The following is a 57671-nucleotide window of genomic DNA, read 5'->3' on the forward strand; positions in this document are numbered from 1 at the left end:
GTTCGCCGAGCTGGAACGGCGGATGGCCGGGGAAGGATGGGTTCGCCCCCAACTGCTGGAGTACATGCGGACCGCACCGGACTTCTACTTCGACGAGATGTCGCAGATCAAGATGGACCGCTGGTCGCACGGCCGCGTGGTACTGGTCGGGGACGCCGGGTACTGCTGCTCGCCGCTGTCGGGACAGGGAACCAGCGTCGCGCTGCTGGGCGCCTACATCCTTGCCGGCGAGCTCAAGTCCGCCACCTCGGACGGGACCGCCGACCACGAGCGCGGATTCGCCAACTACCACCGCGAATTCGCCGACTACGTGCAGCGCAACCAATGGCTGGTCGTGGACAACATTCCCGGCGGCGCACCGATACCGCAGGAGGTGTTCGACCGCATCGTCTCCTCGATCACCCTCAAGGACTACTAGGGCCGGGGTTCGGGAACGTTTGCCGGCCCGCGCACGTTGACGCGATCGTGCGTCTTTCCGTCCTCGATCTCATCCCGGTGCGCACCGACCAGACGACCGGCGACGCCCTGGCGGCCACCGTGCAGCTGGCGCAGGCCGCGGATCGGTTGGGTTTTACCCGCTACTGGGTCGCCGAGCACCACAACATGCCTTCCGTCGGTGCCACCAGCCCGCCGGTGGTGCTCGCCTATCTGGCACCACAGACCTCGCAGCTACGGCTCGGCTCGGGCGGGGTGATGCTGCCCAACCACGCGCCGCTGGCGGTGGCCGAACAGTTCGCGCTCCTGGAAGCGGCCGCCCCCGGACGCATCGACCTCGGCATCGGCCGGGCGCCGGGATCCGACCCGGTGACCTCCTACGCGCTGCGGGGCGGGCAGGACGGCCGGGACATCGAGAACTTCCCCGAATACCTTGACGACGTGGCGGCGCTGATGAGCGCGCGCGGCGTGCGGGTTCCGCTGCGCTCGGGCGACTACACGCTCAAGGCCACCCCGGCCGCCGCGACCGAACCGCGGCTGTGGCTGCTGGGTTCGTCGATGTATTCGGCGCATTTGGCCGCCGCCAAGGGGCTGCCGTACGTGTTCGCACATCACTTCTCCGGCAAGGGAACCGAAGAGGCGCTCGAGGTGTACCGCGCCCGATTCACGCCCAGCGCGTTTGCCGCCGAGCCGCGGACGTTTCTGACGGTCAACGCCGCGGTGGCCGAAACCCAGCAGGAGGCAACGGCGTTGATGCTGCCCAACCTGCAGATGATGGCCAGGCTGCGGACCGGGCAGCCACTCGGGCCGGTGCCGCTGGTGGAGGAGGCGGCGGTGGCCGAGTTGACCGGACAGCAGCGGGCGATCGTCGACAGTGGTCTGCGACGCGCCGTCCTGGGGACGCCGGCGGAGGCCGCCGAGCAGATCCGCGCGCTCGCCGAACACTTCGGCGTCGACGAGGTGATGGTGAACCCGGTGGCCTCGGCCCGCCGCGGCACCGACCCGGACACCGCACCGGCGCGCGTCGCGACGCTGGAGCTGTTGGCCAAAGAGCTGTTCTGAGTCCCGGTCACGCCCGCCGGTGGGACTGGCTGGTGTGGGGTTCGGGTGTGTGGTTGGCGATCCAATTCCGCAACTCGTCCGGCGGCAACGGCGCGGTGTGCACGTAACCCTGGGTGATCATGCAGCCGTACCGGTGCAGCGCGTCCAGGGTGGCCTCGTTCTCGACACCCTCGGCGACGAGGTCGGCGCCCAGGTTGTGGGCGAGCGCCACCGTGGACCGCACGATCGCGACCGATCGTGCGTCGTGATCCAGGCGGGTTACGAAAATCCGGTCGAGTTTGAGCTCATCGACCGAAACCTCTTGCAGCCGGGCCAATGACGACCAGCCGGTGCCGTAGTCGTCGAGCGATATGCGAATTCCCAAGCGTTGCAAGGCCGCGACGGTGTTGCGGGATCGCGCGGAATCCACCAGCGCGCTCTCGGTGATCTCGAGGATGAGCGCGTCCGCGGGCAGGTCATGATTCGCGAGCAGCCGCTCGACGGTGCCGACGAGCTCGATGTCGAGCAGGTTGGTCGTCGACAGGTTCACCGCGACGGCGAGCGTGATGCCGTGTTCACGCCAGCACCGGACCTGTTGGAGGGCCATGCTCAGGGTGCGGTTGGAGATCTTGCGCATCAGTCCGGCGCGCTCGGCGACGGGCAAGACCTCTTCCGGCAGCAGCGTTCCGCGGGTGGGGTGCTGCCAGCGCAGCACCGCCTCGACGCTGTGAACGCTGCCGTCGCGCCCGTCGATCTTGGGTTGGTAGTGCAATTTCAGTTCGTCGGTGTCGAACAGTGCGGTACGCAGGTCCTCGATGAGGTTGGGGTCGTTGTTCCGATAAACCTCGAAAGACGAGTCGTAGACCGCGATCTTGCTGCGGGCGGATTCGGCGTGCGCCATCGCGGTCTCGGCGCGGCCCAGCAGCTCTTGCGGGTGGTCGCAGTGGTCGGGACACAGCGCGATGGCGATGCGGCCTTCGACCTGCACGGTGATCGGATCCAACGCGATCGGCTCACTCAACGCTTCCAGCAGCCGGCCCGCCTGAGCGCTGGCGGCGGTCAGGTTGGCCCCGTCCGCGAGCAGCACGGCGAATTGGTCATCACCGACCCGCGCCAGCATGTCGTCGCGACGGACGCTGCCGGACAAGCGGTTTGCGATGTGGCACAGCAACTCATCGCCGAAGTGGCGACCGATCGAGTCGGTGATCTCGTGAAAATCGCTCAGGCTCAACAGCAACAGCGCCCGCCGCGCGCGCGTTCTACCCGGAATCGACGTCGGCCCCGGCGCCGTAGCGGGCAACGCGGTCAGGGCGCTGGCCAGCGAGTGCCGGTTGGGCAGCGCGGTCAACTCGTCGGTCATGGCGTGCTTGGCGTTCGTGTGCAACAGGCTCACGTCCCGGAAGGTGAGCGAGAATCGCGCGGTCGCCACGACCAGGCTCAACGCCGCCAGGGTCGCCGCCGGCCGCGAATGATGCGCCAGGACGATGACTCCCAGCGCGACAACCGACGTCGTCACCGGGGTGACATACGGGCTGAATCGGTGTCTGGGCACTGGCGCCGTCGGCGACGAGGGGGACCAGCTGGCCATCGCGATGAGCAACGACGACGCCGGCCAGCAGGCATCCAGCAAGGTGCCGACCCGATAGGAGCCCGCCGTCGTCTGGAACAGGTACGCCACGTCCGCCACCGCAAACACGACCAGCCCGGTCATCAGCAGCACCCAGCGAAAGTCGTTGCGCCAGCCGAGTATTGGCAGCATGCCGGCGGCCAGGGCCAGGAGCACCAGGTCAATCCAGGGGTAGACCAATCCCATCCACACCGTCGCGGGCGTGCGTGACGTCGCCGCCCGCATGGGGCCCTCCGTCACGGCCGCGGCCACCGCCGCCAGCGTCAGGGCGCACACCAGCGAGTCGAGCTGAATCGGGATCGGCAACCGCTTGAACCGTGCCCGCATGAGCAGCAGCAGCCCGGCGTACACCAGCGGGTAGTACGCCAGGTACACCGGGTCGGCCACCGACGGGGAGCGACCGTTGGGCACGAACAACGCGTAGACGATGTCGCCCGCGGCCGAGAACGCCATCCCGGCGGCGATCAGTGACCACGCCAACCTGTCCGCCGAGACGCGGTACGCGCGAAGGACAACCAGACCGGCGGCCAACACGGTCAGCGCCGAATACAGCGTCGTGGCGGAGAACATGCCGTGTCCCGCGTCCGGATGCGCGACGCTGGACGCGGCGAAGGCGATCACACCGATTGCCAGCACCGCGAAGCCCACCCGGATACCCCTCGGTGGCCGAGGGGCATCGTCGGCGACATCGCCGGAGGGCGAGTTCGTGGTCGGTGTCGCGACGTCGGAAACGGGCGGTGACGCCTGCGGCGTCGCGGCGGCGCCGCCGCCATCGACCGGTGACGTCACGGCGGATTCCCCCGAATCGGGAGACGCCGGGAACGCGTACGGCAACGGCAGGTCGGGCATGAAGCTGCGGATGCATTGCCCGCCTTCGCGTTTGGCGGCGTACATGGCGAGGTCGGCGTGCCTCAGCAGCTGGTCGACCGTGCAGGCCGATGCGCCGGTGCACACCGTGAATCCGATGCTGGGCCGGACCATGATCGGGATGCCGTCGATCAGAATCGCCCCGGTGAACGCGTCGAGGATCCGGTGCGCGGCCGCCTGCGATTCTTGGACGGAAGCCTCGATGACCGCCGCGAATTCGTCGCCGCCGAGCCGGGCGATGGTCCCGCTTTCCCCCAACGCCGCAGTGAGCCGCCCGGCCACCCTGACCAAAAGCTCGTCGCCGGCCGGATGGCCCAGGGCGTCGTTCACCGACTTGAAGTTGTCGAGGTCCAGGCACAGCACCGCGATGGGCATGCCGTTGGGATGCCGGCGCGCGACGGCCTGTTCCAGGCGCTGCAGGAACAGGGCGCGATTGGCCAGACCGGTCAGGTTGTCGCGAAACGCCTCGCGCGCGACCTCCGACAACAAATTCTGGTTGTCGACCAGGACGACGAATTGCCGGGCCAGCACGGCGGCCACCAGGATGCCCAGCGCGGCGAGCATGGGGTCGTGTATCGAATGGCCCGCCGCGTGCGCCCAGCCCGCCGCGGCGGCGAGGATCAGCGGCAAGTAGGGCAGCCACAGCCGGGCCCGGAACTCGGTCTCATCCGGCGGCGCGGGCGCGGGACGCTCGTGCGCGGCGGCCAGGGCCGCGAGCGCCAGTAACGCCAGGCCCGCCACTCGGACCAGGTCGCCGACTCCGCCCGTGTGATAGCTGGCGATGCCGGTATAGAAGACCAGCGCCATGTCGGCGATGCAGATGGTCGCGACGCCGGCGGCGAGCAGGCTGCGGCTCGGCCGGTCGCCGGGACGAGCCCGGGACAGCATCAGGATCGCCGTCGTCACCTGGACGATGTCGGCGAAGACCTCCGCCGAGGTCACCAGCCGCGCGCCGGAATGCTCCTGCAGCTGCGCTTCGACCACGAACACCCAGGCGATGACGAACAGCGACGTCGCCACGATGAGACCGTCGAGCAGCAGACGCCGGGGGCTCTTGCGAGACAACTGGGACAGCAGCACCAACGACGTCATGGCGCCGACCGGCCACAGCAGAAGCACGAACTCGGTTGCCGCAGGGTGGGTGGCGTGATCGAATTCCGGGCGCACGTCGTAGAACGCCCAGATGACCTCGCCGGCCGCCCAGCCGAGCAGGGCCGTCACCAGCGCCAGCCATCCGTATCGTTGCCGCGGGGGCTTGAAGCGGGCCGCGCGCCCGGCGTACGCCGCCGCGATGGCAAGGCACACCGCGATGACGAACCCGTTGATGGGGTGGGTCCCGTACGGGCCGCGCCATCCCCAGAACGACGACAGCACGATCAGCACGCCGGCTACGCCGTACACGGAGACGAGGACCCACCCGGCGGGTGCCGGCACCCCCGACCGCCGCCACGGATTCACCGCCCGCCGTTTCGTCACCGCTTGAGCTCCCCTGTTGTGTGGTGAAGAAACAACAGCATCACCACGAGTTACAGGGCATTAAACCGCTGCAGACGCGCGCTAAGTGTGGCTTTTGCCAGGTTGGTGCCGTTTCCGGTGCCGCCACAGGACGGCCGCCACGGGCCTAATCCGGTTGACTTGCGTCGATACGGGCCAGTGCGTCGCGCAGAATCTGGCCGGTGGCGTCGCGGTCGGGGTCGCGGCGCAGCAGCATTCCTTTGGCCACCGACAGCTTGTCGCCGTTGCGGCGCGGCAACACGTGCAGGTGGATGTGGAACACCGTCTGGAAGGCGGCGCTGCCGTCGTTGATGGCGATGTTGGTCGCGTCGGCCAATTCCGTCGTGCGCGCGGCCCGGGCGATGCGTTGGCCCAGGGTGACCATTCCGGCCAGCGTCTCCGGCGTGGTGTCGGTGAGGTCGACGCTGTGCCGCTTGGGCAGCACCAGCGTGTGGCCACGAGTGAACGGCCGGATGTCGAGGATCGCCAGGTAGTCGTCGTCTTCGTAGATCCGGATGGCCGGAGCTTCCCCGGCGACGACCGCACAGAACACGCAGGACATGTCGCCCACGGTACTTGTTGCCGCGCCGCGGCCCCGCCGACTCCAGCCAGGGCCCGGCCCAATTACGGGGTTACGCTGCCGCAGTGAACGACGATCTCGCCTTCGCCGGCGCGGCGGCGCAAGCGCGCATGCTGGCCGACGGTGAACTGACCGCGCCGGAGTTGCTCGAGGTCTACCTGGAGCGGATCGCGCAGCTCGACAGCCAGCTGCGGTGCTACCGCGTGGTGCTCGCCGACAAAGCTCGCTACGAGGCCGCCGTGGCGCAGGACCGCCTGGACGCGGGCGAACGGCTGCCGCTGCTCGGCGTGCCGGTCGCGATCAAGGACGACGTCGATGTCGCCGGGGAGGTGACGACCTTCGGCAGCGGCGGGCACCGGCCCGCGGTGAGCTCCGATGCCGAGGTGGTGCGCCGGTTGCGCGCGGCGGGCGCCGTCATCGTCGGCAAGACCAATGTGCCCGAGCTGATGATGCTGCCGTACACCGAGTCGCTGACCTTCGGAGCTACCCGCAATCCGTGGGATCCCAGGCGCACGCCGGGCGGCAGCAGCGGCGGCAGCGCCGCCGCGGTCGCGGCCGGGCTGGCCCCGCTGGCGTTGGGCTCCGACGGGGGCGGGTCGATCCGCATCCCGGCGACCTGGTGCGGCGTGTTCGGCCTGAAGCCGCAGTGCGATCGGGTATCGCTGGAACCCCACGACGACGCCTGGTACGGGTTGAGCGTCAACGGCCCTATCGCCCGCACGGTGATCGACGCGGCCGTGTTCCTGGACGCGACCTCGACGGTGCCCGGGCCCGAGGGGGAGTTCGTGACCGCGGCGACCCGCAGCCCCGGCCGGCTGCGAATTGCGTTGAGCACCAAGGTCCCAACCCCGCTGCCGGTTCGGGTCGGCAAGCGGGAGTTGGCCGCGGTCGACCAGGCCGGCGCGTTGCTTCGCGACCTCGGGCATGACGTCATCACGGCCGACCCGGAATATCCGGCCTCGGCGATCCTTACCAACTACCTGCCCCGCTACCTGCGCGGCATCTGCGACGACGCCGACGCCCTGGCCCATCCGGAACGCCTGGAACCGCGCACCCGCAACATGGCCCGCTTGGGTTCTTTCTTCTCGGACCGCCGGATGGAGTCCCTGCGGGCGGCCGAGGGGGCCGTGGTGTCGCGGATCCAGGCGATCTTCGACGATGTCGACGTCGTCGTCACGCCCGGAACGGCAACGGGCCCATCCCGTATCGGCGCCTACCAACGGCGCGGCGCCGTGTCGACCCTGCTGAGGGTGGGGCAATACGTTCCGTACCAACAGGTCTGGAACCTGACCGGGCAGCCCGCCGCGGTGGTTCCCTGGGACCTCGACGCAGACGGGATGCCGATGTCGGTCCAACTCGTCGGCCGGCCTTATGACGAAGCGACGCTGTTGTCGCTGTCGGCGCAGATCGAAGCCGCTCGACCGTGGGCCCTTCGCCGGCCCCCGGTGTCTTGAGTGAGTCACCGCGCGACGACAGCCCACGCCGCGAGCTTGGCGCCCGGCCGCATCACGTGGGCCGGGCTGGTCGACGGCAGCCGGTGGCACTGGATCCCGTCGGGCGACACCACCCGCCGGCGGTAGAGCTCAGCGGCCTTGGCGCCGTTGAAGTACACCGCCGTGATGGCGGGGTAGTCGGCGAAGAACGCGCCAAAGTCGTTGACCGTCAGGCTGGTTGGATCGATGGCCGAGTCGGCGCTGCCGCGGCGGCGGCACGTGTGAAGAACATCCCAAAGCGCAATTCCGTGGGATTGCAGTCCCGCCAGGCGCCTGTCGTAGGGCGCGGCGGCGTCGAAGCCGAAAAGCTCACCGGTGATCGACCAGAACGCGTTGCGTGGATTGGCGTAGTACTGGTCCGCCACCAGTGATTGCGCACTGGGAAACGACCCCAGAATCAGCGTCCTGGCGCGCTCGTCGAGACCGGCGGGAATCCCCGCAGCAACGGTGTGCTCATCACGTCACATCATGACGCCCCCGCGTTGTACGTTGGCGACGTGCACGACGGGGACGACCACACCATCGACGACCTGCTCGAAGGGCTCGAGGGAACCGCGCGCACGGAACGGGCCGAACTGGTGCGGTGGCTCTTCGAGCAGGGCATCACCGCCGAGGAGATCCGGGCGACCAATCCGCCTCTGTTGCTGGCCACCCGCCACATCATCGGCGACGACGGCACGTACGTGTCGACGCGGGAGATCAGCGAGACCCACGGCATCGACCTGGGACTGCTGCAGCGCGTGCAACGCGCCATCGGTCTGGTCCGCGTCGACGACCCTGACGCGGCCGTTCACATGCGCGCCGACGGCGATGCCGCCGCCTTCACCCAGCGGTTCGTCGAGCTGGGCCTGGACCCCGAGCACGTGATTCTCGTGGTCCGGGTGCTCGCCGAAGGTCTGTCGCGGACCGCCGAGGTCATGCGGTACTCGGCGCTTTCGGCGATTATGCGCCCGGGCGCCAGCGAGCTCGAAATCGCGCAAGCCTCAAAGGCTTTGGTGACCAAAATCGCGCCCATGCTGGGCCCGATGATCCAGCACATGCTGTTCATGCAGCTGCGCCACATGATGGAGACCGAAGCGGTCAACGCCGCCGAGCGCGCCGCCGGCAAGCCGCTGCCGGGCGCGCGCCAAATCAGCGTCGCCTTCGCCGACCTGGTCGGCTTCACCCGGATCGGTGAGGCGGTCACGCCCGAAGAGCTGGGGCATCTGGCCAACCGGCTGGCCATCCTCGCCCGCGACATGACCGTTCCTCCGGTGCGTTTCATCAAGACCATCGGCGACGCGGTGATGTTCGTCTGCCCCGAGCCGCAACCGTTGCTCGACGTCGTCCTGAAACTGGTCGAAGCCGTCGACTCCGACAACGACTTCCCTCGGCTGCGGGCGGGCGTGGCCTCCGGCATGGCGGTAAGCCGTGCCGGCGATTGGTTCGGCAGTCCGGTCAACGTGGCGAGCCGCGTCACGAGCGTGGCGCGCCCGGGCACGGTCCTGGCGGCGGATTCGGTATGGGACGTCATCGGGGAGCGCGGTGAGTTTTCGGCATCGTTCGCGGGCTCCCGCCACCTCAAGGGCATCAAGGGCGAGGTCAAACTGTTCCGCATCCGGCGCGGCGACGCCGAGGACTGACGGCCGCCGGCCGCGGTGACATCAATATGGGCAGGCCCGGTGCGACTCCAGGGGGCGTCTGACTCCGTCTTACGCGTGTCCTACGCGGCCGGATTCCTACCCCGTGTTCCGGCGCTTCGAATTGGTCGCTTCCCGGGCCTGCTTCGCTACCAAAAATACGCCGCACAACAGCCCGGATCAACGGGTTTTCAGGCGGGGAGATGAGTTCGGCGACCGGCCCGTCTTTCGCCCCCGGCGAACGCTGTTCCGTTATACGTGCAACGGTGTAATCATGTAATCATGAAAGCGCATCACACCCATGGGCGGCGGTACGGTCGCCCCGGAGGCTGGCAGCAAGCCCAGCAACCTGACGCCGGCGACGCCGCGGAATGGTTCGCCGGACGCCTTCCCGAGAAGTGGTTCGACGGCGACCCCACGGTGATCGTCGACCGCGAAGAGATCACCGTCATCGGAAGGCTCCCGGACACGGCGAGCGCCGAGAGCGGGGAGAGTGAGGCCCGCGCGGCGGGACGGGCGTCGCGATTCCGCGAGGAGACGCGATCCGAGAGAATGCACATCGCCGACGAAGCCCAGGATCGCTACGGACGCAAGGTTTCCTGGGGGGTCGAGGTCGGCTCGGAGCGAATCCTGTTCACCCACATCGCAGTACCTGTCATGACCCGGCTGAAGCAGCCCGAACGTCAGGTGCTCGACACGTTGGTGGATGCCGGCGTCGCGCGGTCGCGCGCCGACGCCCTGGCCTGGTCGGTGAGGCTGGTCGGCGAACATGCCGAGGAATGGCTGGCCAAATTGCGCGACGCGATGACGGCGGTCGACGACCTGCGCGCGCAGGGTCCCGATCTGCAGTCGTAGCAATGCCGTGACGCCCTAACGGCGTTGGCACGTAACCGTCCGGCTACTCGTCGGCGATTCTGGCGGCGATCTTGTCCGCGATCTGGGCGCCCTGGTCGCTGATGTGATACCCGCACGCGTTGATGTCGACGATCACGTTGTTGGCCACGGTCAGTGCGCGCTGGCACTCCCAACCGTCGGCGCCTTCTTGGGTGTCCATCAGCGTGATCTTCGGCGGGCTCCCCTGAACCTGAGCGAACGTCCACCGATAGGTCTTGCTCTTGTTCGTGACCGTGACCGTCTTGCCGGCGCAGCCCTTCCACTTCTCCGCAGAGTTCTCCAGGAAACTCTTGGCCTTGTCGGCGGACGGAAACAGCACCACCGCCTGGTTCACCCAGTGGTCGTAGTTGTCGCCCGGCTCCGAGGACACCAGTCCACTCACCGAGGTGTAACCGGTGCCCGCATACACCGGGTCTTGGGTCGTGTAGAGCGCGCCCTGGCAGTCGGGCGTCGACACCGTCACCGACGAATGGTCGGTCGACGTAATGGGTTTGCCCGGCTGCATCGTCGACGAGCCCATCACGGTATTGATATCGGACGGGCCGAGCAGCAGGGCGCTGAGACGGTCGGCCTCCAGCGGCGCGGGGGTGGGCGGTTCGGGATCGGGCCGCGTGACCAGCCAGATGCCCAACCCGCTCCCGAGGAGAACGAACACCGCGGCGACGGCCGCGACGATGAGCCAGACGTTGCGGCGCGGCCCGGGCGGGGGCTGACCCCACGGCGCCGCATTGGCGAATTGCGGGGGCGGGCCGCCCCAATTGGCGCTGGCGCCTTGGTAATACGGCGCCCCGGCCGGCGACGGCGGCGGGGTGTTGAACGCGGGCTGGTACGGCCGGGGAGGCGGCGCGGTGCTCAGCCGGGGATCGGGGTTGACGGCCGTGGGCAGTGCGGCTTCTTGGCTGCGGCGCAAGATGGTGGCGGCGCGGTCTTGATCGGGGTGGCTCAGCGCCTGCTTGGCGGCCAGCGCGAGGTCGCCCGCGCTCGCGTAGCGGTCCTCGGGCCTTTTGGCCATGCCGCGGGCGATCACCGCATCGAAGGCCTTGGGGATATCCGGGCGCCGCTGACTGGGCGCGGGTATGGGGTCCATCATGTGGGCGGAGACCAGCATGCCGGCGCTGTCGGCCCGGTAGGGCGGCGCCCCGGTCAGGCACTCGAACAACACGCACGCCAACGCGTAGATGTCGGCCCGGTAGGTGACCTCGGCGTCGGAAAACCGTTCGGGCGCCATGTATTTCCAGGTGCCGACCGCGGTGCCCAGTTGGGTGAGTTTCTCGTCGGTGGTGGCGCTGGCGATGCCGAAGTCGACGAGGTAGGCGAAGTCGTCCGCGGTGACCAGGATGTTTTGCGGTTTGACGTCGCGGTGCATGACGCCGGCGGCGTGCGCGGCATCGAGCGCGGAGGCGATCTGGGTGATGACGGCGACCGCGCGTGGCGGGGTCAGCGGGCCGAAGCGCTTCAGCACGCTGTCCAGGTCGGTGCCCTCGACCAAGCGCATCTCCAAAAAGATCTGGCCGTCGATTTCGCCGTAGTCGTGCACGGGCACCACATGGGGTTCCTGCAAACGTCCGGCGGTGCGGGCCTCGCGTTTCATCCGCTCGCGGAAGACGGGGTCTCTGCTGAAGCTTTCGGAGAGAAGTTTGACCGCCACGGTCCACTCTTTGACGGTGTGTTCGGCCTCGTAGACCTCACCCATCCCACCGCGGCCCAGCAGCCGTTTCAGGTGGTAGGGGCCCGAACATCGACCCCGCCCGTGAGGCCTGTTCGTCGCTCATTGCTCATCCTTCCAACCCGACCCCCGGCCCGCCGTCCCGTGGCAACGTTGCGGACGCACGCCCGATCGTCGACCCGTGACCGAGCAATCATGACGGTAAGCGCCCACCCGTCGCGCCGCATGATAACGCCGACAATCGGCGGGCCAGCCTTTCGTGGCCGCGGCGCCGGCTGCGGTTGTCATGCGCGGGTCATGGCGTAGTAGGCGCCGCGCCGGGCCAGCAGCTCGGCGTGGTTGCCTTGTTCGACGATCCGGCCCCCCTCGATCACCAGGATCCGATCGGCGTCGCGGATCGTCGAAAGACGATGCGCGATAATGAAACTCGTCCGATCCCGGCGCAGATCGCACATGGCGCGCTGGATGAGGGCCTCGGTGCGGGTATCGACCGAGCTGGTCGCCTCATCCAGGATCAGCAGCTGCGGGCGGGCAAGGAACGCGCGCGCGATGGTGATGAGTTGCTTTTCGCCGGCGCTGATGTTGGCGCCGTCGCCGCTGACCCGGGTTTGGTAGCCGGCCGGCAGCGACCGCACGAACGGGTCGACGTGCGCTGCCTCGGCGGCCGCCACCACCTCGTCGTCGCCGGCCTCGGGGCGCCCGTAGGCGATGTTCTCCGCGATCGTCCCGTCAAAGAGCCAGGTGTCCTGCAGCACCATGCCGATCCGCGACCGCAGCGAATGCCGGTCCAACGTGGTGATGTCCACCCCGTCGAGGAGGATCTGGCCGGAATCGACCTCATAGAACCGCATCAACAGGTTCACCAGCGTGGTCTTGCCCGCCCCGGTCGGTCCGACGATCGCCACCGTGCTACCCGGTTCGGCCACGAGCGACAGGTCGTCGATCACCGGGACGCCCGGCCGGTAGGCGAAGCTGACATGCGCGAATTCCACGCGGCCGCTCGAGCGTGGGGCGCCATCGGCGGGCGGGGGCGCCGCGGGCTGGGGATCCGGCGATTCTTCGGGCTCGTCGAGCAGGGCGAAGACGCGTTCGGCGCTGGCCACCCCCGACTGCAGGGTGTTGTACATCCCGGCCAGCTGGCTCAGGGGCGAATTGAATTGCCGCACATACTGAATGAACGCCTGGATGTTGCCCAGGCTGATGTGCCCGGTGGCCACCCGCAGGCCACCCACCACGGCGACGGCCACGTAGCCGACGTTGCCGATGAACGTGGTCGCGGGTGCCACCAGCCCGGAGAAGAACTGGGCGCCGAAACTGGACCGGTAGACGTCGCCGTTGAGGGCCCGAAACTGCTCGCGGGCCGCGGCCTGGTGGCCGAATGTCTTGACCACCGTGAATCCGCTGTAGGTCTCCTCGATGTGGGCGTTGAGGCGCCCGATGCTCGCCCATTGGGCGAGGAACAGCCGCTGGGAACGCCGTGCGATCGCCCGTGTCGCCAGCAGCGACAGCGGCACCGTCAGCACCGTGATCCCCACCAGCAGCGGCGAAATGGACAGCATCATCGCCAACACCGCCACCACCGTCAGGACCGAAGTCAGCAGCTGGCTGATCGTCATCGACAGCGACGACTGGACGTTGTCGATGTCGTTGGTCACCCGGCTGAGCAGCTCGCCGCGCTGGCGCCCGTCGAAGTACGACAACGGCAACCGGTGAATCTTGTCCTCGACGTCGGAACGCAACGCCACCATGGTGCGCTGCACGGTGAGGTTGAGCAGCCGGGCCTGCGCCCAAATCAGCACCGAGGAAACGAGATAGAGGGCCAGCGCCAGCGTCAGCGTCCGCGTGACCGCCCCGAAGGCCACGCCGTGGCCCGGCACCACGTTCATTCCGGACAGCAAGTCGGCGAAGGTGTTCTCGCCCCGGCCGCGAGCGGCCGAGACGGCCTGTGCCTTGCTGATGCCGGCGGGAAGCTGCCGCCCGATGACGCCGTTGAACAGCAAATCGGTGGCATGGCCGAGGATCCGCGGGACGATCACGCCGATCACCGTGCCCGCGAGGCCCAGTGTGATCACCGCGATGCTCAGTCTGCGTTGCGGCGCAAGTCGTTTCACCAAACGGGCGGCCGAACCCCAGAAATCGCGGGATCGCCCGGCCGGCGGCGGGGCCACGGCGCGGGCCGCGGTGCTGGTCGACGAGGTCATTGCGCGCCCCCGACGTGGCCTGACGGCAAGGCGCCCACGGCTTGTGAGTCGGCGAATTCCGCGTAGGTGGCGCTGTCGGCGAGCAGCGACTCATGCGTGCCGGCGCCGACCAGTCTTCCGCCGTCGATGACGATCACCTGGTCGGCCTGGGCGGCAGTCGAAACCCGTTGGGTGACAACGATGACGGTGGCTTCCTTCGATATCGGCTTGAGGGCGGCGCGCACCCGCGCGTCGGTGTGCACGTCGAGGGCGCCGAAGGAGTCGTCGAACAGATAGACGGCGGGGCGGCGGATGACCGCCCGGGCGATGGCGAGTCGTTGCCGCTGCCCGCCGGAAAAGTTGATGCCGCCCTGGGCCACCCGCATCTGCAGCCCGTCTGGGTGCGCGCGCACGAACCCGTCGGCGTCGGCCACCCGCAACGCTTCCCACATCTCGTCGCCGGTGATGTCGTGCCCCGGGGCGGCGCCGTAACGCAGGTTGTCGGCGATCGTTCCTGAAAAGAGGTAGCCGCGCTGGGGGACCAGACCGATCGCCGACCACAGCCGCTCGGTGTGGTAATCGCGGACGTCGATGTCGTCGACCAGGACGGTTCCGCCGGTCACGTCGTAGAGCCGGCAGATCAAGGAGATCAGTGTCGACTTTCCCGATCCCGTGCTGCCGACGATCGCGGTGGTTGTCCCGGGCCGGGCGATGAACGAAATGTCTTGTAGCACCGGGCGATCGGCGCCGGGATAGGTGAATGTTGCGCCGTCCAGGCGGACCACACCGGTGATTTTGCCCGGGGGAGACGCCGGGCCGGGCGGGTCGGTGACGGCGGGACGGGTGGTGAGCACCTCGGTGATCCGTTCGGCGCACACCGACGCCCGCGGCAACACCACCAGCGTCATCGTCGCCATCAGCACGGCCATCAGGATCTGCGTGAAGTACGCCAGGAAGGCGGTCAACGAGCCGACCTGCATCTGGCCGCGATCGATGCGCAGCCCCCCGAACCAGATCAGCGCGACGCTGGACACGTTGATGGTCAGCGTGGTCACCGGCAGCATCAACGCCTGCCAGTTGCCCGCGGTCAATGCGGTGTTCGACAGCGCGGCGTTGGCGCGCGCGAAGCGGTCGCGCTCGAAACCTTCCCGGGCGAACGCGCGGACCACCCGCACGCCGGCCAGCTGGTCGCGCATCACGCGGTTGATGCCGTCGATCAGGCCCTGCATCCTGCGGAACAGCGGCAGCATGTGCGACATCACCCAGTAGTTGGTCACCGCCATGACCGGCACGCTGACCAGCAACAGCCACGTCAGCGCCGCCTCCTGGCGCAGGGCCATGACGATTCCGCCGAGGCACATGATCGGGGCCGTCACCAGCACGGTGGCCGTGATCTGCACCAGGTACTGGATTTGCCGCACGTCGTTGGTGCTGCGCGTCAGCAAGGTCGGCGCGCCGAATCGGGCGCTCTCGCGCTCGGAAAAGGTGAGGACGTGTTCGAACACCGCCGCGCGCAGGTCGCGGCCGAAGCCCATCCCGGTCCGGGAGCCGAAATAGACCGCGCCGACCGAGCACAACACCTGCAAGCCGGTGGCCCCGAGCATCACGATGCCCAGCCGGACGATCGCGGCGGTGTCGCCCTTGGCGACGCCCTCGTCGATGATGGCCGCGTTGACGGTCGGCAGGTACAGCGACGCGAGGTTGCTGATCAGCTGCAGCACCATCAGCACCGCGACCAGCCGGCGGTACGGCTGGATGTACTGGCGCAGCAGTGCCAGGAGCATGGGGTAACTGTCGCACACCGGCGGCCCGGGCGTCCCCGCCAACCGGCGATGGTCAACGCGCGCACGGCACTCGTCGGCGACATTGAAATACCTGCTCAGGCGCGTCGGTGGTTGACCCGCTGGGCTGCCGCTACAGTGCATCGTGTGGACGAGCAGCGGGCGGAACGGAAGCAGGGTAGCGGTGCGGCGTAGCGCGAGGGCGCTGGCTCTTGTGGCGTCAGCATTGACGATCCTGATTCCCGCCGTTGCCGCCTGCTCCGATTCCGGCGGCAACAAACCCGGGGCGACGGCGTCGTCGACGCCGCAGAAGGGGCAAGGCAACCACGGGCCGATGTTCCCGCAGTGCGGCGGCATCAGCGACCAGACGGTGGCCGAGCTGACCCGGGTGACCGGGTTGATCAACACCGCCCGCAACTCCGTCGGCTGTCAATGGCTTGCCGGGGGCGGCATCCTCGGGCCGCACTTCTCCTTCTCCTGGTATCGCGGCAGCCCGATCGGACGCGAACGCAAGACCGAGGAGCTCTCACGTGCCAGCGTCGACGACATCAACATCAACGGCCACGGCGGTTTCATCGCCGTCGGCAACGAGCCCAACCTGGGTGACTCGCTGTGCGAAGTAGGCATTCAGTTCCAGGACGACTTCATCGAGTGGTCTATCAGTTTCAGTCAGAAGCCGTTCCCGCCGCCGTGCGATATCGCGAAAGAGCTGGCTCGTCAGTCGATTGCGAACTCGAAATGAGGGCCTCGATGCGCGCCGCCGTGGTTTTGCTGGCCGCGCTGCTGGTGCTGACGGGCTGCTCCAGGTCGATCGGCGGCAACGCGGTCAAGGCGGGCGGCAACGTGCCCCGCAACAACAACTCCCAGCAGCAGTACCCGAACCTGCTCAAGGAATGTGAGGTGTTGACCAGCGACATCCTGGCCAAGACCGTGGGGGCCGACCCGCTCGACATTCAGAGCACGTTCGTCGGCGCGATCTGCCGGTGGCAGGCGGCCAACCCGGCCGGCCTGATCGACATCACCCGGTTCTGGTTCGAGCAGGGCAGCCTGAGCAACGAGCGCAAGGTCGCGGAGTTCTTGAAGTACAAGATCGAGTCGCGGCCCATCGCCGGGATCGACTCGATCGTGATGCGTCCCGACGACGCCAACGGCGCGTGCGGCGTGGCCAGCGACGCGGCCGGGGTGGTCGGTTGGTGGGTCAACCCGCAGGCGCCGGGAATCGATGCGTGCGGGCAGGCCATCAAGCTGATGGAACTGACGCTGGCCACCAACTCCTAGCCGGAGGTTGCGCCACCACGCCGAACGTCGACTTGTTGTCGTCGATTTCGCGTTTTGAGCCCAACAAGTCGACGTTCGGCGCAGCGTTGTGGGCTCAGCGCGGAACGACGAAGTCGATCAGCGACGCACCCCCGAGTTCCAGCTCCTTCCACGCGCACGGCACCGCGAGGACCGCGATCGCCGACGTCGGGAACTTGGCCGAAATGCGTTCGGCCGCAGCGGCGTCGGTGCCGCCGGCGCGGCCCAGCCCCAGCGCAAGCGCCGACATCGTCGGCTCGTGTCCGATGACGAGCAGCGTGCCGATGCCGTCGTCCACCGTGTTGATCTCGTCGATCAGCGTGCCCGGGGTGCTGGCGTAGAGACGTTCGCTGTATCGCACCGGCGCAGCGATGCGGGTGTTCCGCAGTGTCTCGCGGGTCCTGGTCGCCGTGGAACACAGCACCCCGTCGACGGGGGGCACGTGGGCGCGCAGCCAGTCGCCGGCGAGCCCGGCTTGCCTGACGCCGCGGGGCGCCAACGGCCGATCGTGGTCGGCGACCCCGGCCGGGTAGTCGGACTTCGCATGCCGCATCAACAGCAGGGTGCGCTCGGCAGTCACGAAGGATCAGATTAACCAGTGTGGCACCCCGCCGGCCACGCCCGCTGCGCCGGAATTTGCGCAGTGCCAAGACCTGCCGATCGAGGTCCCGCGTCTTGTCGGTGCGCAGACCTAAACTCGCGATGCCCGGAGTAAACACGCAGTTCGAAAGGGGGTCGCCCACATGCGATTCCTGCACACCGCCGACTGGCAACTGGGCATGACCCGGCACTTCCTCGCCGGCGACGCCCAGCCACGCTACTCGGCGGCCCGCCGCGACGCGGTTGCCGGTCTGGGGGCGCTCGCCGCGGAGGTGGGCGCCGAGTTCGTCGTCGTGTCGGGCGACGTCTTCGAGCACAACCAGCTCCCGCCGACGGTCATCGGACAGTCCCTGGAAGCCATGCGCGCCATCGGAATTCCGGTGTATCTGCTTCCGGGCAACCACGACCCACTGGACGCCTCATCGGTGTACACCAGCGCGCTGTTCGCCGCCGAGCGTCCCGACAACGTCGTGGTGCTCGACCGTGCCGGCGTGCATCAGGTGCGCCCCGGCCTGGAGATCGTCGCCGCGCCGTGGCGGTCGAAGGTGCCGACCACCGACCTGGTCGCCGACGTCCTCGACGGCCTGCCCGCGGCCGCGGGCACCCGAATCCTCGTCGCGCACGGCGGGGTCGACGTCCTGGACCCCGACAAGGACAAGCCGTCGCTGATCCGGCTCGCCACGCTCGACGACGCGCTGTCCCGCGGCGCGGTGCACTATGTGGCGCTGGGGGACAAGCACTCTCTGACCCAGGTCGGCGACAGCGGCCGGGTCTGGTATTCCGGATCGCCGGAAGTCACCAACTTCGATGACGTGGAATCCGACCCGGGCCACGTCCTGGTCGTGGACGTCGACGAAACCGACCCGCGGGGCGCGGTCTCGGTGACCGCACGAGACGTCGGACGCTGGCGCTTCGTCACGCTGCACCGTCAGGTCGACACGAGCCGCGACATCGCCGACCTCGACGTGAACCTGGACCTGATGACCGACAAGGACCGAACCGTGGTGCGCCTGGCGCTCACCGGCTCGTTGACGGTCACCGACCGCGCCGCCCTGGACGCCTGCCTGGACAAATACGCGCGGTTGTTCGCCTGGCTGGGCCTGTGGGAACGGCACACCGACCTGGCGGTGATCCCCGCTGACGGCGAGTTCAGCGATCTCGGGATCGGGGGATTCGCCGCCGCGGCGGTCGAGGAGCTGGTGGCGACGGCCCGCGAGGAGGATTCCGCCACCGCCGTCGACGCCCAGGCGGCGCTGGCGCTGCTGCTGCGCCTCGCCGATCGGGGCGCGGCGTGAAGCTGCACCGGTTGATCCTGACGAACTACCGCGGCATCTCGCACCGGGAGATCGAATTCCCCGACCACGGCGTCGTGGTGGTGTGCGGCGCCAACGAGATCGGCAAGTCGTCGATGATCGAGGCGCTGGACCTGCTCCTGGAGTCCCGGGATCGGTCGACGAAGAAGGAAGTCAAGCAGGTCAAACCCACCCACAGCGACGTGGGCTCCGAGGTCTCCGCCGAAATCAGTTGCGGCCCCTACCGTTTCATCTATCGCAAGCGGTTTCACAAGAAGTGCGAGACGGAGCTGACGATCATCACGCCGTGCCGCGAACAGCTGACCGGCGACGAAGCCCACGAACGGGTGCGGGCGATGCTGGCCGAGACGGTGGACAGCGACCTCTGGCATGCCCAACGTGTGCTGCAGTCGACGTCGACGGCCGCGGTGGACTTGTCGGGATGCGACGCGCTGTCACGCGCGCTCGATGTGGCCGCCGGCGACAGCGGCGGGCTCTGTGGCACCGAGCCGTTGCTGATCGAGCGGATCGACACCGAATACGCGCGGTACTTCACCCCGACCGGGCGTCCGACGGGGCAGTGGGCCGCCGCGATCGCCCGGCTCGCCGATGCCGAGGCCGCGGTCGCCGAGTGCGCGGCCGCCGTCGCCGAGGTCGACGACCGGGTCGCTCGCCACGCCGTTTTGACCGAGCAGGTGGCCGACTTCTCCCAGCGGCGCATCGCCGCCGGCCCGCGCGTGGCGGCCGCCCGGGAAGCCGCCGACCGGATCGCCGAGCTCACCGCGCAGCAGCGCGAAGCCCAATTGGTTGCCGCCGCCGCGGCGGCCACTAGCGCCGCGGCGACCGCCGCCCACACCGGCCGTTTACAGCTGCTCGCCGAAATCGACGCCCGCGCCGGCGCTGTCGCCGAAACGGAAGCCCAGGCGCACCAAGCCGCGTCCGCGCACGCGTCGGCGCGCGCCGAGGCCGAGGCGTGCGAAGCCACGCTCCAGCGGGCCACCCAAGTCCTGGCCGACCTGCAGTGCCGGGTCGACGCCGCGCGCCGCGGCGTCGACCGGCTCGCCGACCTCGAGGAGGTCGACCGGTTGAGCACCCGGCTGGCCAAGGTCGACGCCATCGAGCGGGATCGTGAGCGAATCTGCGCCGAGCTCAGCACGATCGCCGTCACCGAGGAACTGCTGCGACGAATCGAGGACGCCTGCGCCGCGGTCGATCGCATCGGGGACCAGTTGGCGTCGACGTCGGCGGCGATCGAATTCACCGCCGCCGCGGACATTCACCTGGTGGTCGGCGGTGAGCGGATCTCGTTGTCGGCGGGGCAGAGCTGGTCGATCACCGCCGCCGGGTCCACCGTGGTCGAGGTGTCCGACGTCCTGACCGCCCGGGTCACCCCTGGCGCGACCACCCTGGACATCCACGCGAAACATGCTGCAGCACAACAAGAAATGACCGCGGCGCTGGCCGCCGCCGAGGTGGCCGATCTCGCCGCCGCGCGTTCGGCCGACCAGCGGCGCCGCGAGCTAATGAGCACCCGCGATCAGCTCGGCGCCACGCTGGCCGGTCTGTGCGGCGACGAGCAGATCGACGAGATGCGCTCGCGCCTGGCGCGGCTGCGGGCCCAGCAGCCGGCCGAGCCGGCGCCCGGTGCCACGGACATCGGCGCCGCCCGCGCCGAACTCGACGTGGCCCAGCAGGGTCATGCGGCGGCGTCGACCGACTGCGAGGCTCACCGCCAGGCCGCCACCGCCGCCGCCGCGGCGCTGGCCGAGTTATCCACCCGGGCAACCGTTCTGCAGAACACGTTGGAAGCCCAGCGGGCCGAGCTGCAGGCGGCCGCGGGCCGGCTGGCCGCCGAGCGCGCCTCGGTCAGCGACGAGGAACTCGCGGCGTCGGCGGACTCGGCGTTGCGGGCCGAGCAGGCCGCGGACCAACGAGTCGGCGAGCTCGCCGCCGCCTTGGCCGCCGCGTCCCCCGATGCCGTTGCCGCCGAATTGGCCGAGGCCACAAAGGAAGCCGAGTCGCTGCGGGAGCGCTACGAAGAGGCCGCCCGCGCGTTGCGTGAGATCACCATCGAACTCTCGGTGTTCGGCAGTGAGGGGCGCCAGGGCAAGCTGGACGCCGCGGAAACGGAGCGCGAGCACGCCGCCACGGAGCACAGTCAGATCGGCGCGCGGGCCCGGGCCGCGAAACTGCTGCGCTCGGTCATGACGCGTCACCGCGACACCACGCGCAGACGCTACGTCGAGCCTTATCGCGCGGAGCTGCAGCGGCTCGGACGTCCCGTGTTCGGGCCGAGTTTCGAGGTCGACATCGACAGCGACCTGTGCATCCGTAGCCGCACGCTCAACGGCATCACGGTGCCCTATGAATCGTTGTCGGGCGGCGCCAAGGAGCAACTGGGCATCCTGGCCCGGCTGGCCGGTGCCGCCCTGGTCGCCAAGGAGGACGCCGTGCCGGTGGTCGTCGACGACGCACTGGGTTTCACCGACCCCGACCGGCTGGCCAAAATGGGTCAGCTGTTCGACAGCGTCGGCACTCACGGGCAGGTGATCGTGCTCACCTGCAGTCCCGACCGTTACGACGGTGTGCGGGGCGCGCATCGCATCGACCTCACCGCCTGAGGGCCGCTGACCTCAGCCGATACCGCCGGGCGTGACGACTCGGCGCGTGCCGGGATGCGCTGCCTGCAGAATGGGGCCATGGCGGTCCGACACGAATGACGATGAACGCGAAGCGGAGCCGGGTGCAGCAGAAGCTGGCGGAATTGCCCGGCGTGCGCGCCGTGCGCCGGCCGATCTCGCCGCACAGCGCCGCCGAGTTCGATCTGTACTACGTGCGCACGGGCCGCAAGTCCCGCCACCCGCTGGTCATCATCCCCGGCGGGCCGGGCGTGGCGTCGGTGCAGATGTACAAGGGACTGCGCAGGCGCGCGGCGGCGGCCGGTCTCGACGTCATCATGATCGAACACCGCGGGGTGGGGATGTCGCGCCACGACGATTCGGGTGCCGACCTGCCCCCGCAGTCCATGACCGTGAATCAGGTCGTCGACGACGTGGCGGCGGTGCTCGACGACGCCCACTCCGACTCGGCCGACATCTATGGCGCGTCCTACGGCACCTATATCGCGGCCGGAGTGGGTGTGCGCCATCCCGACCGCGTGCACGCGATGGTGCTCGATTCGCCGCTGCTGTCGCGGCACGACATCGTCATCGTGCGCCGGGCGATTCGCCGGCTGCTGCTCCGGGGCGACAGCCCCGAAACCGCCGCCTTGGCACCGAAAATGCGCAAACTGGTCGACGCCGGCGTCATGACCCCGGCGGCGACACACGTCGTCGCGACCATTTACGGCTACGGCGGCGCCGACCTGCTCGAGCGTCAACTCGATCTGTTACTGCAGCGCCGGAAACTCTTGTGGTGGACGCTATCCCGGTTCACCACCCTGAGCAATCTGCCGTTCCGCTACGAGGAAGATCTGGTGAGCCGCATCGCGTTCCGCGAGCTGGACTACGCCGCCGAACCCGACGGCCTGCCGCTGGACCCCGCAGTGGCCGAAAGCGAAGCGCGCACGCAGCGAGTGACTTTCGAGGACGAGCCCTATGACCTGCCCACGGAAATGCCGAACTTCAACTGGCCCACCGCGGTGATTTCCGGCGGCCGTGACCTCATCACCCCGCCGGCGGTGGCCGAGCGCGTCGCGTCGCTGCTGCCCGATGCGGTGCTCTTGAGCCTGCCGAGCATGGCGCACAGCGCGCTGGATTTCCGCGAGCCCGTCGCTCTCGCCGCCGCCGAGGCGGTGGGGCGCGGCGACCTGAAAGGGCTTGCCGCCCAGGCGTCGGCGCTGGACGCGCTGCCGCCGCGCCCCGAGGTGCGGCTGCTGTGGAAGTTGATCGAAACGGCGGCCGCCGCCGAAGGGGCGCTGCCGGTCCCTACGCGGCTGTTGCGCCGGCTCAGCTGCGCGTGAATCCGATGGCGGTGTAGTCCAGGTCGCCCAGGCCGGCCGCGCCGAAGTTGGCCAGCGTGCTGCGCACCGCGACGTCCCCGGGCGACTGGGTGAGCGGCAGGCTGAACCCCTCCGCCCAGATCAGCCGGTCGAGGTCGTTGGCCAGCGCCCGCGCCCTGTCGGGATCGAGTTCTTCCAGGGTCCGCTCGATGGCGGCGTCGATCTGCGGGCTGCCGATCTTGCCGAAGTTGCTTTCCCCGTCGGACTTGTAGATCTGGGTCAACGACGAGAGCGGGAAAGCGTCCCCGAGCCAACCGAACTGGGCGAGGTCGAAGGCGCCGACGTTGATGTAGTTGGTGAAAAAGCCGCTGCCCGCGCGGGCGACAAGCTCGAGCTTGACGCCGATCTGGGCGAGGCTGTGCTGGGCGATCTGCGCGAACTGTCGGCTGCCCTGGGCGTCGTAGAACAGATCACGAATGACCAGCGGGCGACCGTCCTTCTCCCGGAACTGGCCGACCTGCTTCCAGCCCAGGGCATCGAGCTCGCGCTTGGCCGCGGCCGGGTCGTAGGGAACCACGGCGCTGTTGTCCTGGTAGCCCTTCTGGCCCGCGACGTAGATGTGATTGCCCAGCGCCACCGGGTCGCTGGTGAGGCCGTACTGGACGACCTTGGCGATGGTCTGGCGGTCGATGCCCTTGGACACCGCGACCCGCAACGCCTTGTCGGCCAGGATCGACCCCGGGGCGCCGTTGAAGGTGATGTGCGACCAGGCCGGGGCGGGGGCGCGCCGGATCGTGATTCCCTTGGTGCGCTGCGCGATGGTCAGTTGATCGATGGTGCCGACCCCGGTGGCGTCGATCGTGTTGTTCTGCAGGGCCGGCAGCCGCGCGGCGTCGTCGAGCACCAAGTAGGTGATGTTGTCCAGGCGCGGCCGCGGGCCCCACCATTTCGGGTTGCGGCTCAACACGATCCGCTGGGTCGTCCGATCCAACGAGGTGGTGATGAATGGGCCGGCCGACGGACCCGGCCCGTCCAGCTGGCCCTTGTTGAACGCCTCGGGGGTAGCCGTCATGCTCTTGGGCAGCAGCATCCCGTTGCCGGCGAACATGCCGCGCCACTCGGCGTACGGCTTGGCGAAGGTCATGACGGCCTGCCGGTCGTCGACGCCGCGGGTCACCGAGGCGACGCGCTCGGCGCCGCTGGGCCCGGCGATCTCGAAATTCTTGTCGGCGCCGCTCAGCGCGTGAACCTGGCTGGCGATGTCCTCCCAGGTGATCGGGGTGCCATCCGACCACACCGCCTTGGGGTTGATCGTGTAGGTCACCACTTGCGGTGCGGTTCCGGTCAGTTCGATGCTGGTGAAGTAGTTGGTGTCGACCGTCGTCGAGCCGTCCGGCCCGATGACGAAGGCGCGCGGCAGGGTGGCCTTCATCATCGCGGCGACCTCGGCGGAATTGCCGTCGATGTGCAAAATGTTGAAGTTCGGCGGGAAGGCGGTGAGCGCGAGTCGCAGGTCACCGCCGTCTCGCAGGGTGGCCGGATCGCGCGGGTTGATGTCGCTGGACGTCCCGATCCGCGCGTTTTGCCCCGTTTCCGGAATCAGGTTGATGGCCGGCGAGCAACCCGACAGCGCCAGCGCCATCGCGAAAAGCGCTGCCGCCAAACGGATGCCGCGGCTAGCCACGAGCGCCCGGATCGGGTCGCGGCACGGCGTTCAGCAGTTGCCGGGTGTATTCGTGTTGCGGGTTGTCGAAGACCTGCCGGCTGTCGCCCCGCTCGACGACCGTTCCGGAACGCATCACGACCACCTCGTGGGCGAGGTGCTTGATCACCGAAAGGTCATGGGAGACGAACAGATAGGACAAGCCGAAGAGCGCTTGCAGGTCGAGCAGCAGGTTGATGATCCCGGCCTGGATGGAGACGTCGAGCGCGGAGACGGGTTCGTCGAGCGCCAGGATCTTCGGTTGCAGCGCCAGCGCACGTGCGATGCCGATGCGCTGCTTCTGCCCGCCGGAGAACTCGGCGGGGTAGCGGATCGCGTCGGCGCGGCGCAGGCCCACGATCTCGAGCAGCTCGGCGACGCGCGCGTTGGTGCGGCCCTTGTCGAACCCGTTGGCGCGCAGCGGTTCGGCGAGAAGCTCGAACACCGGCAGGCGCGGGTCCAGTGAGGCGACCGGGTCTTGGAACACGACCTGAATGTCGCGTCGCAGCGACCGCCTGCTCGCTGAGCTCAGCGTCGTGACATCGGTGCCCAGCACTTCGATCGATCCCGATTGGGGCCCGGTGAGTTCCAGGATCTCGTGCAACGTGGTCGATTTCCCCGAACCGGACTCGCCGACGATGCCGAGGGTACGGCCCTCCCGCAGCTCGAAACTGACGCCGTCGACGGCGCGCACCTCGCCGGCGCGGCGGCGCAGCACGCCCTTGGTCAGTCGGTAGGTCTTGGTCAGGTCACGCACCCGGACGACGACCGACGAGCCATCGGGTCTCACCGACTGTGCCGTGGTGCTGACGCCGTAGATGTCCGCGGCGCTGCGGCCGCCCACCTGATCGGTGCGGATGCAGGCCGCCCGATGGTCGGCACCGACGGGAAGCAATTCCGGCTCCTCGAGCCGACATTCGTCGATGGCCAGCGGGCAGCGCGGGGCGAACGGACAGCCGGGATCCAGACCGGCCAACGACGGCGGTGCGCCGGGGATCGGCACCAACCGGGTGCCCTGTGCGGCGTCCAGCCGCGGAACCGAGCCCAACAGTCCGACGGTGTAGGGCATTCGGCGGTCCCGGTAAAGGTCGTGCACCTCGGCGGATTCGACGACCCGCCCCGCGTACATCACCAGCGCCCGGTCGGCGAACTCGGCGACCACACCGAGGTCGTGCGTGATGATCAGCACCCCGGCCCCGGTGACGTCCCGGGCGGTTTTGAGGACCTCGAGGATCTGCGCCTGCACGGTGACATCGAGTGCGGTGGTGGGCTCGTCGCAGATCAACAAGTCGGGGTCGTTGGCGATCGCGATCGCGATGACGACCCGTTGCCGTTCACCGCCGGAGAGCTCGTGCGGAAACGCGCGGGCGCGGCGCTCCGGCTGGGCGATGCCCACCAACTCGAGCAGTTCCACCGCGCGATGACGGGCCGCCCGCCGTCCCACCCGCGGCTGGTGGATCTCGATCGCCTCGGCGATCTGGTCGCCGACGGTGTACACCGGTGTCAGCGCCGACATCGGATCCTGGAACACCATGCCGACCGTCTTGCCGCGGAACCGCGACATCGCGTCGTCGTCCAGGCCCAGCAGCTCGGTGTCGTGCAGCCGGACCGAGCCGCGCACCCGCGCGTACTCGGGCAATAGGCCCACCACCGCCATCGCCGAAACGGACTTGCCCGAACCGGATTCGCCGACCATGGCGACGACTTCGCCCGGTTCGACGCGGTAGCTGACGCCGCGCACCGCGGTCACCGGATCGCCGCCGGTCGCGAAGGTCACGGCCAGGTCGGTCACCTCGAGCAGGGGACTCATCGCGCACCGCCCCGCACCGGGGTGCTGCCCGGGTCGAGCGCGTCCCGCAGGCCGTCGCCGGTCAGGTTGGCGCACACCAGGATCAGCACCAGCACCCCGGCGGGAAAGAGGAACACCCACGGGAACGTGGTCGCCGACTGGGTGCCATTGGCGATCAAGGTGCCCAGCGACACATCCGGTGGCTGGATGCCGAAACCCAGGAAGCTCAAGCCGGTTTCGGCCAGAATGGCCGAGGCGACGTTGAGCGCCGCGTCGATGATCAGGATGGACGCCACGTTGGGCACCACATGCCCGACGATGATGCGGCGGCTGGAGACGCCCATATACCGTGCGGCACGGATGAATTCGCGCTCGCGCAAACTCATGGTCATGCCCCGCACCATGCGGGAACTGACCATCCAGCCGAATCCCGCCAGCAGCAGAACGAGCATCACGATGTTCGCCGAGTCCTTGGTGCGCGGCGTCACGATCGCGATGAGGATGAAGCTGGGCACCACCAACAGCAGGTCGACCAGCCACATCAGCACCCTGTCGCGCCAACCGCCGAAATAGCCCGAGACCGAACCGACGGTGGCGGCGATGCCGGTCGAGATGACCGCCACGCAGACACCGATCAGCATCGACTTCTGCATTCCCCGCAGGATCTGCGCCAGCAGGTCTTGGCCCAGCGCGTTGGTGCCCAGCCAGTGGCGCGCGCTGGGCGGCTGCAGCAGCGCGGTGAAATCGAGGTCCTCGTAGGAAAAGGGAAGCACCGCGGGCAGGGTGTAACAGCCCACGAACAGCAGCACCAACAAGGTCAGCGACGCCACCGCGAACCGATTGCGCGCGAACCTGCGCAACACCAGCGTGCGGCGCGAGGTGAAGTCCGCCACGTCGTGACTCGAAAACCCGTGGGCGCCATCGATTTCCGCCGCGGAGGTCCGTGGGCGCCGCTGCGCCTCATCGCTTCGCTCTGCATCGTCGGCGGCGGAGGTCCGTGGGCACCCCTCCTCCTCATCGCTTCGCTCTGCATCGTCGGCGGCGCGGGTCATGACACCCTGACCCTCGGGTCGAGAGCCGCGTAAAACACGTCGGAGAGCAGGCCGGCCAGCAACACCACCGCGCCGGAGAACACGGTGATGGCCGCGACGATGTTGGTGTCTTGCGTCGCGATGCCCTGCACCAGCCATTCGCCCATGCCGTGCCAGCCGAAGATCTTCTCCACGAACACCGCTCCGGTGACCAGCCCGGCCACCCCGTAGGCGAACAGGGTGGCCAACGGGATCAGCGCGGTGCGCAACCCGTGCTTGACCAACGCGCGCCGGCGGGTCAGCCCCTTGGCCCGCGCGGTGCGGATGAAGTCCTGGCCCAGGACGTCGAGCATCGCGTTGCGCTGATAGCGGCTGTATCCCGCCGCGGCCGCCAGCGCCAGGGTCAACGACGGCAACACCAAATGCCGCAACCGGTCGAAGAAGTGCGCGCCGGCCCCGCCGGACACCCCCGGCGATGTCTCCCCGGTGTAGTCGAAAATCTGCAGACCCACGGCCCAGTTCACCCGCAGCGCGGCCAGGATCAGCAGGTTGGCGATGACGAACGTCGGGGTGCTCAACACGAGCAGGGCCATCATGGTGACGACGCGATCGCTGAGCCGATACTGCCGAATCGCGCCCCACGCCCCGGCCGCGATGCCCGCGACGGTGCCCACCAGCGACCCGATGACCAGCAGGCGCAGCGTCACTCCGACTCGGCGCCACAGTGACTCCCCGACGGACTGCCCGGTGACGGTCTTGCCGAAGTCACCGCGGACGGCGTGTGAAGCCCAGTGCGCGTAGCGGATCGGGATCGCCTCGTCGAGACCGAGCGCGTGGGCCTTGGCGTCGATGACGGCTTGTGGTGGTCGCGGGTTGCGCTGCAACAGGCTGTCCAGCGGTTTGAAGGCCACCGACGTCAGGCAGAACGTCAGAAACGATGCCAGCGCCAGCAGCACGACGTAGTTGAGCAAGCGGCGGGCGAGAAACCGGGTCATACCCGTCCGCACAGCACGCGTCGCATTGGGACAGGTTATCGAGCCGGCGGCACGGCGTCGCGCGTGCAGCGCCGGGCGCGTTCGGTGAGCTTCAGATCTGCTTGATTCTCATGCGTGAATCGCGTGTGATCGGTTGTTAACATGCACCGCGGTACCGAGCCGTGCGGCGATTGCGGCACGCCTCAGACCGCGACACTGTCGAGGAGGCTTGCGTGACGGTTACCGATGACTTGCTGGGCAACAACGCCGAATATGCGAAGACCTTCAACGGGCCGCTGCCGATGCCGCCGGGCAAGCATGTGGCGGTCGTCGCGTGCATGGATGCGCGGCTCGACGTGTACCGCCTCCTCGGCCTCAACGAGGGGGAGGCCCACGTCATCCGCAACGCCGGAGGGGTCGTCACCGACGACGTCATCCGCTCGCTGGCCATCAGCCAACGACTACTGGGGACGCGAGAGATCATCCTGATTCACCACACCGATTGCGGGATGCTCACGTTCACCGACGACGACTTCAAGCGCACCATCCAGGAGGAGACCGGGGTCAAACCGCCGTGGGCGGCCGAGGCGTTCCCGGATGTCGCCGAGGACGTCCGGCAGTCGCTGCGGCGCATCGAGGGCAGTCCGTTCGTCACCAAGCACGTCTCCGCGCGTGGCTTCTTCTTCGACGTCGCCACCGGCAAGCTCAACGAGGTCACGCTCTAGAAGCGCGCGCCGAGCGTGTAGCCACGGCGAAAAATCGGCCCGATCCCCGCCATCAGTGCACGTTCGGTGGCCCTTCAGCCGACCTTGTAGGTCGCCAAGGCCTTGGCCACCAGCGTGCCCCCCGAGTCGACGATCTCGGCCTCGCAATTGACCAGCGATCGGCCGCGTCGCAGCACCCGGCCGATGCCGATCACGTCGGTGGCCCGAGCCGGGGCCATGTAGTCCAGCGCCATCGACACCGTCACGCCGCGTAGTTCCGGCGGGGCTGGGACGCCGCACCACGCCGCCGCCATGACGGTGAGGTCGGCGAGGGTGGCGATGGCCCCACCGTGAACCATGTCGCCGAGCGTCACGTTGGACGGGTCCCAGGGCAGCCGCAGCCGCACCTCGTCCTCCTCGAGCCGGTCGGCGACGATGCCCAGCTTGACGACGAACGGGGACTGGGGGATGAACTGCGCGATGACGTCGCGGCCGCTGGGCGCGGGCGGGCGAGAAGGTCCGGGGTGAGAAGTCATTCGTCCATGTTTTCGCACCCCAGGTTGACAGGTCCAGCGCCAGCTGGTCTCATATATCGCTAAGATGCCAAATATGGTCAGTTCTGCCAGGTTTTAGCGAGTGAAGGAAGCTATGACCAGTGATCTGAAGGCGGCCCCCGCCGTCGGACAGTACGAATTGAGCCACCTGCGCTCGCTGGAGGCAGAGGCGATCCACATCATTCGGGAGGTGGCCGCCGAGTTCGAGCGGCCGGTGCTGCTGTTCTCGGGCGGCAAGGACTCCATCGTCATGCTGCATCTGGCGCTGCGGGCGTTCCGTCCGGGCCGGTTGCCGTTCCCGGTGATGCACGTCGACACCGGACACAACTTCGACGAGGTGATCGCGACCCGCGACGAGCTGGTCAACGAGCACGGAGTGCGCTTGGTCGTCGCCTCGGTCCAGGAAGACATCGACGCCGGGCGGGTGGTCGAGCCACGTCAGGGGCGCAACCCCATCCAGACCGTGACCCTGCTTCGCGCCATCCGGGAGAACAAGTTCGACGCGGCGTTCGGCGGGGCGCGCCGCGACGAGGAGAAGGCCCGCGCCAAGGAGCGTGTGTTCAGCTTCCGCGACGAGTTCGGTCAATGGGATCCGAAGGCGCAGCGGCCCGAGCTGTGGAACCTGTACAACGGCCGGCATCACAAGGGTGAGCACATCCGGGTCTTCCCGCTGTCCAACTGGACCGAGTTCGACATCTGGTCCTACATCGGCGCCGAGAACATCGCCCTTCCGTCGATCTATTACGCGCACCGGCGCAAGGTCTTTCGCCGTGACGGCATGTTGTTGGCGGTCGATAAGAACATGCAGCCCAACACCGACGAGCCGGTGTTCGAGGCGACGGTGCGCTTCCGCACCGTCGGGGACGTCACGTGCACCGGATGCGTGGAATCGCAAGCCGCCACCGTCGACGAGGTCATCGCCGAGACCGCGGTGTCCCGGCTCACCGAACGCGGGGCGACCAGGGCCGACGACCGGATCTCGGAGGCCGGCATGGAAGACCGCAAACGACAGGGATACTTCTGATGGCCACCTTGCTGAGGCTCGCAACCGCGGGTTCCGTCGACGACGGCAAGTCCACCCTGATCGGCCGCCTGCTGTATGACTCCAAGGCCGTCATGGAGGACCAGTGGGCCGCGGTGGAGCAGACGTCCAAGGACCGCGGCCACGACTACACCGACCTGGCGCTGGTGACCGACGGCTTGCGGGCCGAACGCGAGCAGGGCATCACGATCGACGTCGCCTACCGCTACTTCGCCACTCCCAAGCGGAAATTCATCATCGCCGACACCCCCGGCCACATCCAGTACACCCGCAACATGGTGACCGGGGCCTCGACCGCCCAGCTCGTGATCGTGCTCGTCGACGCGCGGCACGGCCTGTTGGAGCAGTCACGCCGGCACGCTTTCCTGGCGTCCCTGCTGGGCATCCAGCACATCGTGCTCGCGGTCAACAAGATGGACCTGATCGGTTGGGACAAAGAGAAATTCGAGGCGATCCGCGACGAGTTCCACGCCTTCGCCGCTCGGTTGGACGTGCACGACGTGGCCACCATCCCGATCTCCGCGCTGCACGGCGACAACGTGGTGACGAAGTCGGACCAGACGCCGTGGTATGAAGGGCCGGCCTTGTTGTCGCACCTCGAAGAGGTGTACATCGCCGGCGATCGCAATATGGTTGACGTGCGGTTCCCGGTGCAGTACGTCATCCGGCCGCACACCCGCGAACATCAGGACCACCGCAGCTACGCCGGCACCGTCGCCAGCGGCGTCATGCGCGCCGGGGACGAGGTCGTGGTGCTGCCCGTCGGCAAGCACACCCGCATCACCGCGATCGAGGGCCCGAATGGTCCGGTGGAAGAAGCGTTCCCGCCGATGGCCGTGTCCGTCACCCTCGCCGACGAGATCGACATCTCGCGGGGAGATCTGATCGCCCGCACCCACAACCAGCCCCGGGTCGCGCAGGAGTTCGACGCGACGGTGTGCTGGATGGCCGACGGCGCGGCGCTCGAGCCCGGCCGCGATTACGTCATCAAGCACACCACCCGCACCACGCACGCCAAGGTGACCGCGCTCGACTACCGCCTCGACGTCAACACGCTGCACCGCGACAAGTCCGCGACGGCGTTGAAGCTCAACGAGCTTGGCCGCATTTCGCTGCGCACCCAGGTTCCGCTGCTCCTCGACGAGTACACCCGGAACCCGAGCACCGGGTCGTTCATCCTCATCGACCCGCACACCAACGGCACCGTGGCCGCCGGCATGGTGTTGCGCGACGCGTCGGCGCAGGCGGCGAGCCCAAACACGGTGCGGCACAAGCCTTCGGCGATCGCGCAGGCCCGGCCCCGCGGCAAGACGGTGTGGTTCACCGGTCTGTCCGGCTCCGGCAAGTCGTCGGTGGCCATGCTGGTCGAGCAAAAGCTGCTCGAAAAGGGGTCTCTGGCTTACGTTCTCGATGGGGACAACCTGCGGCACGGTTTGAACGCCGACCTGGGCTTTTCCATGGCCGACCGCGCCGAGAACCTGCGCCGGCTCGCGCATGTGGCGGCGCTGCTCGCCGACTGCGGCAACGTCGTGCTGGTGCCGGCGATCAGCCCGCTGGCCGAACAACGCGAATTGGCCCGCAAGGTGCACGCCGACGCCGGGTTCGAGTTCATCGAGGTCTTCTGCGACACCCCCATCGACGAATGCGAAAAGCGTGACCCCAAGGGGCTGTACGCGAAGGCGCGCGCCGGTGAGATCACCCAGTTCACCGGGATCGACAGTCCGTATCAGCCGCCGGCGAATCCCGATCTGCGGCTCACCCCGGACGGCACCATCGAGGAGCAGGCGCAGCGGGTCCTCGACCTGCTCGAATCGCGCGGGTAGCACGCCGGTGCCGCCCGGCTGCGCCGAAATGCCCGCACCGGATGGCACAATCCTGAGAGTGCGCATGTCAGCGAAGGCGGAGTACGCCGTGCGGGCGATGATCCAGCTCGCCACGGTGTCCGACGGGACGCTGGTGAAGACCGACGACTTGGCCCAGGCCCAGGGCATCCCGCCGCAATTTCTCGTCGACATCCTGACCAACCTGCGCACCGACCGGCTCGTGCGCAGCCATCGTGGCCGTGAGGGCGGCTACGAATTGGCCCGCTCCGGCAGCGACATCAGCATCGCCGACGTCCTGCGCTGCATCGATGGGCCACTGGCCAGCGTCCGCGACATCGGACTCGGGGACCTGCCGTATTCGGGACCGACCGCCGCGCTCACCGACGTCTGGCGGGCGCTGCGCGCCAGCATGCGGTCCGTGCTGGAACAAACCACCCTGGCCGACGTCGCGACCGGCGGCCTGCCCAAGCATGTGGCGCAACTGGCCGACGACTATCGGAAACAGGAGAGCCAGCGGCACGGCTCGGCGCGCACCGGCGACTAGGCAACGTGCACAACGGCTCAGCCGCCCGACCCGTAGGGGCGGGTGAGGATCTCCATGGCATGACCGGAGGGGTCGGTGAAATACACCCCGCGTCCGCCGTCATTGTGGTTGATCTCGCCGGGACGCGTGGCGCCCGGATCGGCCCAGTGCTGCATGCCACGAGCCCGGATCTTGTCGTAGATCGTGTCGAACTCCTGCTCGGACACCAAGAAGGCGTAGTGCTGACGCGGGATGTCCGCGCCGTCGGGGGCATCCGCGTAGTCCAGGGTGGCACCGTGCTCTAGTTCGACAACCATGAAGTGGCCGAACGGCTTTGGGCTGGGCAGCCCGAACAGCTCGGTGAGAAACTCGGCGGATTCTCGTTTGTCGCGCGACGCGACGATGGTGTGGTTGAAACTGATGCTCATAGTTCTGTCCAGTCAACCACCGCACGCCCCGCGCGACAACGCGCTACTTCGGCGCGGTCAGCTCCAGGGCGATGTTGTCGGGGTCGCGGAACTCCAGTATGTAAGACGGCCCGATGTCCTTGATCGGCTCGTGAGTGACGCCAAGGTCATCGAGATGCGCTGCCGCCGAATCCAATTCGTCCCTAGTGGTGAGCCGGAACGCGATGTGGTCCAGCCCGACGCGATTCTCGTCGAAGCGGCCCGCGGCGACGGGCCGCAGGCCGAGCAGCGTGCCGCCGAGGTCGTAGATGACACCGCCGAACAAAAAGCTCAACTGATTGCGGGTGGCTTCGTCGGCGTTGTCGGGGACCTCCAGCAACACCGGCCAGCCGAACACGCTCTCGTAGAACTGCCGGGATCGCTCGATATCGGTCACGGTCAGTCGGACATGCGCGATGGAAGTGCTGGTGAAGTCCATTCGGTCCATGGTTCCACTGATGGGTCGCATGTTAAACATGCCAGAATCGCCGTCGTGCAGATAGCGATGACGATGCCGGTGATGGAACCGGATCTGGATGCGACGGTGCTCGAGACCTGGGCGCGCACCATTGACGAGGGGCCGTTCTCGTCACTGTGCTGGGGTGAGCGCATCGCGTTCGACAATCCGGACAACCTGACGCTGCTGGGCGCGCTGGCCGCCTGGACCGATCGGGTGCGGCTGCTGACGACGGTGATCGTGCCGCAACTGCACGACCCGGTCATGCTCGCCAAGGGTCTGGCGACCGGCGACATGCTCAGCGGCGGCCGGTTGACCGTCGGCATCGGGGTGGGCGGCCGGCACGAGGATTACCACGCCGTCGGCGCCGACCCCGCCACACAGACCATGCGCGGCATGGCCGAACGGGTGGCGGTGATGAAGCGCGTCTGGGCGGGGGAGAAGACCACCGACTCGGTGCGGCCCGTCGGTCCGGCGCCGGTGCAGCCCGGCGGTCCACCGCTGTTCGTCGGCAGTATCGGTCCGAAGACCATCCGCAGCGCCGCGGCGTGGGCCGACGGGCTGGCGGGCACCACCCTGGACCTCGACGTCGCCAAGCAGAACGAGCTGTTCGACGTCACGCGAGACGCCTGGGCGCGGGCCGGCAAGCCCAAACCCCACCTCATCACCTCGTTTTGGTTCGCTTTCGGGTCCCCCGAGGAGTCCCGCGCCCAGGTGCACCGCCATCTACGTCGCTACATGAACTGGATACCGGCCGAATACGTCGACGCCATGGCGCCGATGACCGGGTGGGCCGGCAGCGAAGACGAGCTGCTGGACGTGCTGCGCCGGTTCGAGGAGATCGGCACCGACGAGGTTCAGCTCATCCCGACGAGCTCGGATGTCGATCAGCTGCGCCGCGCCGCGGAGGTCGCCGGGCGGCTGTAGTCCTGCTCGGGCCGAGCGGCGGCACAGGGTGAATTGCCGCATCGGCGCCGCGGGGTTTTCATTAGCGACATGACGCAGCAGGAGGTGCCCGCCCCGCTGGCCGAAATGACCGGGCTGATGGCGCAGTGCGCGAACAACGGCGATTTCGCCGGGGCCGCGCTGCAGGCGAACGAGCTGGTGACCCTGTGCCGGGCAACGCTGGGGGAGCGCGATCCCAACGTCCTCGAGCTCAAGGTGGCGCTGGCCACCGTGCAGCTGCGGGCGGGCGAGGACGCCGCCGTCTACGCCGACCTAAAGGAGTTGATACCCGATCTCGTCGAGGTGCTCGGTCGCGATCACCTGAGCACCTTGACCGCGCGCCACCTGCTGGCGGGTCGCCGACAACCGCCGGTGTCGTCGCTGTCCGAATGGTCGCAGCTCGTCACCGACGAACAGCGGATTCTGGGGCCCGACCACGAGAGCACGCTGATGGCCCGCGAGAGGGTCGCCGAGAAGCGTTGGGAGACCGGTGATTTCGCCGGAGCTATGACCGAGGGCCAACACGTGCTCGCCGCGCGGCGCCGGGTGCTCGGCGACGACCACGCCGACACCCTCGGGACGCGGTTGATGCTGGCGATCTGGCGAGGACGGGCCGGTGACATCCCCGGGGCGATCACCGAACTCGAGTGGCTGATCGGCGAGCTGCGCGACAAGCTGGGAAGCGACCACGTTCATCTGCTCATGGCGCGGCACATGTTCACGCTGTGGGCCCCGAACCGGGCCGGCGTGACGGACGGGGTCACCGCATGGGAGGCGCTGGTCGAGGAGGAAGCCCGCGTCCTCGGCGACGAGCATCCGGTGACAATCGCGGCCCGTCAGGAATTGGCCGGCTGGTGTGCCCGGCACCGCGCCCGCGCGGGCGAACCCGACACCCCGGTGGACTGGTCCGCCTCCTGACCTGGATGCGCCGGCGTCAGGTCGCCGCTTTGTCCGCCGGGCGCTCGTCGTCGACGGCAGGCTCCTGCGGTGGCTGCCCCTTGCGCAGCGTCTCCAGCAGCTCGCGGTACGGCCCGACCAGGTAGACGGTGTCGCCGCCGCGAAGCCAGGCGTCGCGGCGCGGGTGTAGCTCGACCGGGGCGTCCCGACGGGTGATGGCGATGACCCGGGTCTGGGTGGACATTTCGAACATCCGCAGCCCGTCGAGTTCGCTGCCGGCCGCCACGTGCATGGCGCCGACCATGAAGGATCGCTGCCCGACCGAGAACGTGCCCAGCACCTGCAAACCCATCGCGGCACCGATGAACCACGGGGCGGCCAGGTCGACTGTCGACCGGACGTTCTCGAACCCGAACCGCTTGGCCACCGCGTCGCCGAGGGTGCGGTCGTAGATGCGCAGCACGATCGGCACGTCGGGCCGGTTGACCTCGGGCATCACCCGGGGACCCAGCATCTCGCGCAGCACGATGCCGATCTCGATGTTGACCATGTCGTCCTGAGTCAGCACGGCCACGGCCCGGGCGCGGTCGACGCGGGCCGACTCCAGCGTCTGGCGCAGCGTGGCGTCCCCGAAGATCACCGGCACGTCGAGTTCGGCCGCGGTCGACAGGAACCGGTTGTTCTCGTCGCGTTCGATCACCGCGACGTCGTATCCGGCCGCGGTCAGATCGCCGACGACGCGGCTGCCGAAGGAGCCCAGCCCCACCACGATGATGTGGTCGCGCAGGTGGCGCGCCCGCCGAACACCGGCCGATTGCAGGACGCGGCGCGACAACAGCAAGTCCGCCACGAAGGCGACGAGCAGCGCGGTGGTGGTCACGCCGGCGAACATCAGGCCGACGGCGAAGATGCGTAGCCACGCGGATTGTTGGGCGAAGGTGAATTCGCCGTATCCCACGGTGGTGATGGTCTCCGCGGTGAAATACATTGCGTCAAGCCAGGACAGGCGCGGCTTCGTGTAGGAGAAGTGCACGACGATCGTCGACGCGAGCAGCAGGGTGAGCGCGAGCAGCATGGCGGGGAAGAGCAGGGGGTTGACGTCGTCGCGCATTGCGCGTGCGGCGTCCGAGGCCCGCCGCACCCACGAGCGGCGCGAGCGCGTCGCGGTCGGCCGGGGCGTCTTGATGCCGCGGGCGGCCAGTTCGTCGGCGCTGCCGATCATGGCGGTCCAATCACCGGCGCGCACCCGATGGTCGCGGCCCGGACAGGGCACCACCTCGCCGGGGGTGGCGGCGTCCTGGCCGTGGATCACGGCCACCGGTGCCAGGTCGCCGTAGATCTCTCGAAGGGTCGCGTCGCGTGGCGCCTCGGCGCCCGACACGACGAAGTCGATGCCGGCCGCCTCGACCGGGTGGGTGTTGCTCGCCAGGCACGCCTCGACGACCGACGGCGCCGCGAGGTCGGCGACATCGAGGATGGCCCCGGGGCCGTTGTCGGCGGCCACCGCTCCCCGCAGCACGTCGTTGCCCAACCGGGCGACCACGCGCAGATTCGGATTCGTTTTCCTTGCCAATAAAGCGTTTTCGAGATTTTTGGCGTCGTCACGCCCGGCGCAGACGATGGCGCTCGCCAGGGTGAGGTCCGCGCCGGTGAGGTCCTCGCTCGGCAGCTTGACGACGGTGGCGCCCGCGCGGTTCAGTTCCGTGGCGATCGTGGTCGCGAGCACGTCGTCGCCGCTGACGATGATGCCACCCATAAACCCCACCTCTGATGACATTGGCGCTCACGTGTTGCTATGACTATCGGGCACCGTGCCGGTTGACGCCAGTGCGACATGTGCTCAAGCGCGAATTGATTGGGGGGCGGGCGGGCGGCGGGCCGCGGCCAAAGGCACTGCGATCGTGGGCGCGAATCCGAGTTAAGCCATATGCCAACGGGATTGGCGACCGGGCTACAACACCTGGACGTCAGCCGGTGACCAGAACGCCCGCATCGACGTGATTTTGGCGTCCGCGTCGAACGACATCGTCGAGATGGGGGAGATCCGGGTGCGGCTGTCACCGGCGTCGAGCGTGAGGTGCCACAAGAAGGCGGCTTCGCTGCCGGAGACCCGCAATTCGGCGAGTTCGGTGTCCTTCTTGGCGTCTTGGAATCCCGCATAGAACGCGCGGATGGCGTCATGCCCGCGGCGAATGTCGGCGCCGATCGGATCCTCGATGGTGGCATCGGCGGCGTAGAGGGTCACGATGTCGTCGGCGGTGCCCGTGGCGACGAGCGCGAGGTAGCGATTGACGGTCTCGGTGATGGCTTGCAGGGACGGCATGGATTCGGACGCTACTCCCTCGCCATGGCCACCGCTTCAGGAGCGGTGTGCACGGCAATACTGGCGGCGTGACGTTCATCGAATGCCTCGCGAGCCGCGAGATCTACCGGAATCCGTGGATGGTGCTGCGCGAGGATGACATCCGCCGCCCGGACGGCAGCACCGGCCTCTACGGCGTCGTCGACAAGCCGGGCTACGCGCTCGTGATGCCCTATGACGGGCGACGCTTCCGGTTGGTCGAGCAGTTTCGCTACCCCATCGGGGAGCGGCGTTGGGAGTTTCCCCAAGGCACCGCCCCGGACCTGGCCGACGCCGACCCGGCCGAGTTGGCCTCGCGTGAGCTGCGCGAGGAAACCGGATTGCGCGCAACGACGTTCGAGGCGCTCGGCGAGCTCGACGCGGCTCCCGGGATGACCAGTCAGCGCGGCTGGGTGTTTCTGGCCACGGGCATCATCGAGGGCGAAGCCGACCGCGAACACGAGGAACAGGACATGCGCAGCGCGTGGTTCGCCCGCGGCGAGGTGGAGCGGATGATCCGCGAGGGCGTCATCGCCGACGCGCAGTCGATCGCCGCCTACGGCTTGTTCCTGTTGCGCTGAAAACCGTGATCGTGTCCTCGCCGAGATCACACCGCGTCATCGGACGCTCACCATTGACCGATGCGACCGAGGTTTCGGGTGGTTGCGGTCCTCGCTGCTGTGACTGCCTCGGTCGCCGGCACACCCTTCGTCCGCGCCCATGCGGTGTCGCCGTCGTGGAACGGCAAGTACTCACTGGTGCGGTATGCGGCCGGCAAAACCGGCACCAGCGTCGCCGCGACGCAGGCCGAACCCACGTTCAGCGCCGACTACGTCTTCACCACCGCATGCTCGTCGGGCCGGTGTGTGGCCACCGCCACCGACGGGCCCGCGCCCAAGAATCCGACCCTGCCCCAGCCGTCGCGCTACACCTGGGACGGGGCGAAATGGGTGGAGCGCTTCGACTTTCAGTGGGATTGCTATATGGGCGAGGGCGTGCCGAAGGTGTGGGCACCCGCGCGGTCGTGGGCCTTCTACACACCGCAGGCGGACGGATCATTGCGCGGTGTCTGGCACACCGACATCAACGGCGGCCCGTGCCGCGGAACGGTCGAAATGCCGGTGGCGGCGTTTGCCGCCGGGACGGCCTGACGAAGACGGCGCCGATCAGTCCGGCGCGCTGGTCATGGAGGCGATGTAATACACCTCGTGACCGGTCGGATAGCCGCCACCGTCGGTGGCGATGTGGACGTGGTCGTAATGGTTGGCGGTCTCCGAGCCCAGGTCGGCCGTCCAATTGCCGCCGCCGACGCCCGGGTAGATCTTCTGGCGCCAGATCACGTGATTGATGCCCCAGCGTTTCGCGTTCGCCAACGCATACCCGGCGATCTGGTTGCCGAGGTCGATGCCCTCGGGGGTGTGGAAGTTCGGGATCATCACGTCGATCGCCAACCCCTTGGGATGCCACGGCAGCGGGTCCTCCCGATACCCGTAGATCGTTTTGATCTGCGGAAACAGCACTCCGATCGCGCGGGCCGCCCAGATGGTCTTGACCTGGAGCCGATCCTCGGACGCGACCCCGCGGGGCAACGCGAGCTGGAATTGCTGGCCGGCGGACGGGGCGGGTGGTGCCAGCGCGGTGAGCGCCTCCACCTCGGCGGGGCTGGCGGTGTGCGGCGGGGTGACGGGTGACGGAGCCGCCGCGGCACTGGTGGTGGGGGTCGCCGAGGGCCTCTCGACGCAGCACCGCGGCTTGGTGCCCTGCGCGTGGATCATGGCGGCCGAGACGACGAGCGACGCCGCGATCGCCAGCCATCGGCCAGCGCCCTTGGCGAACACTCTCACGCCCACGGCCAGCAGCTTAATGTCGCCTGTGACCTGTGTGGCGGTGTTTTCAGAAGACGGGCGTGCGACGCGTCGTTCGAGCGAATGTGACCGTCTGGCCTACAGCAGAAGTGGGTAAACAACGCACTAGCGCGCGGCGCAGAAGTTCGAGAGCGAGTCACCGGTCGAGAGGCGGCAGCACATGGTTCGTCACGAGGGGGGCCGATGGGACGTCGGAATCAAGGCCGCCGCGGTCTACGTCGAGCGCATCTCGGACAGCGACGAGCGCCTTTTCGAGGATTCGTTGGCCGCCGAGGAGGCGCGCGACCTGGCGGGGCTGCTGACGAAGTATGCGGACAAGCTCGACGAGGCGACGTATTCCGATAAGGCCAAGGAGTCCGGCGAGGGCGAGGAGTCTGCCAAGGCCGAGGAGTCCGACGAGTCCGACGAGTCCGAAAAGGCGGAGAAGTCAGAGGACTCCGACGGGCCAGAGGACTCCGATGAGTCGGACAAGTCGTCGGATTAAGCGCAAAAGTACCATCTGACCTGCGGTAACACCGGTGCCCCCGGCAGGATTCGAACCTGCGGCCTTCTGCTCCGGAGGCAGACGCTCTATCCCCTGAGCTACGGGGGCGCTACAACTTTGTTGTTGCACCATTGGGCTCCGACAGACTAGCGCATCCAGGCGGCCGCCCCGCCACCGCAACGGATTCGGGGCGCGGGCATGCGAGCCAATAGGATGGACGCTCGTGACCCCCGCTGACCTCGCTGAGCTGCTCAAAAACACCGCCGCCGCGGTGCTGGCCGAGCGCGGGCTGGACGCTGCCATGCTGCCGGCGACGGTGACCGTCGAGCGGCCCCGCAATCCCGAGCACGGCGATTACGCCAGCAACCTGGCGATGCAGCTGGGCAAAAAGGTCGGTGCCAACCCCCGCGAGCTCGCCGGATGGCTCGCCGAGGCACTCGCGCAGGCCGACGGCGTCGCTTCCGCGGAGGTGGCCGGACCGGGCTTCATCAACCTGCGCCTCGAGGCGTCGGCGCAGGCGGTCGTGGTCAACAACGTCATCGACGGCGGCGCTCGCTACGGCCATTCCGACGCGCTGGCCGGTCACCACATCAACCTGGAGTTCGTCTCGGCCAACCCGACCGGGCCGATCCACATCGGCGGAACCCGCTGGGCCGCGGTCGGCGACGCGCTGGGCCGGCTGCTGTCCACCCAGGGCGCCGACGTGGTGCGCGAATACTATTTCAACGACCACGGCGCCCAGATCGACCGCTTCGCCAGCTCGCTGATCGCCGCGGCCAAGGGCGAACCCACCCCGGAAGACGGCTACGCGGGCGCCTACATCAACGACATCGCCGCCCAGATCGTGCAGAAGGCCCCCGACGCGCTGAGCCTGCCCGCCCCCGAGATGCACGAGACCTTCCGCGCCATCGGCGTCGACCTGATGTTCACCCACATCAAGGAGTCGTTGCACGAATTCGGCACCGACTTCGACGTCTACACCCACGAAGACGCGATGCACACCAGCGGACGGGTCGACGAGGCCCTCGCCAAGCTGCGCGAGACCGGCAACATCTACGAGAAGGACGGCGCAACATGGTTGCGCGCCAGTGCCTTTGGTGATGACAAGGATCGCGTCGTGATCAAGAGCGACGGGAAGCCCGCCTACATCGCCGGGGACATCGCCTACTACCTGGACAAGCGGCAACGCGGCTTCGACCTGTGCATCTACATGCTCGGCGCCGACCACCACGGGTACATCGCCCGCCTCAAGGCGGTCGCCGCCGCCCTCGGCGAGGACCCGGCCACCGTCGAGGTGCTCATCGGCCAGATGGTCAACTTGGTCCGCGACGGCCAGCCGGTCCGGATGAGCAAGCGCGCCGGAACCGTGCTCACCCTCGACGATCTCGTCGAGGCGATCGGCGTCGACGCCGCCCGCTACAGCCTGATCCGGTCCTCGGTGGACACCCCGATCGACATCGACCTCGCGCTGTGGTCGTCGGCGTCCAACGAAAACCCGGTCTATTACGTGCAATACGCGCACGCCCGGCTCTCGGCGCTGGCCCGCAACGCCGCCGAACTCGGTCTCATCCCCGACACCGGGAACCTCGGGCTGCTCGACCACGACAAGGAGGGGACGCTGTTGCGCACCCTCGGCGAATTCCCGCGGGTGCTCACGACGGCGTCGTCGCTGCGCGAACCGCACCGGATCTGCCGCTACCTGGAAGACCTCGCCGGCGACTACCACCGGTTCTACGACTCCTGCCGGGTGCTGCCGCAGGGCGACGAGCAGCCCACCGATCTGCACACCGCGCGCCTGGCGCTGTGCCAGGCGACCCGCCAGGTGATCGCCAACGGCTTGGCGATACTCGGCGTCACTGCCCCGGAGCGAATGTGAACGTTCATCCCGCCGGTCCTCGGCACGCCGAAGAGACCCGCCACGCCGACAGCCCGCCGCGGCCGCAATCCGCCGAGGAGCTGCTGCTGTTGGCGCCAAACGTGTGGCCCCGCAACACGACTCGCGATGAAGGCGGAGTCGCCAGCATCGCGGGGGTAGCGGTGACCGACCTCGCCCAGGAGTACGGCACCCCGCTGTTCGTCGTCGACGAGGACGATTTCCGGTCCCGCTGCCGCGAGATCGCGTCGGCGTTCGGTGGGGGCAAGAACGTGCACTATGCCGCGAAAGCCTTTCTGTGCAGCGAGATCGCGCGCTGGATCGACGAGGAAGGCCTGTCGCTCGACGTGTGCACCGGCGGCGAGCTGGCCGTTGCGCTGCACGCCAACTTCCCGCCGGAGCGGATCACCTTCCACGGCAACAACAAGTCAGTCGCGGAATTGACCGCGGCGGTCAAAGCCGGTGTCGGCCACGTCGTTTTGGACTCGATGACCGAGATCGAGCGTCTGAATACCATTGCGGGCGAGGCGGGTATCGTCCAGGACGTCTTCGTCCGTCTCACGGTCGGTGTCGAAGCGCACACCCATGAGTTCATCTCGACCGCACACGAGGACCAGAAGTTCGGACTGTCCGTGGCCAGCGGCGCGGCGTTGGCCGCCGTCGGCCGGGTATTCGAAGCCGAACACCTGCGGGTGGTCGGTCTGCACAGCCACATCGGTTCGCAGATCTTCGACGTCGCCGGCTTCGAACTCGCCGCGCGCCGTGTCCTCGGCCTGCTGCACGAGGCCGTCGAGCAGTTCGGCGTCGACAAGACCGCGCAGATCTCGACCGTGGATCTCGGTGGCGGACTTGGTATCTCGTATCTGGCCGCGGACGACCCGCCGCCGATGGGCGAACTGGCCGCCAAGTTGAGCGCGATCGTGAAGAACGAGTCGGAGGCTGTCGGGCTGCCGACACCGCGGCTGGTCGTCGAGCCCGGACGAGCCATTGCCGGACCGGGCACCATCACCCTCTACGAGGTGGGTACCGTCAAGGACGTGGACGTCAGTGCCACGGCACACCGGCGCTACGTCAGCGTCGACGGCGGCATGAGCGACAACATCCGCACCGCCCTGTATGACGCCCAATACGACGCCAGGCTGGTCTCCCGGCTCAGCGATGCACCCGCGGAGCTGGCGCGCGTCGTCGGAAAGCATTGCGAGAGCGGCGATATCGTCGTGCGCGACACGTGGGTGCCCGGCGACCTGCATCCCGGCGACCTGATCGGGGTGGCCGCCACCGGCGCCTACTGCTATTCGTTGTCGAGTCGGTACAACATGGTCTGCCGTCCCGCCGTCGTCGCGGTGCGTGACGGGCGCGCGCGCCTGCTCCTGCGCCGCGAGACGGTCGACGATCTGCTGAGTCTGGAAGTGAGGTGAACTGGTGCCGCGTGAGGAAAAGCCGGTCGGTGTAGCGGTACTCGGGTTGGGCAACGTCGGCAGCGAAGTCGTCCGAATCATCGAGGAAAGCGCCGATGACCTCGCGGCCCGCGTCGGCGCGCCCCTGGTGCTGCGCGGCGTCGGAGTGCGCCGCGTCGCCGACGACCGTGGCGTTCCCGCCGAGCTGCTCACCGACGACATCGAAGGGCTCGCCGCGCGCGACGACGTCGACATCGTCGTGGAGCTCATGGGACCGGTCGAGCCGTCCCGCAAGGCCATCCTGTGCGCCCTCGAACACGGCAAATCGGTCGTCACGGCGAACAAGGCGCTGCTGTCCATCTCCACCGGCGAGCTGGCGCAGGCGGCCGAAAGCGCGCATGTCGACCTGTATTTCGAGGCGGCGGTGGCGGGCGCGATTCCCGTCATCCGGCCGCTCACCCAGTCGCTTGCGGGTGACACGGTGTTGCGGGTCGCGGGCATCGTCAACGGCACCACGAACTACATCCTGTCCGCGATGGACAGCACCGGCGCCGACTACGACACCGCCCTGGCCGAGGCCAGCGCGCTCGGCTACGCCGAGGCCGACCCCACCGCCGACGTCGAGGGCTACGACGCCGCCGCCAAGGCCGCGATCCTGGCGTCCATCGCGTTCCACACCCGGGTGACCGCCGACGACGTCTATCGCGAGGGCATCACCAAGGTCACGCCGGCCGACTTCGAGTCCGCCCGTGCGCTGGGCTGCACCATCAAGCTGCTGTCCATCTGCGAGCGCATCACGGACGGCGATGGCCAGGAGCGGGTCTCGGCCCGCGTCTATCCGGCTTTGGTGCCGCTGTCGCATCCGCTGGCCACGGTCAACGGGGCGTTCAACGCGGTCGTGGTCGAGGCCAAGGCCTCCGGAAGGCTGATGTTCTACGGCCAGGGCGCCGGCGGCGCGCCGACCGCGTCCGCCGTGGCCGGTGACCTGGTGATGGCCGCGCGCAACCGCGTGCTGGGCAGCCGCGGGCCGCGGGAATCCAAGTACGCCCAACTCCCCGTAGCCCCAATGGGTTTGATCTCCACGCGCTACTACGTCAGCATGAACGTGGCGGACAAGCCCGGCGTGTTGTCCTCGGTGGCAGCCGAATTCGCCAAGCGCGAGGTCAGCATCGCCGAGGTGCGCCAGGAGGGCGTCGCGGACGAAGGCGGACGACGGGTGGGGGCCCGGATCGTCGTGGTCACCCACCGCGCCACGGACGCCGCGCTGTCCGAAACCGTCGACGCACTCGCCGACCTCGATGCCGTGCAGAGCGTGACGAGCGTGCTGCGACTGGAAGGGACCACCCTATGAGCGCGCCGCGCACCGCCGTCCACCAGCCCTGGCCCGGGCTCATCGAGGCCTACCGGGACCGGTTGCCGGTGGGTGACGACTGGACCCCGGTCACCCTGCTCGAGGGCGGCACCCCGCTGATCGCGGCGACCCGCCTGTCGGAAAAGACCGGCTGCACAGTCCATCTCAAGGTCGAGGGCCTCAATCCCACCGGCTCCTTCAAAGACCGGGGGATGACGATGGCGGTCACCGATGCGGTGGCGCGCGGCCAACAGGCCGTGTTGTGCGCCTCGACCGGCAACACCTCGGCGTCGGCGGCGGCCTATGCCGCACGCGCCGGGATCACCTGCGCGGTGCTGATCCCGCAGGGCAAGATCGCGATGGGCAAGCTGGCGCAGGCGGTGATGCACGGCGCCAAGATCATCCAGATCGACGGCAACTTCGACGACTGCCTGGAACTGGCCCGGAAGATGGCCGCCGACTTCCCGACGATCTCCTTGGTCAACTCGGTCAACCCGGTGCGCATCGAGGGCCAGAAGACGGCCGCGTTCGAGATCGTCGACGCGCTCGGCGCAGCGCCGGACGTGCACGCCCTTCCGGTCGGCAACGCGGGCAACATCACCGCGTACTGGAAGGGATACACCGAGTATCACCACGAGGGCCTGATCGAAAAGCTGCCGCGGATGCTGGGCACCCAGGCGGCCGGCGCGGCCCCCCTGGTGAACGGTGCGCCGGTCAAGAACCCGGAAACGATTGCGACCGCGATCCGCATCGGCGCGCCCGCGTCGTGGACGGCCGCGGTCGACGCGCAGCGCCAATCCAACGGCCGCTTCCTGGCGGCCACCGACGAGGAGATCCTGGCCGCCTACCACCTGGTGGCCGAGTCCGAAGGTGTGTTCGTCGAACCCGCCTCGGCGGCCAGCATCGCGGGTCTGCTCAAGGCCGTCGACGACGGCTGGGTGGCCCGCGGGTCGACGGTCGTGTGCACGGTGACGGGCAACGGGCTCAAGGATCCCGACACGGCACTACGGGATATGCCCACCGTGACCGCGCTGCCGGTTGATCCGGTCCTGGTGGTCGAAAAACTGGGGCTGGCGTAGTGCGGTCACCGAGCGCGGGGCGTATGGACGAATTCCAGGCAGGCCACGTACATAGCGCCCACACTCGGCGGTCACGTTGGTGACCCCGATGCTGCCCGCCGGGCTGGTGGCCACCGCCGTGGTTTCGGCCTCCAGCGCAAACCTCGGGCCGGGCTTCGACAGCATCGGTCTGGCGTTGAGTCTGTGCGACGAAATCACCGTGGAGACAACTTCTTCCGGCTTGGTCGTCACGGTAGAGGGGGAAGGTGCCGGCCAACTGCCGGTGGACGCCGACCATCTGGTGGTGCGCGCCCTCGAGCGCGGCCTGCAAGCTGTCGGGGTCCGCGCCCCCGGGCTGGTGGTGCGGTGCCGCAACGCCATCCCGCATTCCCGCGGCCTGGGCTCGTCCGCGGCGGCGGTGGTGGGCGGGCTTGCGGCCGCGAACGGCCTTGTCGCGCAGACGGATTGGCAGACGCTCGACGACACCCAGCTGATTCAATTGTCCTCGGACTTCGAGGGTCATCCCGACAACGCGGCGGCGGCCGTGCTGGGCGGTGCGGTCGTGTCGTGGGTCGACCGCAGCGGTGATCACCCGCGGTACGCGGCGGTGCCGCTGCGGCTTCACCCCGACATCCACCTGTACTGCGCCGTTCCCGAGGTACGCTCCCTGACGGCCGAGACCCGCGTGCTGCTGCCGGCGCAGGTCAGCCATGATGACGCACGCTTCAACGTCAGCCGCACCGCGTTGCTGGTGGTCGCGCTGACCGAACGCCCGGACCTGCTCATGGCGGCCACCGAAGATGTGCTCCACCAGCCGCAGCGCGCACCGGCCATGCCCGCCTCGGCGGAATATTTGCGGCTGCTGCGGCGTCATAACGTGGCAGCGACGCTGTCCGGGGCTGGTCCATCGGTGATCGCGATGACCACGGCGGCGGGGTTGCCCCCGGAGGCGGTGGAGTACGCCGCCACAAGCGGATTTGCCCTCATCAAGATGGCTGCCGGCGAACGAGTTCGCTGGAGTCCGGGAGTCACCGTCGCGGGTTGATCAACAGCGTGGCCGGAGGGTTTGCTTGCTTCCAGCAGGGATGGGGGCTATCCTCGGAGCCGTCCAGCAATCGCAGCATCTGCATCTGCATCCATACTGCCTTGCCGCTAGGACAACACCAATTCTTCTTGTGGACGAGGTTCGCCGTTTACTCCGCCGATCCAGGCGATCACCGTTGCAGAGTCGATGATTGGGCGCACTCGGCAATTTGGCTGAATGCAACGAACCCCCCGTATGACGTGATCATTGGGGGAAGAAAGGAACTCCGTGACTGATACGGACCTGTTCACGGCTGGCGAAAACACTGACGCCAATCAACTGTCTAATGCCGTGACCACCGACACTCCCGACGCGAAGACGAGCGCTTCGGCCGGCGCCCTGTCCACCATGGTGCTGCCCGAGCTACGCGCGCTGGCTAACCAGGTCGGCGTCAAAGGGACGTCGGGAATGCGTAAGAACGAACTGATCGCCGCGATCAAAGAAGTCAGGGGACAGGCCAACGGCGTGCCCGCCAACGGCACGAAGTCCACTGAGGACAGCGGCAAGCCGGACACCAAAGACGACGACACCAAAGACACCAAGGACGACAACGGCGCTGACGCACCGGCGGCCAAGGAAGGCCAGAACGGCGCAGCCACCGAGGCGCCCCGCCGCGAACGACGCGGCGCTTCCCGCGACGCGGGATCGACCGACCGCGGCAACGAGGATGCCGATCGCGAGCGCACCGGCGGCCGAGTTGGCGGCGCCACCGGCGAGACCGACGGCCGCGAAGGCAAGCAGGACAAAGACAACCAGAACGAGAACCGCGGCCAGGGCGGCGGGAGCGAGGATCAACAGAGCTCCGGCGGCCAGCAGGGCCGTGGCGGGTCGAACCAGCAGGACGACGACGGCGAAGGACGCGGCGGCCGGCGGGGACGCCGCTTCCGCGACCGCCGGCGCCGGGGCGAGCGCTCCGGAGAGGGCGGCGACGCCGAACTGCGCGAGGACGACGTCGTTCAGCCGGTAGCCGGCATTCTTGACGTCCTCGACAATTACGCGTTCGTGCGCACTTCCGGGTACCTGGCCGGGCCCCATGACGTTTACGTGTCGATGAACATGGTGCGCAAGAACGGCCTGCGCCGCGGTGACGCCGTCACCGGCGCCGTCCGCGTGCCGAAGGAAGGCGAGCAGCCCAACCAGCGGCAGAAGTTCAATCCGCTGGTCCGCCTGGACAGCGTCAACGGCGGCTCGGTCGAGGACGCCAAGAAGCGCCCCGATTTCTCCAAGCTGACGCCGCTGTACCCCAACCAGCGTCTTCGCCTGGAAACCACGCCCGACCGGCTGACCACGCGGGTCATCGACCTGATCATGCCGATCGGGAAGGGCCAGCGTGCGCTGATCGTGTCGCCGCCCAAGGCGGGTAAGACGACGATCCTGCAGGACATCGCCAACGCGATCACCAAGAACAACCCGGAATGCCACCTCATGGTCGTGCTCGTCGACGAGCGGCCCGAGGAGGTCACCGACATGCAGCGTTCCGTCAAGGGTGAGGTCATCTCCTCGACCTTCGACCGGCCGCCGTCCGATCACACCCAGGCCGCCGAGCTGGCCATCGAGCGGGCCAAGCGGCTCGTCGAGCAGGGCAAGGACGTCGTCGTGCTGCTGGACTCGATCACCCGCCTCGGGCGCGCCTACAACAACGCCTCGCCGGCGTCGGGCCGCATCCTGTCCGGTGGTGTCGACTCCACCGCGCTGTACCCGCCCAAGCGCTTCCTGGGCGCCGCGCGCAACATCGAGGAGGGCGGCTCGCTGACCATCATCGCCACCGCGATGGTCGAGACGGGGTCCACCGGTGACACGGTCATCTTCGAGGAGTTCAAGGGCACCGGTAACGCCGAGCTCAAGCTGGACCGCAAGATCTCCGAACGCCGGGTCTTCCCCGCGGTCGACGTGAACCCCTCCGGCACCCGCAAGGACGAACTGCTGCTGTCGCCGGACGAGTTCGGCATCGTGCACAAGCTGCGCCGCGTGCTGTCGGGCCTGGATTCCCACCAGGCCATCGACCTGCTGATGTCGCAGCTGCGCAAGACGAAGACCAACTACGAGTTCCTGGTCCAGGTGTCCAAGACGACGCCTGGGATGGACAACGACTAGGGGGACCGTCGCTCCCGCTAAACCACGCACAAGACACGCCGGGCGCCAGCGCCGTAATTTAAGTTCGCGGCGACCGCCCCGGGAATGGCGAAGCCCATCCCGCTGTTTTGGGGCATGACGGTTGACCCGGCATAATCGGACGCTGAAACGATCGAAGAGGACACCATGAAAGCTGACATTCACCCCGCCTACGCGGAGACCACCGTGCTCTGCGGATGCGGCAACACCTTCCAGACGCGCAGCACCAAAGAGGGTGGCCACATCACCGTCGAGGTCTGCTCGCAGTGCCACCCCTTCTACACCGGCAAGCAGAAGATCCTGGACAGCGGTGGCCGGGTCGCCCGCTTCGAGAAGCGCTACGGCAAGCGCAAGGCCGGAGCTGCTGTCGACAAATAGCTCGGTTACCGACGCCCGAACTGTGCGTGCAGTCGCACAGGCCGGGCGTCGGTTTGCGTTTGCGGCAGTGACGGGCGACAACGGGGCAGGAGGTGTGGCATGACGAAGCCGGTACAGACCATTGACGTGCTGCTGGCCGAGCACGCCGACCTCGAGCGACGGCTGGCCGACCCCGAACTGCACAGCAACCCCGACGAGGCCCGCAAGGCCGGACGGCGCTTCGCGCGGCTGGCCCCGATCGTCGGCACCTACCGCAAGCTGATGGCCGCCCGTGACGACCTCGAGGCCGCGCGCGAACTGGCCGCCGACGACGATTCCTTCGCCGCCGAGGCGAGCGATCTGGAATCCCGGGTGGCCGAGTTGGACACCCAGCTCACCGACATGCTGGCCCCGCGCGACCCGCACGACGCCGACGACATCGTGCTCGAGGTCAAATCCGGTGAGGGCGGGGAAGAGTCGGCGCTGTTCGCCGCCGACCTGGCCCGGATGTACATTCGCTACGCCGAGCGGCACGGCTGGACCGTCACCGTGCTGGACGAAACCACCTCGGACCTCGGCGGTTACAAGGACGCGACGCTGTCCATCGCCAGCAAGGGTGATTCGGCCGACGGGGTCTGGTCGCGGATGAAGTTCGAGGGCGGGGTGCACCGGGTTCAACGCGTCCCGGTGACGGAATCCCAAGGCCGCGTTCACACTTCGGCGGCGGGTGTGCTCGTGTATCCCGAACCCGAAGAAATCGGCGAGGTGCAGATCGACGAGTCGGACCTGCGCATCGACGTCTACCGTTCGTCGGGCAAGGGCGGCCAGGGTGTCAACACCACCGACTCCGCGGTGCGGATCACGCACTTGCCCACCGGAATCGTGGTCACCTGTCAAAACGAGCGCTCGCAGCTACAGAACAAGGCGCGGGCGCTGCAGGTTCTGGCGGCGCGCCTGCAGTCCTTGGCCGAAGAACAGGCGCTGGCGGACGCGTCGGCGGACCGGGCCAGCCAGATCCGCACGGTGGACCGCAGCGAGCGCATCCGCACCTACAACTTCCCGGAGAACCGGATCGCCGACCACCGCATCAACTTCAAGTCGCACAATCTCGATCAAGTGCTCGACGGCGACCTGGATGCGTTGTTCGATGCCCTGGCCGCGGCCGACAAGCAAAGCCGGCTGCAACAAGCATGACGTCCCAGCGGCGACGCGGAGCGAAGCGATGAGGAGCGGGACACGCCAGCTCAGCCTGCGGCGCGCGATCGACGATGCGACGGCCACCCTCGCCGAAGCGGGAATCGACTCCGCGCGTTGGGATGCCGAGCAGCTGGCCGCGCACCTGGCGGGCATCGACCGCGGTCGCCTGGCGTTGCTCGAATCGCCCGGCGAGGACTTTCTCGGACGGTACCGCGACGCGGTGGCCGTCCGTTCGCGACGCGTGCCGCTGCAGCATCTGCTGGGGACGGCGGCATTCGGTCCGGTGCAGCTGCGCGTCGGCCCCGGCGTGTTCATACCCCGCCCCGAAACCGAGGCCCTGCTGGAATGGGCCCGCGCGCAACGACTTGCGCCCCGGCCGGTCATCGTCGACCTGTGCACCGGGTCCGGCGCTTTGGCGGTGGCGCTGGCCCACCACCGGGCCGAATTGGGGCAGGAGGCACGAATCGTCGCTCTCGACAACTCCGACGCCGCCCTCGAGTACGCGCGCGGTAACGCTGAGGGCACGGCGGTCGAGATCGTGCGGGCCGACGTCACCGAACCCGGTCTGCTTCCGCAACTGGACGGAAGGGTCGACCTGATCGTGGCCAACCCGCCCTATGTTCCCGAAGGCGCCGTGCTGGACCCTGAAGTCGCCCAACATGATCCCTACCAGGCGGTGTTCGGCGGGCCGGACGGTCTGGCGGTGATTGCTCCGATAGTGCGCCTCGCCGGCCGTTGGCTGCGTCCCGGGGGGCTGATCGGCATCGAGCATGACGACACCACCTCGCGCGAGACCATGGAATTGTTCGTTCGCACCGGGCTTTTCGAGGACGTCCAGGCGCGTCAGGACTTGACCGGCCGGCCGCGGTTCGTGACGGCGAGGAGGAGTGGCGCCAATGACGCGCGTCGCGACGATGCAGAGCGCAGCGATGAGGAGGAGTGGCGCCGATGACGCGCGTCGCGACGATGCAGAGCGCAGCGATGAGGAGGAGTGGCGCCAATGACCGACGTCTTTGACTGCGCCGATCCCGAGCAGCGCGCGCTCGGAATCGCCGCGGCGGCAGGAGCTCTCAAGGGCGGGCGGCTCGTGGTCATGCCGACCGACACGGTGTACGGCATCGGTGCCGACGCGTTCAACAGCGCCGCGGTCTCGGCGCTGCTCTCGGCGAAGGGGCGTGGGCGCGACATGCCGGTGGGCGTGCTGGTCGGCTCCTGGCACACCATCGAGGGGCTCGTCTACACCATGCCGGACGGCGCCCGCGACCTGATCCGCGCGTTCTGGCCGGGCGCGCTCAGCCTGGTGGTCACACAGGCGCCGTCGTTGCAGTGGGACCTCGGCGATGCCCGCGGCACCGTGATGCTGCGGATGCCGCTGCACCCGGTCGCCATCGAACTCCTGCGTGAAGTGGGACCGCTGGCGGTCTCGAGCGCCAACATCTCCGGCCGTACGGCCGCCGTGGACGCCGGTGAGGCGCGAGATCAACTCGGCGATCTCGTCGACGTCTACCTGGAAGCGGGTCCGTCCGAGCAGGGCGCCGCCTCCACGATCGTGGACCTGACCGGACCCACGCCACGCATCCTGCGGCCGGGCCCGGTCAGCGCGGAGCGCATCGCCGAAGTCCTCGGTGTCGATCCTGAGGGCCTGACCGCCGAGGCCTGACTGGAGCGGTTGTCGCGAGCTCCCAGGTTTGTGCACTACGGTCTCGTTGGTGTCCAGCGACATGACCAACCTTGCCGGTGGTTTGCTCGCCCTTTCTGACCGCGGCGCCGGTGTTCCGCTACGCGAGCTGGCGCTGGTGGGACTCACCGCGGCGATCATCACCTATTTCGCCACCGGACCGGTCCGCGTGCTGGCGACCCGGCTGGGCGCCGTCGCCTACCCTCGGGAGCGCGACGTACATGTCACACCCACCCCGCGCATGGGCGGGCTGGCGATGTTTCTCGGCGTCGTCACCGCGGTGTTCCTGGCCTCCCAGCTTCCCGCGCTCACCCGCGGGTTCGTCTACTCCACGGGCATGCCAGCGGTCCTGGTGGCCGGCGCGGTCATCATGGGGATCGGGCTGATCGACGACCGGTGGGGCCTGGACGCCCTGACCAAGTTCGCCGGCCAGATCACCGCGGCCAGCGTGCTGGTCACCATGGGTGTGGCCTGGAGCGTCCTGTACATCCCCATGGGCGGGGTCGGCACCATCGTGCTCGACCAGGCGTCGTCGATCCTGCTGACGCTGGCGCTCACCGTATCGGTGGTCAACGCGATGAACTTCGTCGACGGGCTCGACGGTCTGGCCGCCGGGCTGGGCCTGATCACCGCGTTGGCGATCTGCATGTTCTCGGTCGGGCTGCTCCGCGACCACGGCGGCGACGTCCTCTTCTATCCGCCGGCGGTGATCTCGGTGGTGCTCGCGGGGGCGTGTCTGGGCTTTCTGCCGCACAACTTTCATCGCGCCAAGATCTTCATGGGCGACTCCGGCTCGATGCTGATCGGCTTGATGCTGGCCGCCGCCTCCACGACGGCGGCCGGCCCCGTTTCGCAAAACGCCTACGGCGCCCGCGACGTGTTCGCCCTGCTGTCACCGTTCCTGCTGGTCGCGGCCGTCATCTTCGTGCCGATGCTCGATTTGCTGCTGGCGATCGTGCGCCGCACCCGCGCGGGCCGCAGCGCGTTCAGCCCCGACAAGATGCATCTGCATCACCGGTTGCTGCAGATCGGCCATTCCCACCGCCGCGTGGTGTTGCTGATTTATCTGTGGGTCGGCATCGTCGCGTTCGGCGCGGCGAGCACGATCTTTTTCCGCCCCCGCGACACCGCCGCGGTGATGCTGGGCGCCATCGTGGTCGCCGGCGTCGCGACGGCGATCCCGCTCTTGCGCCGGGGTGACGACTACTACGACGAGGGGTAGTAGTAGGGGCGTGTTGTGTGGTACGGTCCAGGTAGAACCCCAAAAAGCCGCACAGGCGACCGGCCCCTCGGAGGCTCATCCGATCGGGCTGGTTCAAGACCGGCCTCGGGAGATACCCCTTGGGTGATTCAACTGTGACGTGCGATACGCTCGGCGGACCACCGATCAGTCGGTCGAGGGGTTCCCGTTTCACCAACCTGGGATTGAGGTGCTGCAGTGACGACACCAGCGCAGGACGCGCCGTTGGTGTTTCCCTCTGTTGCTTTCCGTCCGGTTCGGCTCTTCGCGATCAGCATTGCCATCACGGCGGTGGCGGTGCTCGCAGCCGGGCTGTCCGGTCACCTGATGGTTGGCGTCTTCTTCGGGATCGGGCTGCTGCTGGGTTTGCTCAATGCGGTACTGGTGCGTCGCTCCGTTGAGTCGATCACCGCGAAGGATCACCCGCTGAAAAGGTCGATGGCCGTCAACTCGGCGTCTCGGCTGGCCATCATCACCGTCATCGGGCTGATCATCGCCTACGTCTTCCGGCCCGCCGGCCTGGGCGTGGTGTTCGGATTGGCGCTTTTCCAGATCCTCTTGGTGGCATCGACGGCGCTGCCGGTGTGGAAGAAGCTGCGCGCCGGCGACTGGGTGGAATCCGCGGACGGTGCCGGAGGCGGCGTCAACGCAGGATCGGAAGGTACGGAAGGAAGGAACACCACCGATGCCTGAGACGACGTTCCTGGCCGAAGGTGCGATCGAGGTCGGCGAACACAACCACGCCACCTGGCTCGGCATGACCGTCAACACCGACACCATCATGTCGACGGGGATCGCCGCGCTGATCGTGCTCGCGCTGGCCTTCTTCCTGCGGGCGAAGATCACCTCGACCGGTGTCCCCAGCGGTGTTCAGTTGTTCTGGGAAGCCATCACGGTCCAGATGCGCGACCAGATCGAGAGCGCGGTCGGCATGCGGATCGCGCCGTTCGTGTTGCCGCTGGCCGTCACCATCTTTGTGTTCATCCTGATCTCCAACTGGCTGTCGGTGCTCCCGCTGCAGTACACCGACGCCTCCGGGCACACCACCGAGCTGCTGAAGTCGGCGGCGGCGGACATCAATTACGTTCTGGCGCTGGCCCTTTTCGTCTTTGTCTGCTACCACGTGGCCGGCATCTGGCGCCGCGGCGTCGTCGGACACCCCCTCGCCGTGCTCAAGGGCCACGTGGCGTTCCTGGCGCCGATCAACGTCGTCGAGGAGCTGGCCAAGCCAATCTCGTTGTCGCTGCGACTTTTCGGCAACATCTTCGCCGGCGGCATCCTGGTCGCGCTGATCGCGCTGTTCCCGCCGTACATCATGTGGGCGCCCAACGCGATCTGGAAGGCCTTCGACCTGTTCGTCGGGGCGATCCAGGCCTTCATCTTCTCGATTCTGACCATCTTGTACTTCAGTCAAGCCATGGAGATCGAGGATCACCATGACTAAAGCCACCATGAATTGTTTTGTCCCACGCACCATTACAGAGGCCTGGTAGACCCCTACCAGATATCAAGGAGGATAAGAATGGCTCTGGACCCCCAAGTCGCTGCCGCTGCACTCATCGGCGGTGGACTCATCATGGGCGGCGGCGCGATCGGTGCCGGTATCGGTGACGGTATCGCCGGTAACGCGCTGGTTTCCGGGATCGCCCGGCAGCCCGAGGCGCAAGGTCGGCTGTTCACGCCGTTCTTCATCACCGTCGGTCTGGTTGAGGCGGCCTACTTCATCAACCTGGCCTTCATGGCGCTGTTCGTCTTCGCAACACCCGTCGGCACCTAGTTCGCTGTGATGGGTGACGCGAGCCTGAGCGTTCTGGCGTCCGGCCAGGTGGTGGCAGAGGGAGGCAACAACTTCCTCGTTCCCAACGGCACCTTCTTCTTCGTGCTGGCCATCTTCCTGATCGTGCTGGCCGTCATCGGCACGTTCGTCGTGCCGCCGGTCATGAAGGTGTTGCGCGAACGCGACGCCATGGTTGCCAAGACGGCCGCCGACACCAAGAAGGCGGCCGAGCAGTTCGAGGCCGCCCAGGCCGATTACGAAGAAGCCATGACCGAAGCCCGAGTGCAGGCGTCGTCGTTACGCGACAACGCGCGCGCCGAGGGCCGTAAGGTCGTGGAAGAGGCGCGGGCCCGGGCCGAGCAAGAGGTGTCCTCGACGTTGCAGCTGGCCGCCCAGCAACTGAAGCGGGAAAGGGACGCCGTGGAACTGGATCTGCGTGCCAACGTGGCGTCCATGGCGGCGACGTTGGCCAGTCGCATCCTCGGCGTCGACGTCGCCCCCGCTGCAGCGACCACATCCGCAACCAAGACATCCGGACGGTAATTACGTATGTCGACTTTCATCGGCCAGTTGGTGGGCTTTGCGGCCATCGTGTTCCTGGTGGTGCGTTATGTCGTGCCGCCGGTGCGTCGGTTGATGGCCGCGCGGCAGGCCACGGTGCGCCAGCAATTGAAGGACGCGGCCGCGGCGAGCGATCGGTTGACCGAGTCGACCACCGCCCACAGCAAGGCCGTGGAGGACGCCAAGGCAGAGTCGAAACGCGTTGTCGAAGAGGCGGAGTCGGACTCCAAGCGCATCACCGAGCAGTTGTCGGCCCAGGCCGGTGTCGAGGCGGAACGCATCAAGTCGCAGGGCGGCCGCCAGGTCGACCTGCTGCGTACCCAGCTGAGTCGTCAGCTGCGCCTGGAACTCGGTCACGAAGCGGTGCGCCAGGCCGGCGAGCTGGTGCGTAACTTCGTCGCCGACTCCGCACAGCAATCGGCCACCGTGGATCGATTCCTCGACGACCTCGACGCGATGGCGCCCGCCTCGGCGGATGTCCAGTATCCGCTGATGACCAAGATGCGCTCGTCGAGCCGTGTCGCGCTGACCAACCTCTCGGAGTGGTTCAGCACCATCACCAAAGACCTTGACAACAAGGGACTTTCCACCCTGTCCGGCGAACTCGTCTCCGTGGCGCAGATGCTGGACCGCGAAATCGTTGTCACCCGGTACCTCACCGTGCCCGCCGAGGACGCGGAACCCAGGACCCGGTTGATCGAGCGGTTGCTCGCCGGCCAGGTCGGCGACGCTACCCTCGACGTTCTGCGCTCGGCCGTATCGGAGCGCTGGTCGGCCAGTTCCGACCTCATCGACGCCCTCGAGCATGTCTCGCGGCAGGCGCTGCTCGAAGTCGCCGAACGTGAGGACAAGGTCGACGAGATCGAGGAACAACTGTTCCGGTTCTCGCGCATCCTGGACGCGCAACCACGACTGGCGATCTTGTTGGGCGACTACGCCGTTCCGGTGGAAGGCCGAGTTGCGTTGCTGCGCAAGGTGCTCGACAGCGCGAGCACCAAGGTTCATCCGATCGCGGCCGCGCTGCTGACCCAGACGGTCGAGTTGCTCAGGGGCCAGCCGGCCGAGGAGGCCATCCAGTTCCTCGCAGAGGTCGCGGTGGCGCGCCGCGGCGAAGTCGTCGCGCAGGTCAGCGCCGCGGCCGACCTGAGCGACGCCCAGCGCACCCGCCTGACCGAGGTGCTCAGCCGCATCTATGGTCACCCGGTGGCGGTGCAGCTGCAGATCGACAGCGAACTGCTGGGCGGGCTGCTCATCTCGGTGGCCGATGAAGTGATCGACGGAACGCTCGCGTCCCGTCTGACCGCGGCCGAGGCGCAGTTGCCCGACTGACCACCCCAGACCAACCACAAATCCATCCCGACGCACGCGTTACGAAGATCAAGTAGGAAGACGAAAAGCCATGGCCGAGTTGACAATCTCCGCTGGTGACATTCAGAGCGCCATCGAGGAGTACGTAGGCTCTTTCACCTCCGACACCGCCCGCGAAGAGGTCGGTACCGTCGTCGACGCCGGTGACGGCATCGCCCACGTCGAAGGCCTGCCGTCCGTGATGACCCAGGAACTTCTCGAGTTCCCCGGCGGCGTGCTCGGCGTCGCGCTCAACC

The 57671-nt window shown here is 68.1% G+C and carries 51 protein-coding genes, 1 tRNA gene and 2 pseudogenes (2 of these 54 cut by a window edge); 36 read left to right on the plus strand and 18 right to left on the minus strand.

Annotated elements, in window-relative coordinates; all coding sequences use genetic code 11:
• Together K883_RS15405 and K883_RS15410 are read left to right on the plus strand one after the other, a co-directional pair.
• Positions 1-418, plus strand: partial view of an FAD-binding protein gene (locus tag K883_RS15405; protein WP_020821936.1) — the 3' end only. The gene continues 713 nt to the left of window position 1, outside the view; the window shows 418 of its 1131 coding nt (coding positions 714-1131); its start codon lies off the left edge, out of view; it ends in the stop codon at positions 416-418.
• Between the two features lie 47 nt (positions 419-465).
• Positions 466-1497: an LLM class flavin-dependent oxidoreductase gene (locus K883_RS15410; RefSeq protein WP_020821937.1), complete on the plus strand. Its 1032-nt coding sequence runs from the start codon at positions 466-468 to the stop codon at positions 1495-1497.
• A gap of 7 nt (positions 1498-1504) precedes the next feature.
• Here K883_RS15410 and K883_RS15415 read toward each other — a convergent pair whose 3' ends face one another.
• Together K883_RS15415 and K883_RS15420 are read right to left on the minus strand one after the other, a co-directional pair.
• The gene (locus K883_RS15415) at positions 1505-5371 is read right to left on the minus strand and encodes a bifunctional diguanylate cyclase/phosphodiesterase (RefSeq protein WP_020821938.1); all 3867 of its coding nucleotides are present in this window, start codon (positions 5369-5371) and stop codon (positions 1505-1507) included.
• A gap of 220 nt (positions 5372-5591) precedes the next feature.
• Entirely contained in the window at positions 5592-6026 is a 435-nt protein-coding gene (locus K883_RS15420; protein WP_008254699.1) for an HIT family protein, read from the minus strand.
• A gap of 83 nt (positions 6027-6109) precedes the next feature.
• On the opposite strand from K883_RS15420, the gene K883_RS15425 reads away from it, so the two are divergent.
• Entirely contained in the window at positions 6110-7498 is a 1389-nt protein-coding gene (locus K883_RS15425; protein WP_020821940.1) for an amidase, read from the plus strand.
• 5 nt (positions 7499-7503) lie between these two features.
• On the opposite strand, the pseudogene K883_RS15430 reads toward K883_RS15425, so the two are convergent.
• Positions 7504-7994: pseudogene (locus tag K883_RS15430) on the minus strand (DNA-deoxyinosine glycosylase).
• Between the two features lie 40 nt (positions 7995-8034).
• Here K883_RS15430 and K883_RS15435 point away from each other — a divergent pair.
• Both K883_RS15435 and K883_RS15440 read left to right on the plus strand, forming a co-directional pair.
• On the plus strand, positions 8035-9159 hold the full coding sequence (locus K883_RS15435; protein WP_020821942.1) for an adenylate/guanylate cyclase domain-containing protein: 1125 nt from the start codon (positions 8035-8037) through the stop codon (positions 9157-9159).
• A 279-nt stretch (positions 9160-9438) separates the two neighbouring features.
• Complete coding sequence (locus tag K883_RS15440) at positions 9439-10011, plus strand: hypothetical protein (protein WP_020821943.1); 573 nt, start codon at positions 9439-9441, stop codon at positions 10009-10011.
• A 43-nt stretch (positions 10012-10054) separates the two neighbouring features.
• On the opposite strand, the pseudogene K883_RS15445 reads toward K883_RS15440, so the two are convergent.
• The 3 genes and pseudogenes from K883_RS15445 to K883_RS15455 form a co-directional block, all read right to left on the minus strand.
• A pseudogene (locus K883_RS15445) lies at positions 10055-11822 on the minus strand (sensor domain-containing protein).
• A 178-nt stretch (positions 11823-12000) separates the two neighbouring features.
• The gene (locus tag K883_RS15450) at positions 12001-13917 is read right to left on the minus strand and encodes an ABC transporter ATP-binding protein (RefSeq protein ID WP_020821945.1); all 1917 of its coding nucleotides are present in this window, start codon (positions 13915-13917) and stop codon (positions 12001-12003) included.
• Positions 13914-15680: an ABC transporter ATP-binding protein gene (locus K883_RS15455; RefSeq protein ID WP_036455552.1), complete on the minus strand. Its 1767-nt coding sequence runs from the start codon at positions 15678-15680 to the stop codon at positions 13914-13916. The genes K883_RS15450 and K883_RS15455 overlap by 4 nt, the downstream gene beginning before the upstream one ends.
• 181 nt (positions 15681-15861) lie before the next feature.
• On the opposite strand from K883_RS15455, the gene K883_RS15460 reads away from it, so the two are divergent.
• Both K883_RS15460 and K883_RS15465 read left to right on the plus strand, forming a co-directional pair.
• Positions 15862-16419 carry a DUF3558 domain-containing protein gene (locus tag K883_RS15460; RefSeq protein ID WP_008254722.1) on the plus strand — a complete coding sequence of 186 codons (558 nt, stop codon included), beginning with the start codon at positions 15862-15864 and terminating at the stop codon, positions 16417-16419.
• Positions 16416-16955, plus strand: coding sequence for a DUF3558 domain-containing protein (locus K883_RS15465; protein ID WP_036454871.1), 540 nt, complete (start codon positions 16416-16418; stop codon positions 16953-16955). Before K883_RS15460 ends, K883_RS15465 begins: the two co-directional genes overlap by 4 nt.
• Before the next feature lie 94 nt (positions 16956-17049).
• Here K883_RS15465 and K883_RS15470 read toward each other — a convergent pair whose 3' ends face one another.
• Positions 17050-17553: a SixA phosphatase family protein gene (locus K883_RS15470; RefSeq protein WP_009953977.1), complete on the minus strand. Its 504-nt coding sequence runs from the start codon at positions 17551-17553 to the stop codon at positions 17050-17052.
• Between the two features lie 163 nt (positions 17554-17716).
• On the opposite strand from K883_RS15470, the gene K883_RS15475 reads away from it, so the two are divergent.
• The 3 genes from K883_RS15475 (at position 17717) to K883_RS15485 (ending at position 22826) form a co-directional block, all read left to right on the plus strand.
• Positions 17717-18868: a metallophosphoesterase family protein gene (locus tag K883_RS15475; RefSeq protein ID WP_014379577.1), complete on the plus strand. Its 1152-nt coding sequence runs from the start codon at positions 17717-17719 to the stop codon at positions 18866-18868.
• Positions 18865-21486 (plus strand): AAA family ATPase, encoded by a 2622-nt coding sequence (locus K883_RS15480; protein ID WP_036454875.1) that lies wholly within the window; start codon positions 18865-18867, stop codon positions 21484-21486. Before K883_RS15475 ends, K883_RS15480 begins: the two co-directional genes overlap by 4 nt.
• A 95-nt stretch (positions 21487-21581) precedes the next feature.
• A complete protein-coding gene (locus K883_RS15485) occupies positions 21582-22826 on the plus strand; it encodes an alpha/beta hydrolase (RefSeq protein ID WP_036454878.1) in 1245 nt (414 codons plus the stop codon).
• On the opposite strand, the gene K883_RS15490 is transcribed toward K883_RS15485, so the two are convergent.
• From K883_RS15490 to K883_RS15505, 4 genes are all read right to left on the minus strand, one after another.
• Positions 22813-24447, minus strand: a complete 1635-nt coding sequence (locus K883_RS15490) for an ABC transporter family substrate-binding protein (protein ID WP_051701159.1) — start codon at positions 24445-24447, stop codon at positions 22813-22815. The two genes, K883_RS15485 and K883_RS15490, sit on opposite strands and share 14 nt — an antisense overlap.
• Positions 24448-24481: 34 nt before the next feature.
• The gene (locus K883_RS15495; protein ID WP_036454883.1) at positions 24482-26317 is read right to left on the minus strand and encodes a dipeptide ABC transporter ATP-binding protein; all 1836 of its coding nucleotides are present in this window, start codon (positions 26315-26317) and stop codon (positions 24482-24484) included.
• The gene (locus K883_RS15500; RefSeq protein WP_036455553.1) at positions 26314-27189 is read right to left on the minus strand and encodes an ABC transporter permease; all 876 of its coding nucleotides are present in this window, start codon (positions 27187-27189) and stop codon (positions 26314-26316) included. The genes K883_RS15495 and K883_RS15500 overlap by 4 nt, the downstream gene beginning before the upstream one ends.
• A gap of 155 nt (positions 27190-27344) precedes the next feature.
• Entirely contained in the window at positions 27345-28322 is a 978-nt protein-coding gene (locus K883_RS15505; protein WP_008254743.1) for an ABC transporter permease, read from the minus strand.
• A gap of 212 nt (positions 28323-28534) precedes the next feature.
• Between K883_RS15505 and K883_RS15510 the strand changes: the two genes are divergently transcribed.
• Positions 28535-29026 carry a beta-class carbonic anhydrase gene (locus tag K883_RS15510; protein WP_008254746.1) on the plus strand — a complete coding sequence of 164 codons (492 nt, stop codon included), beginning with the start codon at positions 28535-28537 and terminating at the stop codon, positions 29024-29026.
• A gap of 74 nt (positions 29027-29100) precedes the next feature.
• Here the strand turns inward: K883_RS15510 and K883_RS15515 are convergent, their stop codons facing one another.
• Positions 29101-29541 carry a PaaI family thioesterase gene (locus K883_RS15515; RefSeq protein ID WP_008254748.1) on the minus strand — a complete coding sequence of 147 codons (441 nt, stop codon included), beginning with the start codon at positions 29539-29541 and terminating at the stop codon, positions 29101-29103.
• A 112-nt stretch (positions 29542-29653) separates the two neighbouring features.
• Between K883_RS15515 and cysD the strand changes: the two genes are divergently transcribed.
• The 3 genes from cysD to K883_RS15530 are packed head-to-tail and all read left to right on the plus strand — an operon-like array spanning position 29654 to position 32968.
• Positions 29654-30583 (plus strand): sulfate adenylyltransferase subunit CysD, encoded by a 930-nt coding sequence (gene cysD / locus K883_RS15520; protein ID WP_036454886.1) that lies wholly within the window; start codon positions 29654-29656, stop codon positions 30581-30583.
• Positions 30583-32424 (plus strand): adenylyl-sulfate kinase, encoded by a 1842-nt coding sequence (gene cysC / locus K883_RS15525; protein ID WP_008254752.1) that lies wholly within the window; start codon positions 30583-30585, stop codon positions 32422-32424. Before cysD ends, cysC begins: the two co-directional genes overlap by 1 nt.
• 58 nt (positions 32425-32482) lie before the next feature.
• The gene (locus K883_RS15530; RefSeq protein WP_008254753.1) at positions 32483-32968 is read left to right on the plus strand and encodes an Rrf2 family transcriptional regulator; all 486 of its coding nucleotides are present in this window, start codon (positions 32483-32485) and stop codon (positions 32966-32968) included.
• Between the two features lie 17 nt (positions 32969-32985).
• Here K883_RS15530 and K883_RS15535 read toward each other — a convergent pair whose 3' ends face one another.
• Positions 32986-33375, minus strand: coding sequence for a VOC family protein (locus tag K883_RS15535; RefSeq protein ID WP_008254755.1), 390 nt, complete (start codon positions 33373-33375; stop codon positions 32986-32988).
• A gap of 43 nt (positions 33376-33418) precedes the next feature.
• A complete protein-coding gene (locus tag K883_RS15540) occupies positions 33419-33832 on the minus strand; it encodes a VOC family protein (protein ID WP_008254757.1) in 414 nt (137 codons plus the stop codon).
• Positions 33833-33898: 66 nt separating this feature from the next.
• Here K883_RS15540 and K883_RS15545 point away from each other — a divergent pair, with 66 nt between their 5' ends.
• Positions 33899-34777 (plus strand): LLM class flavin-dependent oxidoreductase, encoded by an 879-nt coding sequence (locus tag K883_RS15545; RefSeq protein WP_008254760.1) that lies wholly within the window; start codon positions 33899-33901, stop codon positions 34775-34777.
• Positions 34778-34846: 69 nt separating this feature from the next.
• On the plus strand, positions 34847-35713 hold the full coding sequence (locus K883_RS15550; protein ID WP_036454889.1) for a tetratricopeptide repeat protein: 867 nt from the start codon (positions 34847-34849) through the stop codon (positions 35711-35713).
• Between the two features lie 16 nt (positions 35714-35729).
• Here K883_RS15550 and K883_RS15555 read toward each other — a convergent pair whose 3' ends face one another.
• Both K883_RS15555 and K883_RS15560 read right to left on the minus strand, forming a co-directional pair.
• A complete protein-coding gene (locus K883_RS15555; protein WP_036454891.1) occupies positions 35730-37448 on the minus strand; it encodes a potassium channel family protein in 1719 nt (572 codons plus the stop codon).
• Between the two features lie 195 nt (positions 37449-37643).
• Positions 37644-38015, minus strand: a complete 372-nt coding sequence (locus K883_RS15560; protein WP_036454894.1) for a nuclear transport factor 2 family protein — start codon at positions 38013-38015, stop codon at positions 37644-37646.
• Between the two features lie 68 nt (positions 38016-38083).
• Between K883_RS15560 and K883_RS15565 the strand changes: the two genes are divergently transcribed.
• Positions 38084-38614, plus strand: a complete 531-nt coding sequence (locus tag K883_RS15565; protein ID WP_036454896.1) for an NUDIX domain-containing protein — start codon at positions 38084-38086, stop codon at positions 38612-38614.
• A 99-nt stretch (positions 38615-38713) separates the two neighbouring features.
• Positions 38714-39184, plus strand: a complete 471-nt coding sequence (locus tag K883_RS15570; RefSeq protein WP_051701160.1) for an Rv2253 family sensor-like surface protein — start codon at positions 38714-38716, stop codon at positions 39182-39184.
• A gap of 15 nt (positions 39185-39199) precedes the next feature.
• Here the strand turns inward: K883_RS15570 and K883_RS15575 are convergent, their stop codons facing one another.
• Positions 39200-39883, minus strand: a complete 684-nt coding sequence (locus tag K883_RS15575; protein WP_036454898.1) for a hypothetical protein — start codon at positions 39881-39883, stop codon at positions 39200-39202.
• 175 nt (positions 39884-40058) lie between these two features.
• Here K883_RS15575 and K883_RS15580 point away from each other — a divergent pair, with 175 nt between their 5' ends.
• Positions 40059-40382 (plus strand): hypothetical protein, encoded by a 324-nt coding sequence (locus tag K883_RS15580; protein ID WP_008254773.1) that lies wholly within the window; start codon positions 40059-40061, stop codon positions 40380-40382.
• A 35-nt stretch (positions 40383-40417) separates the two neighbouring features.
• Here K883_RS15580 and K883_RS15585 read toward each other — a convergent pair.
• Positions 40418-40490, minus strand: a tRNA-Arg gene (locus tag K883_RS15585).
• A 115-nt stretch (positions 40491-40605) separates the two neighbouring features.
• On the opposite strand from K883_RS15585, the gene argS reads away from it, so the two are divergent.
• The 17 genes from argS to atpA all read left to right on the plus strand — a co-directional run.
• Positions 40606-42258 carry an arginine--tRNA ligase gene (argS, locus tag K883_RS15590; RefSeq protein ID WP_008254775.1) on the plus strand — a complete coding sequence of 551 codons (1653 nt, stop codon included), beginning with the start codon at positions 40606-40608 and terminating at the stop codon, positions 42256-42258.
• Positions 42255-43673, plus strand: a complete 1419-nt coding sequence (gene lysA / locus K883_RS15595; RefSeq protein WP_008254777.1) for a diaminopimelate decarboxylase — start codon at positions 42255-42257, stop codon at positions 43671-43673. The genes argS and lysA overlap by 4 nt, the downstream gene beginning before the upstream one ends.
• A gap of 4 nt (positions 43674-43677) precedes the next feature.
• Entirely contained in the window at positions 43678-45003 is a 1326-nt protein-coding gene (locus K883_RS15600; protein WP_009955311.1) for a homoserine dehydrogenase, read from the plus strand.
• Positions 45000-46082, plus strand: a complete 1083-nt coding sequence (gene thrC, locus K883_RS15605) for a threonine synthase (protein WP_008254781.1) — start codon at positions 45000-45002, stop codon at positions 46080-46082. The genes K883_RS15600 and thrC overlap by 4 nt, the downstream gene beginning before the upstream one ends.
• A gap of 76 nt (positions 46083-46158) precedes the next feature.
• Positions 46159-47106, plus strand: a complete 948-nt coding sequence (gene thrB / locus K883_RS15610) for a homoserine kinase (protein ID WP_179945072.1) — start codon at positions 46159-46161, stop codon at positions 47104-47106.
• Positions 47107-47373: 267 nt separating this feature from the next.
• A complete protein-coding gene (gene rho / locus K883_RS15615; RefSeq protein WP_036454903.1) occupies positions 47374-49239 on the plus strand; it encodes a transcription termination factor Rho in 1866 nt (621 codons plus the stop codon).
• A gap of 165 nt (positions 49240-49404) precedes the next feature.
• Positions 49405-49635, plus strand: coding sequence for a 50S ribosomal protein L31 (gene rpmE / locus K883_RS15620; RefSeq protein WP_036454905.1), 231 nt, complete (start codon positions 49405-49407; stop codon positions 49633-49635).
• A 99-nt stretch (positions 49636-49734) separates the two neighbouring features.
• Entirely contained in the window at positions 49735-50808 is a 1074-nt protein-coding gene (gene prfA, locus K883_RS15625; RefSeq protein WP_008254789.1) for a peptide chain release factor 1, read from the plus strand.
• Positions 50809-50836: 28 nt separating this feature from the next.
• Positions 50837-51763, plus strand: a complete 927-nt coding sequence (gene prmC, locus K883_RS15630; RefSeq protein WP_008254791.1) for a peptide chain release factor N(5)-glutamine methyltransferase — start codon at positions 50837-50839, stop codon at positions 51761-51763.
• Between the two features lie 48 nt (positions 51764-51811).
• Entirely contained in the window at positions 51812-52471 is a 660-nt protein-coding gene (locus K883_RS15635; protein ID WP_008254793.1) for an L-threonylcarbamoyladenylate synthase, read from the plus strand.
• Positions 52472-52532: 61 nt separating this feature from the next.
• Complete coding sequence (gene rfe, locus K883_RS15640) at positions 52533-53711, plus strand: UDP-N-acetylglucosamine--decaprenyl-phosphate N-acetylglucosaminephosphotransferase (protein ID WP_008254794.1); 1179 nt, start codon at positions 52533-52535, stop codon at positions 53709-53711.
• Between the two features lie 216 nt (positions 53712-53927).
• Positions 53928-54422, plus strand: coding sequence for an ATP synthase subunit I (locus K883_RS15645; protein ID WP_008254797.1), 495 nt, complete (start codon positions 53928-53930; stop codon positions 54420-54422).
• Entirely contained in the window at positions 54415-55173 is a 759-nt protein-coding gene (atpB, locus tag K883_RS15650; protein WP_008254800.1) for a F0F1 ATP synthase subunit A, read from the plus strand. The genes K883_RS15645 and atpB overlap by 8 nt, the downstream gene beginning before the upstream one ends.
• 84 nt (positions 55174-55257) lie before the next feature.
• Complete coding sequence (locus K883_RS15655; RefSeq protein ID WP_024636915.1) at positions 55258-55506, plus strand: F0F1 ATP synthase subunit C; 249 nt, start codon at positions 55258-55260, stop codon at positions 55504-55506.
• 9 nt (positions 55507-55515) lie between these two features.
• Positions 55516-56049 (plus strand): F0F1 ATP synthase subunit B, encoded by a 534-nt coding sequence (locus K883_RS15660; RefSeq protein ID WP_008254811.1) that lies wholly within the window; start codon positions 55516-55518, stop codon positions 56047-56049.
• Positions 56050-56055: 6 nt separating this feature from the next.
• Positions 56056-57396 (plus strand): F0F1 ATP synthase subunit B/delta, encoded by a 1341-nt coding sequence (locus K883_RS15665; RefSeq protein WP_008254814.1) that lies wholly within the window; start codon positions 56056-56058, stop codon positions 57394-57396.
• Positions 57397-57466: 70 nt separating this feature from the next.
• On the plus strand, positions 57467-57671 hold the 5' portion of the coding sequence (gene atpA, locus K883_RS15670; RefSeq protein ID WP_008254816.1) for a F0F1 ATP synthase subunit alpha. The gene runs 1451 nt beyond the window's last position; 205 of the gene's 1656 nt are visible here — the first part of the coding sequence; its start codon is at positions 57467-57469; its stop codon lies off the right edge, out of view.

The organism is Mycobacterium sp. TKK-01-0059 (assembly GCF_000709305.1).
Lineage (GTDB): Bacteria > Actinomycetota > Actinomycetes > Mycobacteriales > Mycobacteriaceae > Mycobacterium > Mycobacterium intracellulare.

What these genes read in the sequence shown, in the direction of transcription:
- K883_RS15660 (WP_008254811.1), top strand. Translation starts at nt 55,516, where the DNA reads ATGGGTGACGCGAGCCTGAGCGTTCTGGCGTCCGGCCAGGTGGTGGCA.
- K883_RS15455 (WP_036455552.1), bottom strand. Translation starts at nt 15,680, where the DNA reads ATGCTCCTGGCACTGCTGCGCCAGTACATCCAGCCGTACCGCCGGCTG.
- K883_RS15665 (WP_008254814.1), top strand. Translation starts at nt 56,056, where the DNA reads ATGTCGACTTTCATCGGCCAGTTGGTGGGCTTTGCGGCCATCGTGTTC.
- K883_RS15505 (WP_008254743.1), bottom strand. Translation starts at nt 28,322, where the DNA reads ATGACCCGGTTTCTCGCCCGCCGCTTGCTCAACTACGTCGTGCTGCTG.
- cysC (WP_008254752.1), top strand. Translation starts at nt 30,583, where the DNA reads ATGGCCACCTTGCTGAGGCTCGCAACCGCGGGTTCCGTCGACGACGGC.
- K883_RS15550 (WP_036454889.1), top strand. Translation starts at nt 34,847, where the DNA reads ATGACGCAGCAGGAGGTGCCCGCCCCGCTGGCCGAAATGACCGGGCTG.
- rfe (WP_008254794.1), top strand. Translation starts at nt 52,533, where the DNA reads ATGACCAACCTTGCCGGTGGTTTGCTCGCCCTTTCTGACCGCGGCGCC.
- K883_RS15535 (WP_008254755.1), bottom strand. Translation starts at nt 33,375, where the DNA reads ATGAGCATCAGTTTCAACCACACCATCGTCGCGTCGCGCGACAAACGA.
- K883_RS15580 (WP_008254773.1), top strand. Translation starts at nt 40,059, where the DNA reads ATGGTTCGTCACGAGGGGGGCCGATGGGACGTCGGAATCAAGGCCGCC.
- K883_RS15495 (WP_036454883.1), bottom strand. Translation starts at nt 26,317, where the DNA reads ATGAGTCCCCTGCTCGAGGTGACCGACCTGGCCGTGACCTTCGCGACC.
- prfA (WP_008254789.1), top strand. Translation starts at nt 49,735, where the DNA reads ATGACGAAGCCGGTACAGACCATTGACGTGCTGCTGGCCGAGCACGCC.
- K883_RS15465 (WP_036454871.1), top strand. Translation starts at nt 16,416, where the DNA reads ATGAGGGCCTCGATGCGCGCCGCCGTGGTTTTGCTGGCCGCGCTGCTG.
- K883_RS15515 (WP_008254748.1), bottom strand. Translation starts at nt 29,541, where the DNA reads ATGACTTCTCACCCCGGACCTTCTCGCCCGCCCGCGCCCAGCGGCCGC.
- cysD (WP_036454886.1), top strand. Translation starts at nt 29,654, where the DNA reads ATGACCAGTGATCTGAAGGCGGCCCCCGCCGTCGGACAGTACGAATTG.
- K883_RS15560 (WP_036454894.1), bottom strand. Translation starts at nt 38,015, where the DNA reads ATGCCGTCCCTGCAAGCCATCACCGAGACCGTCAATCGCTACCTCGCG.
- atpB (WP_008254800.1), top strand. Translation starts at nt 54,415, where the DNA reads ATGCCTGAGACGACGTTCCTGGCCGAAGGTGCGATCGAGGTCGGCGAA.
- K883_RS15540 (WP_008254757.1), bottom strand. Translation starts at nt 33,832, where the DNA reads ATGGACTTCACCAGCACTTCCATCGCGCATGTCCGACTGACCGTGACC.
- prmC (WP_008254791.1), top strand. Translation starts at nt 50,837, where the DNA reads ATGAGGAGCGGGACACGCCAGCTCAGCCTGCGGCGCGCGATCGACGAT.
- K883_RS15555 (WP_036454891.1), bottom strand. Translation starts at nt 37,448, where the DNA reads ATGGGTGGCATCATCGTCAGCGGCGACGACGTGCTCGCGACCACGATC.
- K883_RS15450 (WP_020821945.1), bottom strand. Translation starts at nt 13,917, where the DNA reads ATGACCTCGTCGACCAGCACCGCGGCCCGCGCCGTGGCCCCGCCGCCG.
- thrC (WP_008254781.1), top strand. Translation starts at nt 45,000, where the DNA reads ATGAGCGCGCCGCGCACCGCCGTCCACCAGCCCTGGCCCGGGCTCATC.
- K883_RS15440 (WP_020821943.1), top strand. Translation starts at nt 9,439, where the DNA reads ATGAAAGCGCATCACACCCATGGGCGGCGGTACGGTCGCCCCGGAGGC.
- K883_RS15545 (WP_008254760.1), top strand. Translation starts at nt 33,899, where the DNA reads ATGACGATGCCGGTGATGGAACCGGATCTGGATGCGACGGTGCTCGAG.
- K883_RS15490 (WP_051701159.1), bottom strand. Translation starts at nt 24,447, where the DNA reads ATGGCGCTGGCGCTGTCGGGTTGCTCGCCGGCCATCAACCTGATTCCG.
- K883_RS15635 (WP_008254793.1), top strand. Translation starts at nt 51,812, where the DNA reads ATGACCGACGTCTTTGACTGCGCCGATCCCGAGCAGCGCGCGCTCGGA.
- K883_RS15420 (WP_008254699.1), bottom strand. Translation starts at nt 6,026, where the DNA reads ATGTCCTGCGTGTTCTGTGCGGTCGTCGCCGGGGAAGCTCCGGCCATC.
- K883_RS15475 (WP_014379577.1), top strand. Translation starts at nt 17,717, where the DNA reads ATGCGATTCCTGCACACCGCCGACTGGCAACTGGGCATGACCCGGCAC.
- K883_RS15485 (WP_036454878.1), top strand. Translation starts at nt 21,582, where the DNA reads ATGACGATGAACGCGAAGCGGAGCCGGGTGCAGCAGAAGCTGGCGGAA.
- rpmE (WP_036454905.1), top strand. Translation starts at nt 49,405, where the DNA reads ATGAAAGCTGACATTCACCCCGCCTACGCGGAGACCACCGTGCTCTGC.